The organism is Streptomyces sp. NPDC017529 (assembly GCF_044329785.1).
Taxonomy (GTDB): domain Bacteria; phylum Actinomycetota; class Actinomycetes; order Streptomycetales; family Streptomycetaceae; genus Streptomyces.
Window position 1 is genome coordinate 680,598 of record NZ_JBIRJY010000002.1, and the last position, 56,540, is coordinate 737,137.

52 protein-coding genes and 3 tRNA genes (1 of these 55 only partly in view) are annotated in these 56,540 nt (G+C 73.0%); 31 read left to right on the top strand and 24 right to left on the bottom strand.

The genetic code is table 11. The annotated features are described in order from the left end of the window. Positions 1 to 130 precede the first annotated feature (130 nt). The 3 genes from ACH4K4_RS06820 to ACH4K4_RS06830 form a co-directional block, all read right to left on the bottom strand. Entirely contained in the window at positions 131 to 535 is a 405-nt protein-coding gene (locus ACH4K4_RS06820) for a hypothetical protein (RefSeq protein ID WP_398165287.1), read from the bottom strand. After that, entirely contained in the window at positions 532 to 780 is a 249-nt protein-coding gene (locus tag ACH4K4_RS06825) for a hypothetical protein (RefSeq protein ID WP_398165289.1), read from the bottom strand. The genes ACH4K4_RS06820 and ACH4K4_RS06825 overlap by 4 nt, the downstream gene beginning before the upstream one ends. Before the next feature lie 167 nt (positions 781 to 947). Then, positions 948 to 1,352: a pyridoxamine 5'-phosphate oxidase family protein gene (locus tag ACH4K4_RS06830; protein ID WP_398165290.1), complete on the bottom strand. Its 405-nt coding sequence runs from the start codon at positions 1,350 to 1,352 to the stop codon at positions 948 to 950. Between the two features lie 417 nt (positions 1,353 to 1,769). Between ACH4K4_RS06830 and clpB the strand changes: the two genes are divergently transcribed. Together clpB and ACH4K4_RS06840 are read left to right on the top strand one after the other, a co-directional pair. Continuing rightward, complete coding sequence (gene clpB, locus ACH4K4_RS06835) at positions 1,770 to 4,409, top strand: ATP-dependent chaperone ClpB (RefSeq protein ID WP_398165291.1); 2,640 nt, start codon at positions 1,770 to 1,772, stop codon at positions 4,407 to 4,409. A 156-nt stretch (positions 4,410 to 4,565) separates the two neighbouring features. After that, positions 4,566 to 5,102: a YbjN domain-containing protein gene (locus ACH4K4_RS06840; protein ID WP_398165293.1), complete on the top strand. Its 537-nt coding sequence runs from the start codon at positions 4,566 to 4,568 to the stop codon at positions 5,100 to 5,102. Positions 5,103 to 5,177: 75 nt separating this feature from the next. Here ACH4K4_RS06840 and ACH4K4_RS06845 read toward each other — a convergent pair whose 3' ends face one another. Further along, a complete protein-coding gene (locus tag ACH4K4_RS06845; RefSeq protein ID WP_398165294.1) occupies positions 5,178 to 6,392 on the bottom strand; it encodes a hypothetical protein in 1,215 nt (404 codons plus the stop codon). A gap of 151 nt (positions 6,393 to 6,543) precedes the next feature. Then, positions 6,544 to 7,722, bottom strand: coding sequence for a pyridoxal phosphate-dependent aminotransferase (locus tag ACH4K4_RS06850; RefSeq protein WP_398165296.1), 1,179 nt, complete (start codon positions 7,720 to 7,722; stop codon positions 6,544 to 6,546). Positions 7,723 to 7,974: 252 nt separating this feature from the next. Here ACH4K4_RS06850 and ACH4K4_RS06855 point away from each other — a divergent pair, with 252 nt between their 5' ends. The 13 genes from ACH4K4_RS06855 (at position 7,975) to ACH4K4_RS06915 (ending at position 20,468) form a co-directional block, all read left to right on the top strand. Further along, positions 7,975 to 8,265 carry a hypothetical protein gene (locus ACH4K4_RS06855; RefSeq protein ID WP_398165297.1) on the top strand — a complete coding sequence of 97 codons (291 nt, stop codon included), beginning with the start codon at positions 7,975 to 7,977 and terminating at the stop codon, positions 8,263 to 8,265. 363 nt (positions 8,266 to 8,628) lie between these two features. Then, positions 8,629 to 9,147 carry a DUF2617 family protein gene (locus ACH4K4_RS06860; protein ID WP_398165298.1) on the top strand — a complete coding sequence of 173 codons (519 nt, stop codon included), beginning with the start codon at positions 8,629 to 8,631 and terminating at the stop codon, positions 9,145 to 9,147. Positions 9,148 to 9,381: 234 nt separating this feature from the next. Then, positions 9,382 to 11,073, top strand: a complete 1,692-nt coding sequence (locus ACH4K4_RS06865; RefSeq protein ID WP_398165299.1) for a polyamine aminopropyltransferase — start codon at positions 9,382 to 9,384, stop codon at positions 11,071 to 11,073. 104 nt (positions 11,074 to 11,177) lie between these two features. Next, positions 11,178 to 11,960, top strand: a complete 783-nt coding sequence (locus ACH4K4_RS06870; protein WP_398165300.1) for an SRPBCC domain-containing protein — start codon at positions 11,178 to 11,180, stop codon at positions 11,958 to 11,960. A gap of 77 nt (positions 11,961 to 12,037) precedes the next feature. Further along, positions 12,038 to 12,877: an aldose 1-epimerase gene (locus ACH4K4_RS06875; RefSeq protein WP_398165302.1), complete on the top strand. Its 840-nt coding sequence runs from the start codon at positions 12,038 to 12,040 to the stop codon at positions 12,875 to 12,877. A gap of 47 nt (positions 12,878 to 12,924) precedes the next feature. Then, positions 12,925 to 13,467 carry an orotate phosphoribosyltransferase gene (gene pyrE, locus ACH4K4_RS06880; protein ID WP_398165304.1) on the top strand — a complete coding sequence of 181 codons (543 nt, stop codon included), beginning with the start codon at positions 12,925 to 12,927 and terminating at the stop codon, positions 13,465 to 13,467. 196 nt (positions 13,468 to 13,663) lie between these two features. Further along, on the top strand, positions 13,664 to 14,686 hold the full coding sequence (gene fbaA / locus ACH4K4_RS06885) for a class II fructose-bisphosphate aldolase (protein WP_360138505.1): 1,023 nt from the start codon (positions 13,664 to 13,666) through the stop codon (positions 14,684 to 14,686). A gap of 281 nt (positions 14,687 to 14,967) precedes the next feature. After that, positions 14,968 to 15,381, top strand: coding sequence for a DUF3151 domain-containing protein (locus ACH4K4_RS06890; RefSeq protein WP_398165305.1), 414 nt, complete (start codon positions 14,968 to 14,970; stop codon positions 15,379 to 15,381). 227 nt (positions 15,382 to 15,608) lie between these two features. Then, positions 15,609 to 16,463 carry a tryptophan 2,3-dioxygenase family protein gene (locus tag ACH4K4_RS06895; RefSeq protein ID WP_398165307.1) on the top strand — a complete coding sequence of 285 codons (855 nt, stop codon included), beginning with the start codon at positions 15,609 to 15,611 and terminating at the stop codon, positions 16,461 to 16,463. Then, positions 16,456 to 17,634, top strand: coding sequence for a kynureninase (gene kynU, locus ACH4K4_RS06900; protein WP_398165309.1), 1,179 nt, complete (start codon positions 16,456 to 16,458; stop codon positions 17,632 to 17,634). Before ACH4K4_RS06895 ends, kynU begins: the two co-directional genes overlap by 8 nt. Beyond that, complete coding sequence (locus ACH4K4_RS06905; protein ID WP_398165310.1) at positions 17,631 to 18,389, top strand: alpha/beta hydrolase family protein; 759 nt, start codon at positions 17,631 to 17,633, stop codon at positions 18,387 to 18,389. The genes kynU and ACH4K4_RS06905 overlap by 4 nt, the downstream gene beginning before the upstream one ends. Positions 18,390 to 18,456: 67 nt before the next feature. Continuing rightward, entirely contained in the window at positions 18,457 to 19,815 is a 1,359-nt protein-coding gene (locus ACH4K4_RS06910; protein ID WP_398165311.1) for a sensor histidine kinase, read from the top strand. After that, a complete protein-coding gene (locus tag ACH4K4_RS06915; RefSeq protein ID WP_398165313.1) occupies positions 19,812 to 20,468 on the top strand; it encodes a response regulator in 657 nt (218 codons plus the stop codon). The genes ACH4K4_RS06910 and ACH4K4_RS06915 overlap by 4 nt, the downstream gene beginning before the upstream one ends. Before the next feature lie 24 nt (positions 20,469 to 20,492). On the opposite strand, the gene ACH4K4_RS06920 is transcribed toward ACH4K4_RS06915, so the two are convergent. The 4 genes from ACH4K4_RS06920 to ACH4K4_RS06935 form a co-directional block, all read right to left on the bottom strand. Next, positions 20,493 to 20,681, bottom strand: coding sequence for a hypothetical protein (locus ACH4K4_RS06920; protein WP_398165314.1), 189 nt, complete (start codon positions 20,679 to 20,681; stop codon positions 20,493 to 20,495). Between the two features lie 148 nt (positions 20,682 to 20,829). After that, positions 20,830 to 21,564: a DUF6082 family protein gene (locus ACH4K4_RS06925; protein WP_398165315.1), complete on the bottom strand. Its 735-nt coding sequence runs from the start codon at positions 21,562 to 21,564 to the stop codon at positions 20,830 to 20,832. A gap of 365 nt (positions 21,565 to 21,929) precedes the next feature. After that, positions 21,930 to 23,570 carry an ABC transporter permease gene (locus ACH4K4_RS06930; RefSeq protein WP_398165316.1) on the bottom strand — a complete coding sequence of 547 codons (1,641 nt, stop codon included), beginning with the start codon at positions 23,568 to 23,570 and terminating at the stop codon, positions 21,930 to 21,932. Further along, positions 23,567 to 24,508 (bottom strand): ATP-binding cassette domain-containing protein, encoded by a 942-nt coding sequence (locus ACH4K4_RS06935; RefSeq protein ID WP_398165317.1) that lies wholly within the window; start codon positions 24,506 to 24,508, stop codon positions 23,567 to 23,569. Before ACH4K4_RS06935 ends, ACH4K4_RS06930 begins: the two co-directional genes overlap by 4 nt. Positions 24,509 to 24,609: 101 nt before the next feature. On the opposite strand from ACH4K4_RS06935, the gene ACH4K4_RS06940 reads away from it, so the two are divergent. Then, positions 24,610 to 25,128, top strand: coding sequence for a GbsR/MarR family transcriptional regulator (locus tag ACH4K4_RS06940; protein WP_398165318.1), 519 nt, complete (start codon positions 24,610 to 24,612; stop codon positions 25,126 to 25,128). Between the two features lie 29 nt (positions 25,129 to 25,157). Here the strand turns inward: ACH4K4_RS06940 and ACH4K4_RS06945 are convergent, their stop codons facing one another. After that, positions 25,158 to 26,048, bottom strand: a complete 891-nt coding sequence (locus ACH4K4_RS06945; protein ID WP_398165319.1) for a hypothetical protein — start codon at positions 26,046 to 26,048, stop codon at positions 25,158 to 25,160. Between the two features lie 235 nt (positions 26,049 to 26,283). Here ACH4K4_RS06945 and ACH4K4_RS06950 point away from each other — a divergent pair, with 235 nt between their 5' ends. Next, positions 26,284 to 27,570 carry an adenylosuccinate synthase gene (locus tag ACH4K4_RS06950; RefSeq protein WP_360135931.1) on the top strand — a complete coding sequence of 429 codons (1,287 nt, stop codon included), beginning with the start codon at positions 26,284 to 26,286 and terminating at the stop codon, positions 27,568 to 27,570. 100 nt (positions 27,571 to 27,670) lie between these two features. On the opposite strand, the gene ACH4K4_RS06955 is transcribed toward ACH4K4_RS06950, so the two are convergent. Next, positions 27,671 to 29,344, bottom strand: a complete 1,674-nt coding sequence (locus tag ACH4K4_RS06955; RefSeq protein WP_398165320.1) for a serine/threonine-protein kinase — start codon at positions 29,342 to 29,344, stop codon at positions 27,671 to 27,673. A gap of 412 nt (positions 29,345 to 29,756) precedes the next feature. Here ACH4K4_RS06955 and ACH4K4_RS06960 point away from each other — a divergent pair, with 412 nt between their 5' ends. Beyond that, complete coding sequence (locus ACH4K4_RS06960; protein ID WP_398165321.1) at positions 29,757 to 30,428, top strand: DUF4956 domain-containing protein; 672 nt, start codon at positions 29,757 to 29,759, stop codon at positions 30,426 to 30,428. After that, positions 30,425 to 31,228: a polyphosphate polymerase domain-containing protein gene (locus tag ACH4K4_RS06965; protein WP_398165322.1), complete on the top strand. Its 804-nt coding sequence runs from the start codon at positions 30,425 to 30,427 to the stop codon at positions 31,226 to 31,228. The genes ACH4K4_RS06960 and ACH4K4_RS06965 overlap by 4 nt, the downstream gene beginning before the upstream one ends. A 19-nt stretch (positions 31,229 to 31,247) precedes the next feature. Here ACH4K4_RS06965 and ACH4K4_RS06970 read toward each other — a convergent pair whose 3' ends face one another. Together ACH4K4_RS06970 and ACH4K4_RS06975 are read right to left on the bottom strand one after the other, a co-directional pair. Then, a complete protein-coding gene (locus tag ACH4K4_RS06970) occupies positions 31,248 to 32,606 on the bottom strand; it encodes an ATP-binding protein (protein ID WP_398165323.1) in 1,359 nt (452 codons plus the stop codon). A gap of 3 nt (positions 32,607 to 32,609) precedes the next feature. Beyond that, positions 32,610 to 33,353: a response regulator transcription factor gene (locus ACH4K4_RS06975; protein ID WP_398165324.1), complete on the bottom strand. Its 744-nt coding sequence runs from the start codon at positions 33,351 to 33,353 to the stop codon at positions 32,610 to 32,612. A gap of 127 nt (positions 33,354 to 33,480) precedes the next feature. Between ACH4K4_RS06975 and ACH4K4_RS06980 the strand changes: the two genes are divergently transcribed. From ACH4K4_RS06980 to ACH4K4_RS06995, 4 genes are all read left to right on the top strand, one after another. Then, positions 33,481 to 34,017 (top strand): hypothetical protein, encoded by a 537-nt coding sequence (locus tag ACH4K4_RS06980; RefSeq protein ID WP_398165326.1) that lies wholly within the window; start codon positions 33,481 to 33,483, stop codon positions 34,015 to 34,017. A gap of 190 nt (positions 34,018 to 34,207) precedes the next feature. Continuing rightward, positions 34,208 to 35,566, top strand: a complete 1,359-nt coding sequence (locus ACH4K4_RS06985) for an aspartate aminotransferase family protein (RefSeq protein ID WP_398165327.1) — start codon at positions 34,208 to 34,210, stop codon at positions 35,564 to 35,566. A 197-nt stretch (positions 35,567 to 35,763) separates the two neighbouring features. Continuing rightward, positions 35,764 to 36,441, top strand: coding sequence for a GntR family transcriptional regulator (locus ACH4K4_RS06990; protein WP_398165329.1), 678 nt, complete (start codon positions 35,764 to 35,766; stop codon positions 36,439 to 36,441). A 53-nt stretch (positions 36,442 to 36,494) separates the two neighbouring features. After that, on the top strand, positions 36,495 to 37,145 hold the full coding sequence (locus ACH4K4_RS06995) for a hypothetical protein (RefSeq protein ID WP_398165330.1): 651 nt from the start codon (positions 36,495 to 36,497) through the stop codon (positions 37,143 to 37,145). 135 nt (positions 37,146 to 37,280) lie between these two features. Here the strand turns inward: ACH4K4_RS06995 and ACH4K4_RS07000 are convergent, their stop codons facing one another. Next, positions 37,281 to 38,024, bottom strand: coding sequence for an SLATT domain-containing protein (locus ACH4K4_RS07000; protein ID WP_398165331.1), 744 nt, complete (start codon positions 38,022 to 38,024; stop codon positions 37,281 to 37,283). Between the two features lie 604 nt (positions 38,025 to 38,628). Here ACH4K4_RS07000 and purD point away from each other — a divergent pair. From purD to ACH4K4_RS07015, 3 genes are all read left to right on the top strand, one after another. Next, entirely contained in the window at positions 38,629 to 39,888 is a 1,260-nt protein-coding gene (gene purD / locus ACH4K4_RS07005; RefSeq protein ID WP_398165333.1) for a phosphoribosylamine--glycine ligase, read from the top strand. A gap of 391 nt (positions 39,889 to 40,279) precedes the next feature. Further along, positions 40,280 to 42,154: a hypothetical protein gene (locus ACH4K4_RS07010; protein WP_398165334.1), complete on the top strand. Its 1,875-nt coding sequence runs from the start codon at positions 40,280 to 40,282 to the stop codon at positions 42,152 to 42,154. Between the two features lie 290 nt (positions 42,155 to 42,444). Further along, positions 42,445 to 43,923 (top strand): N,N-dimethylformamidase beta subunit family domain-containing protein, encoded by a 1,479-nt coding sequence (locus ACH4K4_RS07015; RefSeq protein ID WP_398165335.1) that lies wholly within the window; start codon positions 42,445 to 42,447, stop codon positions 43,921 to 43,923. A 46-nt stretch (positions 43,924 to 43,969) separates the two neighbouring features. Here ACH4K4_RS07015 and ACH4K4_RS07020 read toward each other — a convergent pair whose 3' ends face one another. Next, on the bottom strand, positions 43,970 to 44,890 hold the full coding sequence (locus tag ACH4K4_RS07020; protein ID WP_398165336.1) for a LysR family transcriptional regulator: 921 nt from the start codon (positions 44,888 to 44,890) through the stop codon (positions 43,970 to 43,972). Positions 44,891 to 44,991: 101 nt separating this feature from the next. Here ACH4K4_RS07020 and ACH4K4_RS07025 point away from each other — a divergent pair, with 101 nt between their 5' ends. Both ACH4K4_RS07025 and ACH4K4_RS07030 read left to right on the top strand, forming a co-directional pair. Next, the gene (locus tag ACH4K4_RS07025) at positions 44,992 to 46,278 is read left to right on the top strand and encodes an MFS transporter (RefSeq protein WP_398165337.1); all 1,287 of its coding nucleotides are present in this window, start codon (positions 44,992 to 44,994) and stop codon (positions 46,276 to 46,278) included. Positions 46,279 to 46,401: 123 nt separating this feature from the next. Beyond that, complete coding sequence (locus ACH4K4_RS07030) at positions 46,402 to 47,301, top strand: phosphoribosylaminoimidazolesuccinocarboxamide synthase (RefSeq protein ID WP_398165338.1); 900 nt, start codon at positions 46,402 to 46,404, stop codon at positions 47,299 to 47,301. Between the two features lie 43 nt (positions 47,302 to 47,344). On the opposite strand, the gene ACH4K4_RS07035 is transcribed toward ACH4K4_RS07030, so the two are convergent. The 8 genes from ACH4K4_RS07035 to ACH4K4_RS07070 all read right to left on the bottom strand — a co-directional run bounded on the left by ACH4K4_RS07035 (position 47,345) and on the right by ACH4K4_RS07070 (position 52,275). Next, a tRNA-Gly gene (locus ACH4K4_RS07035) sits at positions 47,345 to 47,417 on the bottom strand. A gap of 34 nt (positions 47,418 to 47,451) precedes the next feature. Next, positions 47,452 to 48,111: a response regulator transcription factor gene (locus ACH4K4_RS07040; RefSeq protein ID WP_398165339.1), complete on the bottom strand. Its 660-nt coding sequence runs from the start codon at positions 48,109 to 48,111 to the stop codon at positions 47,452 to 47,454. A 37-nt stretch (positions 48,112 to 48,148) separates the two neighbouring features. After that, positions 48,149 to 49,555: a sensor histidine kinase gene (locus tag ACH4K4_RS07045; RefSeq protein WP_398165340.1), complete on the bottom strand. Its 1,407-nt coding sequence runs from the start codon at positions 49,553 to 49,555 to the stop codon at positions 48,149 to 48,151. A gap of 2 nt (positions 49,556 to 49,557) precedes the next feature. Further along, complete coding sequence (locus tag ACH4K4_RS07050) at positions 49,558 to 50,364, bottom strand: ABC transporter permease (protein ID WP_398165341.1); 807 nt, start codon at positions 50,362 to 50,364, stop codon at positions 49,558 to 49,560. Continuing rightward, complete coding sequence (locus ACH4K4_RS07055; RefSeq protein ID WP_398165342.1) at positions 50,361 to 51,332, bottom strand: ABC transporter ATP-binding protein; 972 nt, start codon at positions 51,330 to 51,332, stop codon at positions 50,361 to 50,363. The genes ACH4K4_RS07050 and ACH4K4_RS07055 overlap by 4 nt, the downstream gene beginning before the upstream one ends. Before the next feature lie 195 nt (positions 51,333 to 51,527). Next, positions 51,528 to 51,600, bottom strand: a tRNA-Gly gene (locus ACH4K4_RS07060). Between the two features lie 75 nt (positions 51,601 to 51,675). Continuing rightward, positions 51,676 to 51,747 (bottom strand) — tRNA-Gly (locus ACH4K4_RS07065). A 207-nt stretch (positions 51,748 to 51,954) separates the two neighbouring features. Beyond that, on the bottom strand, positions 51,955 to 52,275 hold the full coding sequence (locus ACH4K4_RS07070; RefSeq protein WP_398165343.1) for an Lsr2 family protein: 321 nt from the start codon (positions 52,273 to 52,275) through the stop codon (positions 51,955 to 51,957). A 300-nt stretch (positions 52,276 to 52,575) separates the two neighbouring features. On the opposite strand from ACH4K4_RS07070, the gene purS reads away from it, so the two are divergent. Genes purS through purL form a run of 3 tightly spaced genes read left to right on the top strand, consistent with a single transcriptional unit; the run spans position 52,576 to position 55,780 of the window. Continuing rightward, positions 52,576 to 52,833, top strand: coding sequence for a phosphoribosylformylglycinamidine synthase subunit PurS (gene purS / locus ACH4K4_RS07075; protein WP_030023249.1), 258 nt, complete (start codon positions 52,576 to 52,578; stop codon positions 52,831 to 52,833). Continuing rightward, positions 52,830 to 53,534 (top strand): phosphoribosylformylglycinamidine synthase subunit PurQ, encoded by a 705-nt coding sequence (gene purQ, locus ACH4K4_RS07080; protein ID WP_398165345.1) that lies wholly within the window; start codon positions 52,830 to 52,832, stop codon positions 53,532 to 53,534. The genes purS and purQ overlap by 4 nt, the downstream gene beginning before the upstream one ends. Then, positions 53,531 to 55,780 (top strand): phosphoribosylformylglycinamidine synthase subunit PurL, encoded by a 2,250-nt coding sequence (purL, locus tag ACH4K4_RS07085; RefSeq protein WP_398165346.1) that lies wholly within the window; start codon positions 53,531 to 53,533, stop codon positions 55,778 to 55,780. Before purQ ends, purL begins: the two co-directional genes overlap by 4 nt. Before the next feature lie 90 nt (positions 55,781 to 55,870). On the opposite strand, the gene ACH4K4_RS07090 is transcribed toward purL, so the two are convergent. Continuing rightward, on the bottom strand, positions 55,871 to 56,540 hold the final stretch of the coding sequence (locus ACH4K4_RS07090) for an MFS transporter (RefSeq protein ID WP_398165427.1). Its footprint extends 785 nt past the window's final position; the window shows 670 of its 1,455 coding nt (coding positions 786-1,455); its start codon lies beyond the right edge, outside the window — the gene reads right to left on this strand; the stop codon is at positions 55,871 to 55,873.

Below are 56,540 nucleotides of genomic sequence, written 5' to 3' on the forward strand. Positions count from 1 at the left end.
ACCCGTGGGGGGGGGTGTGGTGGGGTGGGTTTAATAACCGCGCCGCGTCGGGTTCCGTGGGGGGGGGGGGGCGGGGGGGCGGGGGGGCCCCCCCCGCCCCCACGGCCTTTCGCGAGGGACGACGGCCGTTTCAGCAGCCGTTGTAGCCGGCCGTCGGCATGGACAGGCGGCGGTGCACGTGGGACTTCATCGCGGTGGTGTAGACCGGCTCCTCGTAGCCGGCGATCTCCAGCCGGACGCCGGCGGCGAGGCAGCGGTCGGTGAACTCGTCGGCCGACGCGATGGCGTTCTCCAGGGCGCGGCGGTTGGCGGCGACGAACACGTCGACCAGGCCCGCTTCCACGTCCTGCCAGAGCGCGGCGTGGCCGGCGGGCAGTTGGTGCAGGCTGAGGCGGCAGGTCAGGTCGTAGTCACGGGCCTGCGCCCACTGGGTGCACATGGCGTGCTGGCGGCGGTCGTCCACCAGGAACGGGTCGTCGTCCAGCCCCGACAGCGGCATGAGGCAGGCGATCGCCGTCACTCGGACCGAGTTCATCGTGCTCCCCGGGACGTGGCGAGTGTGGGGGTGACGATACCGCCGCGCGCGTACCGGGGTGGAGGGGCGGTGCCGGGCGGTGAGGCGTAGCCGCAGGCGTGGCAGATGGCCCAGCCGTCCTGGTTGACGGCGAGCTGGCCGCCGCAGCGGGGGCACAGCTCGGCGTGCGCGGGGCGCCGGAGGGTGGCGGTCGGGCGGCCACCGGTCCGAGAGACGACCGGGTCGGTGCGCGATGAGTACGCCATGCGGTCTCCAGCAGCCATTTTTGCTCCGCGAAGTTCTGTCTGGGTTCGCTTTGTGAGCAGTTTTCTCCGCACTCTGGATAGCAGGGCCAAGCGCCGCGGCGGAACCGTGCCGTCCGAATCCAGCCAGGTACGGACCTGTCGCGGCGCACGCCGCCCGCCGCCGGGAGCTACGCGCGCCCCAGCGCCCGGGTGACGGTGATCTCCACCATGACCCGGTCGGGGTTGGGCGACGGGACGCGGCCGTACCGCTCGGCGTAGCGCCGTACCGCGTCCGCCACCACGTCGGTGTCCGTACGGATCCGGGCGACGCCCTCCAGGGTGGCCCACCGGCGGCGGGCCACCTGGCACACCGCGACGCGCGCGCCGTCCGCCCCACCGGCCAGGATGTGGGCGACCTTGGCGCTGTCCTTGCGGGTGATGACGCGCGCGATGCGCTGGTTCGCGTCGAAGGTGACACCGACCGGGACGACGTGGGGCGTGCCGTCCGGGCGCAGGGTGGTCAGCGTGCACATCAGGTGCTCGCTCCAGAAGGCGAGGTACTCGGGGGCGAGGTCGTCCAGGTCGTGGGCCATGACCGGAAGAGTAATTGGGGAAACTGTGGGGGCTCGTGCGAAGGGGCTGCAAAGGGACGACGTGGGTGACGTGAAGAAGGCGTGGAGGCGTGGTGAGGGCAGCGTTGGCCTGGGGGTGCGGCGGGCCGGCGGTTCCGGCGCCGCGGCGCCGATGGCCCGCCGAAACCGGGGCAACGGAGGCAGGTCGGCGGCGGTGACCGGGCCGCGGCGGCCGGTCGCGCGGGAGCGGGCGGGCCTCGGTGGCATGGTCCGGAGCGTGGGGGTTCACTCGCAGAAAGGGCCGGAAGACATCCGTACCGCCCACCGGAATCGCCTTGAGTGGAATAGACTCAACTTATCGGACGTTGAGCTGAGCAGGTTCACCCGAACGGGCCGGTGGTGCCGGTCACGCACACGAGCACAAGGAGGAGCGCGCGAGTGGACGCCGAGCTGACCAACAAGAGCCGGGAGGCGCTGAGCGCCGCCAACGAGCGGGCGGTGACGGCGGGGCACGCGGACATGACCTCCGCGCATCTGCTGCTCGCGCTGCTCACCGGCACGGACAACGAGAACGTCATGGACCTGCTGGCGGCCGTCGAGGCGGACGCCGCCGCGCTGCGCTCCGGCGCCGAACGCCAGCTGGCCGGGCAGCCCAGCGTGCAGGGCTCCACCGTCGCCCCGCCGCAGCCCGACCGCGACACGCTGGCCGTCATCGCGGACGCCGCGCAGCGCGCGAAGGAGCTGGGCGACGACTTCGTCTCCACCGAACACCTCCTCATCGGCATCGCCGCCAAGGGCGGCCGCACCGGCGAGCTGCTGGCGCAGCAGGGCGCCACGGCCAAGAAGCTGCTGAGCGCCTTCGAGGACAGCCGGGGCGGCCGGCGGGTGACCAACCCGGACCCGGAGGGCACCTACAAGGCGCTGGAGAAGTTCGGTACGGACTTCACGGCCGCCGCGCGCGACGGCAAGCTGGACCCGGTCATCGGCCGGGACCAGGAGATCCGCCGCGTGGTGCAGGTGCTCTCGCGGCGCACGAAGAACAACCCGGTGCTCATCGGCGAGCCCGGCGTCGGCAAGACGGCCGTCGTCGAGGGCCTGGCGCAGCGGATAGTGAAGGGCGACGTTCCCGAGTCGCTACGCGACAAGCGGCTGGTGGCCCTGGACCTGGGCGCGATGGTCGCGGGCGCGAAGTACCGCGGCGAGTTCGAGGAGCGGCTCAAGACCGTACTGGCGGAGATCAAGTCCAGCGACGGCCAGATCATCACCTTCATCGACGAGCTGCACACGGTCGTCGGCACCGGCGCCGGCGGCGACTCCGCCATGGACGCGGGCAACATGCTCAAGCCCATGCTGGCCCGCGGCGAGCTGCGAATGGTCGGCGCGACGACCCTGGACGAGTACCGCGAGCGCATCGAGAAGGACCCGGCGCTGGAGCGGCGCTTCCAGCAGGTGCTGGTGGCCGAGCCGTCCGTGGAGGACACGGTCGCGATCCTGCGCGGGCTCAAGGGCCGCTACGAGGCGCACCACAAGGTGCAGATCGCGGACTCCGCGCTGGTCGCCGCCGCGACCCTCTCCGACCGCTACATCACCTCCCGCTTCCTGCCCGACAAGGCCATCGACCTCGTCGACGAGGCGGCCTCCCGCCTCCGTATGGAGATCGACTCCTCCCCGGTGGAGATCGACGAGCTCCAGCGCTCCGTCGACCGGCTGCGCATGGAGGAACTGGCGCTCAAGAACGAGACCGACGCCGGCTCCGTCCAGCGCCTGGAGAAGCTGCGCAAGGACCTCGCCGACAAGGAGGAGGAGCTGCGCGGCCTGACCGCCCGCTGGGAGAAGGAGAAGCAGGGCCTCAACCGCCTCGGCGAGCTGAAGGAGAAGCTGGACGAGCTGCGCGGCCAGGCCGAGCGCGCCCAGCGCGACGGCGACTTCGACACCGCTTCCAAGCTGCTGTACGGGGAGATCCCGGGCCTGGAGCGGGAGCTGGAGGAGGCCGCGGCGGCCGAGGCCGAGCAGGAGGCGTCCAAGGAAGGCAAGTCCTCCATGGTCAAGGAGGAGGTCGGCCCGGACGACATCGCGGACGTCGTCGGCTCCTGGACCGGCATCCCGGCCGGGCGCCTGCTGGAGGGCGAGACGCAGAAGCTGCTGCGCATGGAGGACGAGCTGGGCAAGCGCCTGATCGGCCAGGCCGAGGCCGTCCGCGCGGTGTCCGACGCGGTGCGCCGCACCCGCGCCGGCATCGCCGACCCGGACCGCCCCACCGGCTCCTTCCTCTTCCTCGGCCCGACCGGCGTCGGCAAGACCGAGCTGGCCAAGGCGCTCGCCGACTTCCTCTTCGACGACGAGCGGGCGATGGTCCGCATCGACATGAGCGAGTACGGCGAGAAGCACAGCGTGGCCCGCCTGGTCGGCGCCCCGCCCGGCTACGTCGGCTACGAGGAGGGCGGCCAGCTCACCGAGTCGGTCCGCCGCCGCCCGTACTCGGTCGTCCTCCTGGACGAGGTGGAGAAGGCGCACCACGAGGTCTTCGACGTGCTGCTCCAAGTGCTGGACGACGGCCGGCTGACCGACGGCCAGGGCCGTACGGTCGACTTCCGCAACACGATCCTGATCCTGACCTCCAACTTGGGCTCGAACTTCCTGATGGACCCGCTCCTGAAGGAGGACCAGAAGAAGGAGAAGGTCCTGGAGACGGTGCGGTCGTCGTTCCGTCCCGAGTTCCTCAACCGGCTGGACGACCTGGTGGTCTTCCACCCGCTCGGCACCGACCAGCTCCAGCGGATCGCGCGGATCCAGCTCGACCACCTGCAGCGCCGGCTCGCCGACCGGCGGCTGACGCTGGACGTCACGGACCGCGCCCTGACCTGGCTGGCCTGGCTCGGCCAGGAGCCGGTCCTCGACCGGCCGCAGGACGCGCCGGACCTGTCGTACGGCGCGCGCCCGCTGCGCCGCCTGGTCCAGACGGCCATCGGCGACCAGCTCGCCAAGGCGATCCTGGCGGGTGACGTGGTGGACGGCGACACCGTACGGGTGGACGTCGCGCAGGACGGTCAGTCGCTGGTGGTCGGCCCCGTACGGTGAGCGGCGCGGCCCGCGGCGGCGGGCCGCCGTCCGCCGTTCCGCCGCCCTCCGGTCCCGGCCGGTTTTTTAGCCCGCAGCGGAGAGGCGGCGCCGGGCTTGCCAGGACGGGGCCAGGATGGTGAAGGATGGCCAGGACCATACGAAGGGAATTCCACGGTGAGCATCGACCCGTCCTCGATCCCGAATTTCGGGGGCCAGCCCGAACCGCAGCCGGCGGGGCCAGATGGTCCCGTCCTGCCCGACCAGGACCTGGTCAAGCAGCTCCTCGACCAGATGGAGCTGAAGTACGTAGTCGACGACGAGGGTGACCTCGCCGCCCCGTGGGAGCAGTTCCGCACGTACTTCATGTTCCGTGGCGAGGAAGAGCAGCAGATCTTCTCCGTCCGTACGTTCTACGACCGCCCGCACGGCATCGACGACAAGCCGAAGCTGCTGGAGGCGCTCGACGACTGGAACCGCCGGACCCTGTGGCCCAAGGCCTACACCCACACCCACGACGACGGCACGGTCCGTCTGATCGGCGAGGCGTCGATGCTGATCGGCACCGGCGTCGCCCTGGAGCACTTCGTCTCCAGCACGGTCAGCTGGGTCCGCGCGTCGATCGAGTTCGACAAGTGGATCGTCGAGCAGCTCGGCCTGGAGGCCGAGATCGACGGTGACGCGGACGAGAAGCCGGGCGGCGAGGAGGCGTAAGCCCCCCACCGCCATCGGCGTCGCGGGCCCCGGAGCACCTCGCTCCGGGGCCCGTCGCCGTGCCGCCACCGCGGTTCACAGTGGCAGGGGCGCCATGGCCAGCAGATAGACGCCGTACCCGAGGGAGAGCACGGCCAGGGAGCCCACCGTCAGGACGACGGTACGGGGCCGGGCGCGGGCCAGCACGACCGCTGCCGGGACGAGCAGCGGGAAGGCCGGCAGCAGGAAGCGCGGCTTGGAGGGGAAGTAGCCGGTGCCGCCGAGTGCCAGCGCCACCAGCACCACGGTGTAGGCGAGCAGCGGCAGGGGCGGCCGGTCCAGCACCAGCAGGACGAGGAGCAGGATCGATACGGCGACGACCGCCGCGGCCATGGGGTGCACCAGCGGCCCGTCGTGCAGGAACAGCCGCTTCACGGACCGCAGCGTGTCCCGGCCGAAGTCGAAACGGGAGCCCCAGATCTCCTGCACCCGGAAGTAGCCGCGCGGCCCGGCGCCGGTGCGGGCCCCCACCCACAGGACGTACCCGAGCCAGCCGGCGGGGGCGAGCAGCGCCGCGGCCCAGTAGGGCCGGAGGGAGCGGTCCCGCCGAGGTACGGAGACGCTCCGACGGCGTCCCCGCCCCCAGGTCCGCACCGCTGCCGCGACCATCACGGCGGCGGCGACCGCGAGGCCGTTCGGCCGGGCCAGGCCGGCCGCCAGCGCCAGCGCGCCGGCCCACAGCGGGCGGCCGGTGAGCAGGGCGTACAGCGCCCACGCGGCCAGCGCGGTGAGCAGCGGTTCCGTATAGCTCAGCGACTGGATGACGGCGTGCGGCAGCAGGGCCCACAGCACCACCAGGAACGTCCCGGCGCGCCGCCCGTACAGATGCGCGCCGACCGCGAAGATCCCCCACGCGGCCACGGCGGCGGCCGTCCACGCCAGCAGCAGCCCGGCGTTGAGCGCGCCGATCGGCACGACGGCGGACAGGCCGCGGATCAGGCCCGGGTACAGGGGGAAGAAGGCCAGGTCGGCGAGGGCGTCCGGCGGCCACATGTGGCGGGGGGCCGGGGAGCCGTAGCCGTACCGGGCCACGCCCAGGTACCAGTTGGAGTCCCAGGTGGCGCCGAGCAGACTGCGCGGGTGGCGTCCGGTGTGCCACGCCCAGAGTGACGTGCACAGGACGCCCGCGAAGCGGACGGCCGCGAACAGCGCGAGGGCGGGGGCCGCACGGCGCAGGGCGGCCCGGACGTGTACGCGTACGGGGCCGCGCCGTACGTCCGCGGCGGCGGTGCCGACGGTCTCGGCGGTCACGGAACACCTCCGGTACGCGCGCGGCGGTCACACACCGGGCCTCCGCGCGCCCGGCGCACCCCGACACCACGACTCTCGGCGCGGCCCGCCCGTCACGCGACCCCGGTAGGCCGACCGGGTGGCCTCCGGGGGCGCGCGACGGGGCGTGCGGTCAGCGGCCGCGGAGCCGCTCTACCGCCTCCTGGAGGACCTTCTCCTGCTTGCAGAAGGCGAAGCGGACGTAGGGGGCGCCCTGGTCCTGATGGTCGTAGAAGACGGCGTTGGGGATCGCCACGACGCCGACGCGTTCCGGGAGGGCGCGGCAGAAGGCGAAGCCGTCCTGCTCGCCCAGGGGCCGGATGTCGGTGGTGACGAAGTAGGTGCCGGACGGGCGGAAGACGCGGAACCCGGCGGCGGCGAGGCCGTCGGACAGCAGGTCGCGCTTGGCCCGCAGGTCGTCGCGCAGGCCGGTGTAGTAGCTGTCGGGCAGGGCGAGGGCCTCGGCGACCGCGTACTGGAAGGGCCCGGCGGAGACGAAGGTGAGGAACTGCTTGGCGGAGCGGACGGCACTGACCAGCTCGGGGGACGCGGTGACCCAGCCGACCTTCCAGCCGGTGAAGGAGAAGGTCTTGCCGGCCGAGCCGATGGTGACGGTGCGCTCGCGCATGCCGGGGAAGGACGCCAGCGGGAGGTGCTCGCCCTCGAAGACAAGGTGTTCGTACACCTCGTCGGTGATCACGAGGAGGTCGCGCTCGCAGGCGAGGCGGGCGATCTCGGCCAGCTCGGCGCGGTCGAGGACGGTGCCGGTGGGATTGTGGGGGGTGTTGAGGAGGATGAGGCGGGTGCGGTCGGTGATGGCGTCGCGGAGTTCGTCGAGGTCCAGCGCGTACGTGCCGTCCTCGGCGGACGGCCGCAGCGTCACCGGGACGCGGGTGCCGCCCGCCATCGCGATGCAGGCGGCGTAGGAGTCGTAGTACGGCTCCAGCGCGACCACCTCGTCGCCGGGCTCCAGGAGGGCGAGCAGCGAGGCGGCGATGGCCTCGGTGGCGCCCGCGGTGACCAGGACCTCGGTGTCCGGGTCGTACGCGATGCCGAGATGGCCGTAGAAGCGGCTCTGGTGCTCGGCGACGGCGGTGCGCAGTTCGGGGACGCCGGGGCCCGGCGGGTACTGGTTGCCGCGGCCGTCGCGCAGCGCGCGGACCGCCGCCTCCCTCACCTCCGGTGGCCCGTCGGTGTCGGGAAAGCCCTGGCCCAGGTTGATCGATCCGGTGCGGACGGCGAGCGCGGACATCTCGGCGAAGATCGTCGTACCGAACTCCGCGAGGCGGCGGTTGAGCAACGGTCGTGACATGTCCGCCATCCTCCGCCGAACCTCTGGAATTGCTCAACTGTGCTTTGGGGGCGGCGGGGTCCGGGCATGAGCCACGCACCCGGGCGCGACGCGGTGCCGGGTGGTCCGGGCGACCGGAAAAAATCCGGAGTGGATCAGCGCGGATCGGAGAGGGATCGAAGGACACGGAACAGCGGACTCCGCGCCGCACCCGGGACACGGTGCGGGCCGGAGCAGGTGCCTCGCTTCGGGGGACGAAAGGAGAGTGGGGCGATGATGGGGTTTGTGGTCTTCTTCGTGATCTGCGTGGCGGTCGCCGCCCTGGTGGCCAAGGCGGCGCAGGGCCGGGACGGTGGCGGCCGCGGCAGTCTCGGCAAGAGCTCGCAGCACGGCGCCGGCTGGTGGGTGGCCGGCGACCCGGGGCTGGGCGGTCATCACCACGGGGGTCACCACGGCCAGTCCTGCGGCGGTCTCTCCTCGTGCGGCGGTGGCGGGCACTCCTCCTCGTCGTCGTGCGGCGGCGGCGGTGGTGGTGGTGGCTGTGGTGGCGGGGGCGGCTGCTGAGGCTGCCTCAGGCAGGGGTCCCGGGGTGGGCGTCCGGCAGCGTCCGGGGCGCAGTGCGCGGCCTGTTGCTGCCCCGTACACATGCATGCGGCCCATGCAGCTCCGCATATGCGCCGAGCAGGTCCAACACCCGCTGGGCAGTGGGCTGTTGAACAACTGAACTGAGTGGCCCTCTGAGGGATGGAAACCCGGCGAAGATGGGTAAAAACGCTGTGGGCCCCGCTCGTTTCATGATTCCCTCTCTCTAGAGAATCCCAGTTCTCGGACCCCACGTGGGCACGAGCCGGCAGACAGTCGTACACCCTGATCCCGTCTCCGGGGCAGGCCGGCCCACCATCCACTGCGTGCTTGCGGAGCCGACCCATGCTCACGATCCTGAAGACTGCCTACACCGATACCCGCGCATCCGACCTGGCCTGGGCGCTGGGCAGGGAGCCGCTGCCGGCCCTTGCCGTGCTCGACCTCCAACTGGCGGACGCACGCGTCCAGTTGAGACTGCTCGGCGCCTCCCACCAAGTGCTCCTGGAGGAGGAGCAGGGCACCTGCTCCGAGACGGTCGCCTGCATACCCGGCAGCAGTACCCCGCTCCCGCTGGGTGTGGCGAAACGGATCGGTGACTGGGAATACGAGTTCGCCGCCCACGTGGAGACGCTCTCCCACGGCTCGTTCGCCGGCCGCGCGCAGGAGTTGCTCGCGCTGGTCTCCGAACACCCCCACGGCCTTGCCGGAACGTTCCCGGGATCGCCGCACGCGTTCACCGCGATGCTGGCGCAGCGCGAGCACGGCCAGGTGCGCTGGCGCACCTGGCACGCCTACCCGCAGGAAGGGCGCCTGGTCGCGACGCGTACGCGGGTGGGGGTCCGGGTGGCGGCGGCGCTGTAGCCGTACCCCCTCGCGCAGCCCGTACGGCCGGGGCTCCGCGGTGGCGGGTGCCTCGGCGGCCGCGCGGACAAACGGTTCGCCGGGTCCCGGCGCGACGGCCCGCACCGCCTGGCGCTCTTACTGGCTCGCGGCACCGGACGAGTGCCCGTAGTGCTCCAAGTCGCTCGTGTGGGAAGCTCACTACGCTCGTGTGGGTGACATAGGGCGATCCGGGCGTCACGTAGCGTTCACGACATGATCGACCCGCCTGATCTAGTCCGCCGCGGATCCCCGGGCCCGCCGGAGACCAGAAGTCCGGCGCGACTGCCCGTACCCGCCGGGACCGGCCGGCTGCTCGTCCTGGCCACGGTCTTCGTCTGCGCCGCCTGCGGCCTCGTCTACGAACTCGAACTGGTCGCCCTCTCCTCCTACCTGAGCGGCGACTCGGTCACCCAGGCCTCCGTCGTGCTGTCCGTCATGGTCTTCGCGATGGGCGTCGGTTCGCTGCTCGCCAAGCGGCTGCGCTGCCGGGCGGCGGTCGGCTTCGGGGCGCTGGAGGCGGTCCTCGCGCTCGTCGGCGGCTTCTCCGCCATGGCCCTCTACGCCTGCTTCGCCTGGTTCGGCCAGTCCCGCCCGGTGCTGGTCGCCTTCTCCCTGGCCATCGGCGTGCTCATCGGCGCCGAGGTGCCGCTGCTGATGACGCTCATCCAGCGGGTGCGCCGCCAGGACCCCGGCGGCGCGGTGGCGGACCTGTTCGCGGCGGACTACGTAGGCGCCCTGGTAGGCGGCCTGGCCTTTCCCTTCCTGCTGCTGCCGACCCTGGGCCAGGTGTCCGGCGCGCTGCTCACCGGTTCGGTCAACGCGGTGGCCGGCGGCGGGCTGGTGCTGTGGCTGTTCCACCGCGACCTGTCCGTGCGGTCCCGCTGGACGCTCATCGCCGCCAACGTGGTGGTGCTGGCCCTGCTCGCGGCCGGGACGCTGCTGGTGCCCCCGTTCGAGCGGGCCGCCCGCGACGCGGTGTACGGGTCGGCGGCGCGGGTCGCGGTCCGTACCGGCGTCCAGGAAGTGGTGATCACAGGCGGTACGGGGCCGGCGGCCGCGGACGGGAAGGCCGGCGGACCGCTCGGGCTCTACCTGGACGGCCGGCTGCGGGCCGGCGCCGACGACGAGGCCCGTTACCACGAAGGGCTGGTCCACCCGGCCATGGCCGGCGGCCCGCACCGCCGGGTGCTGGTGCTGGGGGGCGGCGACGGCCTCGCCGCGCGCGAGGTGCTGCGCTACCCCGGCGTGGACTCCGTGACGGTCGTCGACCTCGACCCCGGTGTGGTGCGCCTGGCCCGTACCGACCCGGGACTGTCCGCCCTGAACCGGCACGCGCTGGACGACCCGCGGGTACGGGTGGCCACGGGCGACCTGTTCGAGTGGCTCCGGCGGTACGCGGCACAAGCCCGCGACGGCGGCCCCTACGACGTCGTCGTCGCCGACCTCCCCGGGCCCGGCGGCACGGCCGGGGCCAAGCTCTACTCCCAGGAGTTCTACGGCCTCGCCACCCGCGCGCTCGCCGAAGGAGGGCGGCTGGCGGTGCACGCGGGAGCGCACGAGGCCCGGCCCCGCTCGTACTGGACCGTGGACGCGACCGTACGGGCCGCCGGGCTGGCGACCGTCCCGTACCGCATCCCGGGCCGGCACACGGGCCCGACCAGCGGGGCGGAACGCTCCTGCGCCCCGGCCCCCGCCGCCGTCCGGGCCGACCGCCGGGACGCCGCCTGCCGCTGGGGCTTCGTCCTGGCCGCCCGCCGTACGCCGTACCTGGGCCTGGCGCCCGACGCCCCGGCGCTGCGTTCCCTGACCCGTGGCGGACTGCGGGCCGCCGCCCGCGCGACCGCCCGCGACCGCGTCACCGGCCTGCCGCCCTCGACCCTGATGCACCCGCGCCACCTGGACTGATTTCGCCGGGGCCGGCAGGCGCCGCCCGCCCTCCCGCCCCTACGGGAGAAAAATGGTGCCGCACCAGGCACGAGCACCGGGAGGGCTGGGTAGGCTCCCATGCCATGGAGCACGAGGTGTACGTTCCGTTTCCCGTCGAGACCGTACGGCAGGCACTGGCCGAGCCGGAGCGCGTGGCACGCTGCATCCCCGGATGCCAACTCGACGCCGACGCGGACCCCGGCACCCCCGGCGGGCGGCTGCGCCTGCGCATCGGCAGTTCCACCATCACCTACCGCGGCACCCTGACCGTCACGGCCCGCGGCGCCGACACGGTCACGGTCGAGGCCGGCGGCATCGAGTCCCGGGGCGACGGCTCCGCCGAGCTGTCCCTGACCGTACGGCTCGCCGCCCACCCGGACGACACCGGAGCCACGGCCCTGCACTGCGCCGGCACGGTCACCAGCACCGGCCGCCTCGCCGAGGCCGCCCCCCAGACGGCCGAGTCCGCCGCCCGCCGCCTCCTGGACCGCTTCGCGGCCAACCTCGCGGCGGACCTCGCCGACGAACCACCGCAGGACCGGCCCGCCGAGCCGCAGCCCGCACCCCCCGCCCACGCGACACCGGGCGTCTTCGACTCCGAGGTCCCGCCCCCTTCGCTCGACCCGCTCGCCGATGCCGACGACCAGGACGGTGCCGCGCCCGCCGAGGCCGCGCACGCGCGCCGCACGATGATCGGGCGCAGCGCCGAAGAGGTCGACCACGCCCCGCCGCGCGGCCGGTACGCGCCCGTTCCCGCGCCGCAGTCGACGACCACCTCCGCCACCCTCCGCTGGGCGGCCCCCGCCGCGGCCCTCGCGCTGGCGTCGGCGGTGGTGGTGGGCCGGGTCCTGCGACGCCGCCGCTGACAGACCGGCACGGGCCGCGGACGACACCGGCCCCGCCGCGCCGTGGCGGCGCGCCGACGCCCCGTTAGGGTCGGACCGTGAGTGACAACGACACGCGAAACGCCCCGCGAGGGCAGGTGCGGCTGGCCGCAGGCGACACGGAGCTGACCGTCGACCCGGCCAACGGCTGCCGGCTCGCAAGCCTGCGCACCGGCGGCACGGAACTGCTCCGGCAGGGCGCCAAGTACGGCAGCTTCCCCATGGTGCCGTGGTGCGGACGCATCGAGAACGGGCGCTTTCGCAACGGCGGCGAGGTGCACCAGATGCCGGTCAACTCCCCGCCGCACGCGATCCACGGCACCGGCCGCAACGTCGCCTGGAAAACCGCGCGCGCGGACGCCACCAGCGCCGTGTTCACCTACGACCTCCTCGACCCGGCCGCCCTACCCTGGCCCTACCCGGGACGCGTCACCCAACTGGTCGAGCTGGCCGCCGACGGCACCTCGCTCACCCTGACGATGGGCGTCGAGGCGAGCGCCGACTCCTTCCCGGCCCAGGCCGGCTGGCACCCCTGGTTCCTGCGCAGGCTGGACGGGGACGGCGAACCCGTACGGATCGACTTCACGGCCGCGTGGCAGGAGGAGCGGGGCGAGAACCACCTGCCCACCGGGCAGCGGACCGACCCGCGTCCCGGCCCTTGGGACGACTGCTTCGGCATGCCGGACGGCGTGGACGTCACCCTCACCTGGCCGGGCCGGCTGGAGCTGAACGTCGCGAGCCGCGCCGAATGGGTGGTCGTCTACGACGAGCAGGAGGAGGCGGTCTGCGTCGAGCCGCAGTCCGGCCCGCCGAACGGCCTCAACACGCTGCCGCGCCTGGTCACGCCCATCGAACCGCTGGAGATCTCCACCACGTGGTCCTGGCGCCCCCTGTCCTGACCACCGGCGTCCGGCCGGGCCCCGGTACACGTTCTAAGCTCGTCGGCATGACTGACGACGTACGCGGCGATCTGCTGCAGCAGATCAAGGACAAGGCCGTGGTCCACGGCAAGGTGACGCTCTCCTCCGGCAAGGAGGCCGATTACTACATCGACCTGCGCCGGATCACCCTCGACGGTGAGGCGGCGCCCCTCGTCGGGCAGCTGATGCTGGACATCACCGCCGACCTGGACTACGACGCGGTGGGCGGGCTCACGCTCGGCGCCGACCCGGTCGCGACCTCGATGCTGCACGCCTCCGCGGCGCGCGGCCGGCGGCTGGACGCGTTCGTCGTACGCAAGGCGCAGAAGACGCACGGCATGCAGCGCCGCATCGAGGGCCCGGACATCAAGGGCCGCCGGGTCCTGGTGGTCGAGGACACCTCCACCACCGGCGGCTCGCCGCTGACCGCCGTCGAGGCGGCACGCGAGGCGGGCGCCGAGGTGGTGGCGGTCGCCACGATCGTGGACCGCGGGGCGGAGTCGGCCATCGCCGGTGCGGGTCTGCCGTACATCACCGGCTACCAGCTCGGCGACCTCGGCCTCGCCTGAGCCGCCTGCGGCGCTGACCTGCGGTTACCTTCGAGGGGCGGCCGGTTTCACGTGAAACCGGCCGCCTCTGCGCGGGCGCGTGGCGTGTACGGGATGTGGAGCAACCGGCCAAGTCTGGGAAGATGAGCTACGGCGATGTCGTCGCCCCCTGGTCAGGGCCAAGAACGCACACCCGCACATCACAAGGAGCGGACAGATGCCCATCGCAACTCCCGAGGTCTACAACGAGATGCTCGACCGGGCGAAGGCAGGCAAGTTCGCCTACCCGGCCATCAACGTGACCTCGACGCAGACTCTGCACGCAGCGCTGCGTGGTTTCGCCGAGGCCGAGAGCGACGGCATCATCCAGATCTCCACCGGCGGTGCGGAGTTCCTGGGCGGCCAGTACAACAAGGACATGGTGACCGGCGCGGTCGCGCTGGCGGAGTTCGCGCACATCGTGGCCGAGAAGTACGACGTGACCGTCGCGCTCCACACCGACCACTGCCCCAAGGACAAGCTGGACGGCTACGTCCGCCCGCTGCTGGCCGTCTCCGAGCAGCGTGTGGCCAGGGGCCAGAACCCGCTGTTCCAGTCCCACATGTGGGACGGCTCCGCCGAGACCCTGGCCGACAACCTGTCCATCGGCCAGGAGCTGCTGGCCAAGGCCGCCGCCGCGAAGATCATCCTTGAGGTCGAGATCACCCCGACCGGTGGCGAGGAGGACGGCGTCACCCACGAGATCAACGACGAGCTCTACACCACCGTCGACGACGCGCTGCGGACCGCCGAGGCGCTGGGCCTGGGCGAGAAGGGCCGCTACCTGCTCGCCGCCTCGTTCGGCAACGTGCACGGCGTCTACAAGCCGGGCAACGTCGTGCTCCGCCCCGAGCTGCTGAAGGACCTCCAGGAGGGCGTCGGCGCCAAGTACGGCAAGTCCTCGCCGTTCGACTTCGTCTTCCACGGCGGCTCCGGCTCCACGGAGCAGGAGATCGCCACGGCGCTGGAGAACGGCGTCGTGAAGATGAACCTGGACACGGACACGCAGTACGCCTTCACGCGGCCGATCGCGGACCACATGTTCCGCAACTACGACGGCGTGCTGAAGGTTGACGGCGAGGTCGGCAACAAGAAGACCTACGACCCGCGCAGCTGGGGCAAGCTGGCCGAGGCGGGCATGGCCCAGCGCGTCACCGCAGCCTGCGCGAACCTGCGCTCCACCGGCACCAAGATCAAGTAGTCACTGGCCGGCTTTAAGGCCCCACGTCCCACTGGGCGTGGGGCCTTTCGCGCTTCGCGCGGTTTGCGCGTTTGGTCCGGTGGGTGGCGGGGCCGGGGCCCCGCAGGGGTCTCCCTCCCCCCGGCCGGAGGCTGGGGGAGAGTCACCCCCCTACGCGGCCCCGACCGCACCACAAACCAGCGCACCCCCGCGCGACAACACAAACCGCGCGCGCAGCGCGACACCGCACCACCGCAGGGGCTGAGGTGCATACGTGCCCACCCCCCTGGGAGGCTATGGCTATGGCCATTCACGAAAATCTCCTCGGGGGCCCGCCCCCGACCGAACTGCCCGACGACCCCGAGCCCCGTGAGCTCCTCGCTTCGGGGGCGGCGCCGACCGATGTGGCGGCGAAGTACCCGACCTCCTCGCTGGCCTGGGCGCAGCTTGCCGATGACGCGTTCCAGGCGGGGCGTACGGTCGAGTCGTACGCGTATGCCCGTACGGGATACCACCGCGGTCTGGACGCTTTGCGCCGGGCCGGATGGAAGGGGCACGGGCCGGTGCCGTTCGAGCACGAGCCGAACCGTGGCTTCCTGCGTGCCCTGCACGCCTTGGCGCGTGCGGCGCACGCGATCGGTGAGCAGGCGGAGTACGAGCGCTGCACGACGTTCCTGCGGGAGTCGTCGCCGACCGCGGCGGACACCCTTTCGTAGGGCGCTGAGCTGCGTTTCCGGCTGACGGCCGGAGTGGACCGCGGGCCGGTCGCGCGTGTCGCGACCGGCCCTTCGCGCGGGCGTGGCCGGCCTCTTGCGCGCCTTCGGTGGAGCACGGATGATGCCAGTGGGCCGGAAGATTCCGTGTCCGAGGGGACCGGGGCTCCGTTGCCGACGGGAAGGAGCGGACCGCTACCCGGAAGCCGAGCAGCACTGAGGAGTTCCTCATGTCGCAGCAGTCCGCCCCGCAGCTACAGTCCGGAGGGCCTCGGCGGCCCGATCTGAGCATAGGCAGTACGGGGACGACGCCGTACGAGGACTATGTCCACGCGGATGTGCTGACCCATCTTCAGGATCCGTTGTCCGATGATCCGGGCGAGATGGCGTTCTTGGTGACGACCCAGGTGATGGAGCTGTGGTTCACGGTCGTCGTGCACGAGTGGCACACCGCCGCGCAGGCGTTGCGCGGGGACGACGTGCCGGTGGCGATGGAGGCTCTGGTGCGTTCGACGCATGAGCTGGAGGCGCTGAACGCGGCGTGGAAGCCGCTGGCGCGGTTGACGCCCGCGCAGTTCAACGCGTTCCGGGGGGCGCTGGGGGAGGGGTCGGGTTTCCAGTCCGCGATGTACCGGCGGCTGGAGTTCCTGTTGGGGGAGAAGTCCGCTTCGATGCTCGTGCCGCACCGGGGCGCGCCGCGTGAGTACGCGGAGTTGGAGAAGGCGTTGCAGGAGCCGAGCCTGTGGGACGAGGTGCTGCGGCTGCTGGCGCGCCGGGGGTATGCGATTCCGCACGAGGTGCTGGAGCGTGACGTGACGGCGCGGTACGAGCCGGACGCGCGGGTCGAGGCCGTGTGGGCCGAGGTGTACGCGGGGCCGCGGGGCGGCGAACTGGTGCGGCTCGGTGAGGCGTTGACGGATGTGGCCGAGCTGGTGTGGCGCTGGCGGAACGATCATTTGGTGGCGACGCGGCGGGCGATGGGGGCCAAGATGGGCACCGGTGGTTCGGCGGGTGTGGCCTGGTTGGAGAAACGGGCCAGCAAGAACGTTTTTCCGGAGCTGTGGACGGCCCGCAGCCATGTTTGAGGAGCGGGCCGCCGCGCTGGACGAACAGGACGGGCTCGCCCACATGAGGCGGCAGTTCGTGCTGGACGACGCCGTGTACCTGGACGGGAATTCGCTGGGCGCGCTGACCCGCCAGGTCCCCGGCCGGGTCGCCGAGGTCATCGGCCGCGAGTGGGGCGAGCTGCGTATCCGGTCCTGGACGGAGTCGGGCTGGTGGACCGCGCCGGAGCGCGTCGGCGACCGGATCGCCCCGCTCCTGGGCGCGGCGCCGGGGCAGGTGGTGGTCGGCGACTCGACCAGCGTCAATGTGTTCAAGGCGGTGGTCGGCGCCGTACGGATGGCGGGCGAGGGCCGGGACGAGATCCTGGTCGACGAGGCGACGTTCCCGGCCGACGGGTACATCGCGGAGTCCGCTGCCCGGATGACGGGGTGCACCCTGCGCGCCCTGCCGCCCGCCCGTATCCCCGGCGAGGCCGGGCCCCGTACCGCGCTCGCGCTGGTCAACCACGTCGACTACCGGACCGGCCGGCTCAACGACCTGCCCGGCATCACCGCGGCGCTGCACGCGGCCGGGGCGCTGGCGGTCTGGGACCTGTGCCACAGCGCGGGCGCGCTGCCGGTCCGCCTGGACGCACACGGCGTGGACCTCGCGGTCGGCTGTACGTACAAGTACCTCAACGGCGGGCCGGGCGCGCCCGCGTACCTGTATGTGCGCGAGGAACTCCAGGCGCGTTTCGACTCGCCGCTGCCCGGCTGGAATTCGCACGCCGTGCCGTTCGGCATGGACGCCGCGTACGCACCGGCCGACGGCATCACCCGCGGCCGTGTCGGCACCCCGGACATCCTGTCGATGCTCGCGCTGGAGGCGGCCCTGGAGGTGTGGGACGGCGTCCGTATCGAGGCCGTACGGGCCAAGAGCCTGGCGCTCGGCGACTTCTTCCTGGAGTGCGTGAGCGCCTGCGTACCGGAGGGGAGGGTCCGCTGTGTCACCCCGGCCGAGCACCGGCTGCGCGGCAGCCAGGTCGCGCTGGCGTGCGCGGACGCGGGGAAGGTGATGACGGAGCTGATCCAGCGCGGCGTGATCGGCGACTTCCGCCACCCCGACGTGCTGCGCTTCGGCTTCACACCGCTCTACACCTCCTTCACGGACGTGGCGCGCGCCGCGCGGGTGCTGGGCGAGGTCGTGGGGTGAGCCCTCCGGGTGCCGCGGACGAGGAGGAGGCACTGCTCGGTCTCGCTCCCGTGGCTCCCGACGCGACGTCGGCGTACGGGCCGCATCCGGACCAGGTGATCGACCTGTACGGGCCGCGGGGCGGCGGGCCGGTGGTCCTGGTGCTGCACGGCGGGTTCTGGCGCGCGGCGTACGACCGTACGCACCTGTCGCCGTTCGCCGCCGAGCTGGCCCGGCACGGGTTGCCGGTCGCCCTCGCCGAGTACCGCAGGGTGGGCGCGGGCGGGGGCTGGCCGCAGACGTACGAGGACGTGGTGGACGCGGTGGCCGCCGTGGGGCGCCCCGCGGTGGTCGTGGGGCACTCGGCGGGCGGGCACCTCGCGCTGCTCCTGGCGGATCGCCGCGGCCCGGACGCGCCGCGGCGGATCGTCGCCGTGGCGCCCGTCGCCGACCTGGCGCGCGGCCACGAGCTGGGGCTGAGCGGCGGCGCTGTGGCACAGTTCGTCGGCGCCGGGCCCGGGTGGGCGGACCGGCTGGCCGCGGCGGACCCGGTGCGGCGGCTGCCGGGTACGGTGCCCGTGACGCTGGTGCACGGCACCGAGGACGCCGACGTGCCCGTCGGACTCTCCCGGCGCTACGTACGGCAGGCGCGGGCGGCGGGCGGCACGGGGCCGGCACCGGAGCTGCGGGAGCTGGCCGGCGTGGGGCACTACGCGCCGTTCGTCCCCGGCACCGACGCCTTCCGCGTCCTCCTGGACACCCTGGGTAGTACTTGAGGAGGACGCCCGCAGATCCGCTCAGGAGGGGACGACCGCGGGCCGTTCCCTGCTTACCGTGGTGTGCGTGAACCAGAAGACCCACTCGCAGCGCGACGACCTGCGCTCGGAAGCCCGACTCGTCCGTGGCGTGCTGCACCGGCTGCGCCAGGACCTGATCGTGGACGCCTTCGCCTTCCGCCCGATGCTGCCCTTGGACGACGCGGGCGTGTCCGGGTGGTCGTGGGTCCCCCAGCGACTGCGCCGCCATGTGCGCTGGGCACCGCACGTCGTGCTCGCGGCCGTCGCGACCATCGTGTTCCTCGGGACCACCAGTGTGATGGCCCGCGACAGCGCGATGGCCTTCCTCTTCTCGTCGGTCTTCAGCTTCCTGCTCGCCGCGCCGATCGCGCTGACGCTGTTCCGCCCGGTCGGCGCGTTCTGGCTGTCGGGCGGGGCGGTCGGCTTCGCGATGCTGGCGTACGCCGTCACCGGGACCGGGTCGGCCGGGTACGAGATCGGCTTCATCACCCACACCGTGGTGATGGTCCTGGTCGTGCTCCGCACCCGGCCCCGGCTGGCCGCCGAGATGTGGCTGACCACCATGGCCGCGGCCGCCGTGCTGGTGCTGCTGGTGCCCCGGGCGCTCTCGCACGTGGCGCCGTTCGCGGTGCTGGCGGTGTTCGTGCTGGTTCCCGCCGCCGCCATCCGCGCCTGGCGCGAGGAGCGGAAGAACGTCGTCGAGACGCGGACCGCCACCGCCGAGGAGCGCTCCCGGCGCACGCTGCTGGAGGAGCGCGCCCTGATCGCCCGCGAGCTGCACGACGTGGTCGCGCACCACATGTCCGTCATCGCCATCCAGGCGGAGGCCGCCCCGTACCGGGTCAAGGACACGCCGCCCGAGCTGGCCACCTCCTTCGCGACCATCCGGGAGAACGCGGTGGCGGCACTGACCGAGCTGCGCCGCATCCTCGGCGTCGTACGGTCCGAGGACCCGGACGCCTTCGCCGACTCCGACCCCGAGGCGCCGCAGCCGACGCTGGCCAGCCTCGACGCGCTGCTGGAGAGCGTGCGCGGCGCGGGACTGGTCGTCGAGGCCGTGGTCACCGGCTCGCCGCGGCCGCTGCCGCAGGGTGTCGAGCTGTCCGCGTACCGCATCGTCCAGGAGGCGCTGAGCAACACGCTGCGGCACGCGCCGGGCGCCGAGGCGCGGGTGGAGATCTCGTACGTGCTCGGCGGGCTCGGGTTGCGTATCGTCAACGGCAAGGCGAGCCGCCTGGCCAGACCGTCACCGGGGGCCGGACACGGCGTACTGGGCATGCGGGAGCGGGTGCAGATGCTGGGCGGGGAGATGACGGCGGACCACACCGAGGAGGGCGGGTTCGAGGTCGCGGCGTTCATCCCGGTCTCGGCGGCGCAGGGCACGGCGGGGGAGAAGACGGCATGATCCGGGTACTGATCGTGGACGACCAGGTCATGGTCCGCGAGGGCTTCTCCGTGCTGATGGGCGCGATGCCCGACATCGAGGTCGTCGGCGAGGCCGTGGACGGCCGGCAGGCGGTGGCCAAGGTCGCCGAGCTGCGCCCCGACGTGGTGCTGATGGACATCCGGATGCCCGAGATGAACGGGCTGGAGGCGACCCGCGAGATCGTCGCCGCCGACGCGGACGCCAAGGTGCTGGTGCTGACCACCTTCGACCTGGACGAGTACGTCTACCAGGCGCTGCGGGCCGGCGCGAGCGGCTTCCTGCTCAAGGACGCCTCGGCGGGCCAGCTCGCGGAGGGGGTACGGATCGTGGCGGGCGGCGAGGCTCTGCTCGCACCGACCGTCACCAAGCGGCTGATCTCGGAGTTCTCCAAGCTGGACGCGCCGCGGGCGCCCACGCAGGAACGCGTCGGCGACCTCACCGAACGGGAGACGGAGGTGCTGGTCCTGGTGGCCCAGGGGCTGTCCAACGGTGAGATCGCCGAGCATCTGGTCGTGGCCGAGTCGACGGTGAAGACGCACGTCAGCCGGATTCTGGTGAAGCTGGGACTGCGCGACCGCACACAGGCGGCGGTCTTCGCCTACGAGGCCCGGCTGGTGACGCCGGGCGGGTGAGCGGCCCCGGCCGGGGCCGCCGGATCACAGCCGGGCGATGTCCGGCTTGGCCCGCAGCAGGGTGTCGCGGGTGATCACCACGATCTTCTCGTAGTCGGCGCGGCTCGCGTCGTCGGGCAGCTTTCCGTCCAGGTCGGCTGTCATGTCCGTCCCGATGACGGCGAAGCGCCCGTCGCTGAGTTCGAAGAGGTCGGGACAACTCCCGTTTCCCATACTGCCGCGCTCTTGAGGAGTGGCGCCCAACCGTCGAGTGATATCAAGTGCTGTCACCGGGGCAGGAATACCCTGAAAGGGCGCGGCAGCGGGGGACGACTTGCGGAAGCGTTTCGTTTCGATGGTTACCGGTCACCTGGCGAGCGTTTTACGGCTCGTTGTGTCGGCCTTCGATCAGACGTAGGTTCGGCATGTGGGTGCTTGTCTGATTCATCGCTTTGTCGACGAGGGCGGCGAAGCGCCGTTCGTGCGAAGCCGCGTCGATCTCGTCGCGCATGGAACGCGCGGCTTCCCAATAGCCGCGGAAAGCCGGTGACCTGACGATGTACCGCAGATGGCCCAGGCTTTCGCGGTCGTCCAGCATATCCAGCTTGTGCGCGAGCATGGAATGGCAGTAGATCAGGTTGGCGTACAGGTACTGGCGGTTCTCCTTCGGCGGGAGTCCCGGGGTGAATTCGGGCCAGACCTCGGCCAGATCGGGGTCCGCGATACTCATCTTGAGCAGTTCCATGTGCAGGCGCCGCAGGTCGGCCTCGGCGCTGCGGTGCAGCTCGGCCGCCGAGCGGCGCAGTTCGTCCCGCTGCAGCTCCAGTTCGGTCCGTTGCAGCCGCATCTCGGCGCGCTGCAGTTCCAGTTCCTGACGTTGCAGCGAGGTCTCGTCACGCTGCAGACGCAGCGTCCTCGCCATGTAGAAGAGCACCAGTACGGCCGTGGAAGAAGCCGCGGCGCCATAGGCCTGGCCCGCGTTCCCACTCCCCGGGGTACGCAGTCCGGGCACCATCGTCATGACCAGGCTGAGCAGAATGCAAGCTGCCCCGGCCGCCAGTACGACACCCAGATTCTGCAGAACCCATATCGCCCTGCGGTGTTCCCTTTGGTTCACGGATACCTCCGCCCGCCCTTAGGCGTGAAACGGCGGCGTGCCGGCCTTTCTGCGCCGTCATCGCCGCTCGCGGAGGTTCTGCCCGGTTCGGAACGCGCAAAACCGTGTCGTATGCCAGGGGAATGGCCGAGCGGGGGCGGAATCCCTCACTCACGCTCCGTTGGTATTCCGGGGACGCTTGTGGAGCAGGGGTGGCGGCGAGAGGTCTCTACCAGTTGGAGTGGGTAAGGAGCGCGCGGGGCGGTACGGCGTACGCCCCCGGACGCGCGGCGCTCCCGGCGAACGTCGTTCCCGGCAGGACGAAAAGCGCGGCACCGGAGTCCGCTACGGCTCCGGTGCCGCACGTACGAGGGGCCGGCCGGCGGTCAGCCGATGTCGCGGCGGCGCAGCGCGACCAGGCCCGCCGCCACGAGCACCGCCGTCAGGCCGAGCAGCCACAGGAACGGCGCCGCCGTGGCCTCGCCGCCCGGCAGCTTCGGGAGGTGGCTGAACGGCGACAGGTTCATCGCCCACTGGGGGAGCCGGACCGCCGGGCCCAGCCAGCCGATGCCGAGGCAGCCGCCGACCACGGCCCAGGTGCCGGCCACCGCCTTGGGCAGTGCGCCGACGAGGAGGACCGCGAGGCCGGTGAGCGCCCAGACCGCCGGGACCTGGGCCAGCGCGGCGCCCACCGCGGGGCCGAGCCGGCCGCCGACGTCGCCGACGGTCAGGCCGTACGTGAAGCCGAGGCCCAGCCCGCCCAGGAGGAGGATGAGGGCGGTGCCGAGGAAGGCGACGGCCAGGTGGCCAGCGGCCCAGCGCAGCCGGCCGACGGCGCCCGCCAGCACGGGGTCGGCGCGGTCGCCGGTCTCCTCGCCGCGCAGCCGGAGCACCGCGCCCGCCGCGTAGACGGCCGCGACCATGCCGAGCATGCCGGTCAGGGCGGATGTGAACGCGTCGGTCAGGCCCTGCTGCCCGCCCATCCGCCGGAAGATCTCGCGGGTCTGCTCGTTGCCGCTGACCAGGTCGGACGCGCCGTCGGTGATGCCGCCGAAGACGGCGCCGGCGGCGAGGAAGCCGATCGACCAGCCGAGCAGGGTGGTCCGCTGGAGACGCCAGGCCAGGCCGGTGGGGCCGTTCAGGGAGGCGGGCGCGCGGGCCGGTCCAGGGCGGGCGGGCAGGAAGCTCATGCCGAGGTCGCGGCGGGCGGTGAGGGAGTACGCGGCGCCGACCGTGACGGCCGTACCGGCGAGGAAGAGCAGGGTCACCCACCAGCGCTCGCCGGCGAACGCGCGCAGGTTCTCGGCCCAGCCGACGGGGGAGATCCAGGTCAGCGGGGAGGAGGCGTCCTCGGTCGCGGCGTCGCCCGCGGCCCGCAGGACGAAGGCCGCGCCCAGTACGGCGCCGGCCAGGCCCTTGGCGGCCCGTGCGCTCTCGGTGAGCTGGGCGGTGACCGCCGCCAGGCCCGCGAAGACCAGGCCGGTGCCGCCGACGGCGAGGCCGAGGGCGAGCGAACCGCCGGGCGGTTGGCCGGCCTTGGCGAGTCCCGCGGTGATCAGCAGGGCCAGCGCGGCGTTGGCGACGAGGGCGGCGAGCAGGGCGGCGGTGAGCGGTGCCCGACGGCCGACCATGGCCGCGGAAAGCAGCTCCTGACGCCCCGACTCCTCCTCTTCGCGGGTGTGGCGTACGACGATGAGCAGGCTCATCACGCCGGCCAGCAGCGCCGCGAAGCCGCCGATGCGCCAGGCGGTCAGGCCGCCCAGGGTGTCGCTGAACACCGGCCCGTAGATGGCGCGCAGTGAGCCGTTGGCGGTCATCGAATTCGCGACGTCCGCGCGCTTGGCGGGGGTGTCGTAAAGCTTTTCCAGGGTGGTGCTCATGCTGACGACGGTCAGGCCGAGCAGTACCACCCAGGCCGGGATCATCAACCGGTCCCGGCGCAGGGCGAGGCGCAGCAGGGTGCCGGTGCCGGCCAGGTCGCGGGTGCCGCCGCTGCAGGTGGCGGCGGGGAGGGTGGCGGCGGTCATCGCAGGGGCGCCTTTTCAGGAGCGGTCGTGGAGGCCGGGGTCTGGGTGCTGTGCACGCCTTCCTGGTAGTGGCGCAGGAACAGCTCTTCCAGTGTGGGCGGCGTACTCGTCAGGCTGCGTATGCCGGACTGGCTGAGCGAGCGCAGCACCGCGTCCAGCTTGTCGGTGTCCACCTGGAGCCGGACCCGGTGTCCCTGGATGTCGAGGTCGTGCACGCCGGGGAGGTGCGAGAGCCCGTTGGGCGCCCCGGCCAGTTCGGCGGTCACGCTGGTCCGGGTGAGGTGCCGCAGGTCGGCGAGCGACCCGGATTCGACGGTGCGGCCCTTGCGGATGATGCTGACGCGGTCGCACAGCGCCTCGACCTCGGACAGTACGTGGCTGGAGAGCAGCACCGTGCGGCCGCGGTCGCGCTCTTGCGCGACGCAGTCCTGGAAGACCTCCTCCATCAGGGGGTCGAGCCCCGAGGTCGGCTCGTCGAGGATGAGCAGGTCCACGTCGGAGGCGAACGCGGCGACCAGCGCGACCTTCTGCCGGTTGCCCTTGGAGTACGTACGGCCCTTCTTGGTGGGGTCCAGCTCGAAGCGCTCCAGGAGGTCCGCCCTGCGGGCCTGGTCGAGGCCGCCGCGCAGCCGCCCGTAGAGGTCGATGACCTCGCCGCCGGAGAGGTTGCGCCAGAGCGTGACGTCGCCGGGGACGTACGCGATACGGCGGTGCAGGGCGACGGCGTCGCGCCACGGGTCCCTGCCCATCAGCTGCGCGGCACCCCCATCGCCGCGCAGCAGGCCGAGCAGGACGCGGATGGTCGTGGACTTGCCCGCCCCGTTGGGTCCCAGGAACCCGTGCACCTCGCCGGCCTCGACGTCGAGGTCGAGACCGTCCAACGCCTGGGTCCGGCCGAAGGCCTTGCGGAGGCCGGACACCGAGATTGCCTTCTTCATATTTTTGAACGTACGCTTCTTTCACAAAATTGTGAAGTTAAGGAAGCGTATAAAGTTGGGGCCGGACGCCGGGCCGGGGGAGCAGGGGAGAGGATGAGACGGTGAACGAGCAGGCAGAGCGGCACCAGGGCGAGGACACCGGACGCGACGAGGAAGCCGTCTCCCGGTTCGTGGAGCGCTTCGCGGCGGAGCTGACCGAGGCGGGCATGCAGCGGATGGCCGCCCGGGTCTTCGCGGCGCTGCTCGCCTCCGACTCCGGCGCCCTCACCTCTGCCGAACTGTCCGAACGGCTCCGGATCAGCCCCGCCGCGGTCTCCGGCGCGATCCGCTACCTGGTGCAGGTCAACATGGTCCGCAGGGAGCGCGAGCCGGGCACCCGCCGCGACCGCTACCGGCTCTTCAACGAGCTCTGGTACGAGACCCTGGGCCGCCGCGACCACATGCTGACGCGCTGGGAAGACGTGCTGCGAGAGGGCGCGAAGTCGCTGGGCCCGGACACCCCGGCCGGTGCCAGGGTCGCCGAGACCGTCGCCTTCTTCGAGTTCATGCAGGACGAGCTGGCCCGGATGCTGGACCGCTGGCGCGAGCACCGGGACAAGCAGCTGCGCGGCGAGGGCTGAGGGCCCCTCCGCCGGGTGCCGCCGCCGCGTCAGTCGTGCGGCAGCGTCAGCCGCCACGCGTCCGGGTGCACCGTCCACGTACGGGTCCTGACCGGCCCGCCGACCACCACGTCCGCCCGGTAGCGGAAGTCCGTGCCCGACACGGTCACCGCCCGCGCGCGGGCCCGTACCGGCGGCTCGGCCTCCTGCCAGTGGACCACCACCTCGGCCAGCCCGGTGCCGTCGTCACCGTCGCCGGGCGTCACCGAGACCCACCGCACCGGCCGGTCCAGGTCGGCCAGCACCACGCCGTCCGCCTCGACCCGCAGCCGGTGGCCCGCCGTACGGGAGCACCGTCCGCCGTGCGCGCCGGCCGCGGCCGCCAGCCGTGACAGTGCCGTACGGGCCTTGCGGACGAGCGGCGCCCACCAGGCGGCCCGGTGGCCCGCCCGGATGTCGGCCCCGGGGCCGGCCCCCGGCACCGCCTCGTACGCGGCCTCGTCCCCGCCCTCGCGCTGCCGCGGCAGGCGCCGCCCGCACGGGATGTCCAGGCCGCCCAGCACGATGCCGTCGCTGTCGTCCGTGAGCAGGTCAAGGCTGTGCTCCGTGCCGTCCAGGACCGCGCGCGCGGCGGCGACGGCGTCCGTCGGCACGCCCAGCGCGCGGGACAGGGCGACCGCGCCCGGCGCGCCCACCGGCACCACCGCGAGAGCCACCTGCGCCAGATCGCGCTCCTTGTGCAGCAGCGCCACGGCACGCAGCAGCGCCCGGTCGTCGCCGATCACCACGGGGCGGCGATGGCCGCGGCGGGCGAGCGCCCGCGCGTACTCCTCAGGGCCGTCCGGAAGGCAGATTTTCGCGGCCGCGCCCGCACACAGGACGTCCTTGGCGATGCGGACGGACTCCCCGTCCGTACTGCGGGCGACCGGGTCGATGACCACGAGCAGGGGGTGTCCCCGGACCCCGTCCGGAGGGCAGTGCCCAGAAGGCTGCGCCGACACCTCGGTCCTTCCTCAGGTAGCATCTCGGTGCAAGAGCCCCTTGCGCTATTGCGCCAGGGGCTTCGTCTATTCCGGGGCACCGGTTCGACGGCTCTAGCGAGGACGTACGCATGCATCCGCATGAATACGGCCTCACGCACGTTGGACATGCCCCGCCCGGAAGGGGTGTACGCCTGTGCCCGCACTTGTGCTGCTCGGTGCTCAGTGGGGTGATGAGGGCAAGGGAAAGGCCACCGATCTGCTCGGTGGGTCCGTCGACTATGTAGTGCGCTACCAGGGCGGCAACAACGCCGGTCACACGGTTGTCGTAGGCGACCAGAAGTACGCGCTGCATCTTCTCCCTTCCGGAATCCTCTCGCCGGGGTGTACCCCGGTCATCGGCAACGGTGTCGTCGTCGACCCGGCGGTCCTGCTCTCCGAGCTGAGCGGACTCAACGAGCGCGGCGTCGACACGTCCAAGCTGCTGATCAGCGGTAACGCGCACCTGATCACGCCGTACAACATCACGGTCGACAAGGTCACGGAACGTTTCCTCGGCAAGCGGAAGATCGGTACGACCGGCCGCGGCATCGGCCCGACCTACGCCGACAAGATCAACCGCACCGGCATCCGCGTCCAGGACCTCTTCGACGAGTCGATCCTGCACCAGAAGGTCGAGGCGGCCCTCGACTTCAAGAACCAGGTGCTGGCCAAGCTCTACAACCACCGCGCGGTGGTCGCCGAGCAGGTCGTCGAGGAGATGCTCAGCTACGCGGACCAGATCAAGGGGTACGTGGCCGATACCACCCTCCTGCTGAACAACGCGATCGACGACGGCAAGGTCGTCCTCTTCGAGGGCGGCCAGGGCACGCTGCTCGACGTGGACCACGGCACGTACCCGTTCGTCACCTCCTCCAACCCGACCGCGGGCGGCGCCTGCACCGGCGCGGGGGTCGGCCCCACGAAGATCAACCGGGTCATCGGCATCCTCAAGGCCTACACGACCCGCGTCGGCGCCGGGCCGTTCCCGACCGAGCTGTTCGACGCGGACGGCGAGGCGCTGCGCACCATCGGCGGCGAGCGCGGTGTGACCACCGGCCGCGACCGGCGCTGCGGCTGGTTCGACGCGGTCATCGCCCGCTACGCGACGCGCGTCAACGGCCTGACCGACTTCTTCCTCACCAAGCTGGACGTGCTCACCGGCTGGGAGCAGATCCCGGTCTGCGTCGCGTACGAGATCGACGGCAAGCGCGTCGAGGAACTGCCCTACAGCCAGACCGACTTCCACCACGCGAAGCCGATCTACGAGACCCTGCCGGGCTGGTCCGAGGACATCACCAAGGCCAAGACCTTCGCCGAGCTGCCGAAGAACGCGCAGGCGTACGTCAAGGCCCTGGAGGAGATGTCCGGCGCCCCGATCTCCGCGATCGGCGTGGGCCCGGGCCGCGACGAGACGATCGAGATCAACTCGTTCCTGGACTGACACCGTCCGCCGCGGCAGCGGTGACAGGGATACGGAAGCCGCGCACCTCTCCGGTTCGGAGCGGTGCGCGGCTTCCGCGTTCTCGCAGGCCGGCGGGGACTCAGCCCTTCTTCGCGTACGTCAGCGCCGGCTTGCCGTCGTCGCGGACCCGGCGCAGCTTGCCGTCCGGCTGGACGCGCAGCGTGCTGGGGCCGCCCGCGCTGCAACTGGTCGCCGGGCCCGCCACCACGGTGGTCGGGCCGAGGCGCAGCGGCGGGCCGGGGTTCATGAGCATGGCCTTGAACTCGCAGCGGTAGGCGGTGTCCCGCATCTCCATCGACAGGACCGTGTCGCCGACCGCGCCCTGGGTGAGGGTGAGGCGGCTGGTCCCCGTCTTGCCGAGCTTCGTCTCCCAGACCCCGAGGAATTTCTTCGGGATGACGCCGGGCTCCTTGCCGGCCTGGCCGATCTGCCCGTCCGTCGAGGCGGCGGCGACACCGCCGTCGGCCTGTGCGGGCGTCCTGCCCTCGTCGCCCTGCCCGGCGACGAGGTACGCGGTGGCCGCGCCCGCGGTGGCGAGGACGAGACCGAGGGCGGCGGCCAGGGTGGTGGTGCGGGTGCGGCCCTTGCGGCGGCGCCCGTGCGTGGTGGTGTGGGTGGCGGAGGACTGCGGTGGCGGGGTGGGGGCGCCGCCGGCCGGCGGGGGCGTCGAGGCGTGGGCCGCCGCGTACGGGGGCGGAGGCGCCGGTCCCGGGGCGGGCGCCGGGGCCGGCGTGGGCGTCTGTTCCCACGCGGCGCCCGAGCCCGTCCAGGAACGGCCCGAGTTCTCCCAGGAGGCGGCGCCCGGCTCCTCCCACGCGCCGTTGGGGTTCTCCGCGTCCAGCAGCCCGACCGCGTGCCGCCCCAGCTCGGCTATCAGGGCGCCGGGCAGCCAGGGCTCGGCCCCGTCGTCGTCGGACGCCGTGTACGCGATCAGCTGCTCCGGCGTCGGGCGCTGCGCCGGATCCTTGGCCAGGCAGGCGGCGACCAGGCTGTGCAGCCCGTACGGCAGCCCCGCCAGGTCGGGGTCCTCCTGGGCGATGCGGTACATCAGCGCGTGCACACCGCTGTCGGACGTGCCGAACGGCAGCCGCCCGGTGGCCGCGTACATCAGCACCGAACCGAGGCAGAACACGTCGCTCGCCGGGGTGACCGGCCGGCCGCGCACCTGCTCGGGCGACATGAAGCCGGGCGAGCCGACCGCCTGGTTGGTGCGGGTGAGCCCGCCGCCGACGGTGACCGCCTCCATCGCCCGCGCGATGCCGAAGTCGATGACCTTGGGGCCGTCGATGGTGAGCAGGATGTTGGAGGGCTTGAGGTCGCGGTGGACGATGCCGGCGGCGTGGATGCTGCGCAGCGCGCCCGCCAGCCCGGCGGCGAGGATGCGCACGGAGCGTTCGGGCAGCGGCGTACGGCCCTCGGAGATCACCTGCCGGAGCGAGGGCCCCGCGATGTAGCCGGTGGCGACCCAGGGCGTCTCGGCCTCGGTGTCGGCGTCCAGGACGGGCGCGGTCCACTCGCCGCCGACCCGCAGCGCGGCCCGCACCTCCTGCCGGAAGCGGGCCCGGAAGTCGTTCTGGTCCGACAGCTCGGTCTTGACCAGTTTGACGGCGACCGTGCGGCCGCGGTCGGAGCGGGCGAGGTAGACCCGGCCCATGCCGCCCTCGCCCAGCCGTCCGAGCAGCCGGTAGGCACCGATCCGCTGCGGGTCCTGGGGGCCGAGCTGCCCGAGGCCGCGCTCTGCGCGCTCATTCACGTTCCGCTTGCCCTTTCACCTGGTTCGCCCTGCTCCCGGACGTGCCCTGCGGGGACGGTGCCGCAGGCGCGAACGTATCGGACGACGCCGCCGGGGCCGTTCCGGTTCCCCGGTGCCCTACCGGCCGTGGTCGAGCGGTGTGTCGGTGCGGCCGGGCGGGCCTGGGCGGGCAGTCGACGGTCGGCAGGACGCGGGCGTGCAGCACGCGGGGTGGATTCCGTAGCCGAGGTTATCGAGCGCCCGCGGCAGCGTCTCCACCGCCTCCGGGACGGCCTGGAAGTTCCCGTTTCCGCCCGGTTGTCCGGGCGGGGCGGTGGTCTCCGCGCGCGTTAACCCGCGAGGAGGGGTGGGGTTAACCCGCCCGTTCCTAGCGTCTGACGCGTACCGACCAGCGACCGACAGGAGACGCGCCATGCAGACGCCGGGGCAGCTCGCCGTCCATCTGATGCTCGACCTCGCCGCGGTGAGCGTGCTGACCTTCGCCATCTACCACCCCCGCCACCGGCGCCGCGACCTGGTGCCCGCCTACCTCGCCCTGAACGTCGCGCTCTTCGCGGTCGTCTCGGCGCTCGCCCAGGTCGGCGAGGGCGGAACGGCCCTCGGATTCGGCCTGTTCGGGGTGCTGTCGATCATCCGGCTGCGCTCCGACTCGATCCAGCACGAGGAGGTCGCGTACTACTTCACGACCCTCGTCCTCGGGCTGCTGTGCGCCCTGCCGCACCTGGACTTCGGCATCGCCGCGGCGCTCGCCGCACTGCTGCTCCTGGTCATGTACGGCGCCGACCACCCGCGTCTGATGGCCCGCACCCGCCGCGCCGTCGTCACCCTCGACGCCGTGCACGCCGACCCGCGAGCGCTCCGCGAGGACCTGGCGCGCCGTCTCGGCGAGCCCTTCGACTGGACGGTCAAAGAGGTGGACTACGTCCGCGACCTGATGGTGGTGGACGTCCGCTTCCGGCTTCCGGAACCTTCCGTACGGCCCACTCGTACGACATCACAAGGCGCACACCGCAGCCGGACCCGCACGATCGCCCGATCCGACGACCGCCCGCAGTCCCGTCCCCTTTCCGAGGAGAGCGTGTGATCCCCGCCGTACGGGCCATCGCCCGGGCCGCCATGGCCGCGCGCCCCGTCACCCTGTCCGAGCTCCAGGCCCGCGCGGAGCTGATGGCCCGCATCGACCACAGTTACCTCGTGCCGGTCGGCGTCTTCGCCGACTTCGCGGCCGGACTGACCGATCCGCGCAGGCCGGGCGGCCCGTTCCGGGCGCTGTGCATCAACGGCCGCCGCTGGTTCGCCTACCACTCCGTCTACTACGACACCCCCGGGCTGCGGACCTTCCACGACCACCGGCAGGGCCGCCGGTACCGCTTCAAGATCCGCGAGCGGGTGTACGAGGACTCCGGTGAGCGGCAGTTCGAGATCAAGCTCAAGGGGCGGCGCGGCGAGACGGTCAAGCGGCGGCAGCCGCTGCTGCCCGGCGAGGCGACGCTCGGACGCGGCCCGCGCGGCTTCCTGGCGTCCGTCCTGCACGGCACGTACGGCATCGCGGCCCCCGAGGACCTGGTGCCGTCGCTGGTGACCGACTACCGGCGGGCCACGTTCGTCGCGGACGGCCAGCGCATCACCTGCGACGCCGGACTGGTCTGCCGGGACGCGGGGACCGGCCACAGCGTGCGGGCCGACGGCGGCCTGGTCCTGGTCGAGACGAAGACCGCGGTGACCGGCCACCTGACGGAGGCGGACCGGCTGCTGCACGCCCACGGGCTGCGCGCCGCCGAGTTCACCAAGTACTGCGGCGCGATGGCGGCGCTGCGCCCCGGCCTGACCGCCAATCAGTGGCGGCGGTCGGTCCGTACGGCGTTCCCGCGTTCGGCGGCGTAGAACCGACCGGGCCCTCTTCTTACGGGCGGGCCGGGCCGAAGCGCGCCGTGACGCGGGCGCCCCCGGCGGCGGCCGCCCCCCACTCCAGCGAACCGCCCGACTCCTCCGCCGCCCGGCGGACGATGTCCAGGCCCAGGCCCGTCGAGCCGCCGCCGCTGTTGCCGCGCGCCGGGACGTGCCCCTCGGGGAAACCGGGGCCGTCGTCCTCGACGGTGAGCCGGCCACCGCCGCCGTCCTCGGCGGCGACCGTCAGACGCATGCCGGCGCCGTCCGGAGTGTGGTCGAAGACGTTGCCGATGAGGGCGTCGACGGCAGCGGCCAGGGCGGCCGGGTCGGCCCGTACGGCCACCGGCCCCCCTGGCGCCTCACAGGCCAGCTCCCGGCCCTGGTCCTCCGCCAGCGGGCGCCAGAACGCCGCGCGTTCGCGGGCGGCGGCGACCAGGTCGGCGCACGGCGGACGGGCACCGGCGGCACGTCGCGCACCCTCGTCCGCCACGGTGCGCCCGGCCTCCCGCAGCGGCTTGCGCGCCGTACGGATGACCTCGTCGACGCTGCGCTCCAGCGCCGCCACGTCCGCCGCGATCCGCTCCGCCTCCGCCGGGTCGCGCAGCCCCTCCGCGTCCAGGCGCAGCGCGGCGACGGGGGTGCGCAGCCGGTGCGCGAGGTCGGCCGCGTTCTCCCGCTCGGCGGCCAGGAACCCGTCGATGCGGTCCGCGAGGTGGTTCAGCTCGCGGGCCACCAGCCGCAGTTCGGGCGGACCCGACGGCTCGGCGCGGGCGGTCAGGTCACCGGCGGCCAGCCGGTCGGCGGCCCGCGACAGGCGGCGCGCGGAGCCGACGAGGCGGGCGCCGAGCCGGTCGGCGACCAGCAGCCCGAGCAGGACCAGCGCCGCGCCGATCCCGGCGATCTCCAGCGACGAGGCCAGCGTGCCCGCGTACAACTGGCCCTCCGACAGGGCGACGAGGACGACGGCGGTGCCGCCCGCCACGCCCTGGACCGGCACCAGGACGGTGCGGCCCCCCGCCGGCGGCTCGTACGTGAACGCCCGGCCGTAGCGCGCCAGCCGGACCGCGTCGGTGACGGGCGTGGCGGGCCCGAGGACGGCGCCGTCGGCGAGCACGACGGAAGTACGGGGAAGGCCGGGGCCGTTGGCGGAGCCGACGATGCCCGCGGCGGCCCGGCGCGCGTCCGGGCCGCCGTCCCGCGAGCCGGCCAGCGCCTGGCCGACGCCGGTGGCCAGCGAGTGGGCGCGCGAGGTGGCGTCGGCGGTGGCCCGGTCGGCGGCGTGGCTGCGGGTGAGCAGGGCGAGCGGGACCAGCAGGGCGGCGAGCACCAGCGCGGTGGTCGCGGCGGTGAGCAGGAGCAGGCTGCGGCGCACGGGTCAGGGCGTGCCGGGCGGTACGGGGGCGGCGGGGCCCCCGTGGTCACCGGCAGCCGCGTCCGGCCCTTCGGGCGCCGCCAGCTTCACGCCCACCGTACGGACCGTGTGCAGGTACCGCGGCCGCTGTGCCGTCTCGCCCAGCTTCCGCCGCAGCCACGACAGGTGGACGTCCACCGTCTTGTCCGCGCCGCCCAGCGGCTGCTGCCACACCTCCGCCAGCAGCTCCCGGCGCGAGATCACCTGCCCCGCCCGCCGGGCGAGGTACGCCAGCAGGTCGAACTCGCGCGGGGTCAGGTCCAGCGGCGCGCCGTCCAGGGACACGTCCCGCGCCGCCGCGTCCACCAGCAGGCCGCCGACCCGCAGCGCGGGCTCCGGCTCGGCCGTACCGAGGCGGCGCAGCACCGCCTTGACGCGCGCGTCCAGCTGGGCCGCCCCGAACGGCTTGACGAGGTAGTCGTCGGCGCCGTCCCCGAGGACCGCGACCATGTCCGGCTCCTCGTCCCGCGCGGTGGCCACGATGACCGGGACGTCGCTGACCGCGCGCAGCATCCGCAGCACCTGCGCGCCGTCCACGTCCGGCAGCCCGAGGTCCAGCACGACGAGGTCGGGCCGGTCCGTCACGGCGGCGTCCAGGCCGGACATGCCGGTCGCGGCGGTGGCCACGGCGTGGCCGCGGTCCCGCAGCGCGCGTACGAGCGCGCCGCGCAGCTGGGGGTCGTCCTCGACGACGAGGAGGTGGGACATGCCGTCACCGTAACCAGGCGCGGCGGTGGCACGGGAGACGGCCGGGAGGGTTTGTCCGCGCCTTAACCGGACGTTAGGAAAGGGTGCGGAAGGGTGGGCCGCGACGGCGGCGGAAAGGGGCGGCGCGATGGCGTGGCGCAGTGTGGCGGCGACGGCGGCCTGGGTGTGTGCGGTGGCGGCGGCGGGCGGGCTCGGCGCCTGGTCGCTGGCGAGCGCCGACACCGGGGGCCGCAACGCGCGGGCGGTCCCGCTGGACGACGGGGCCGTACGGCAGAAGCTGGCCGCGGCCCGGTCCGCCTCCCCGGCTCCCGTCCCACCGGCCCCCGCCGCACCGTCGCCGAAACCTTCCGGCACGGCCGCGACGAGCCCGCCACCCGGTTCCCCGCCCGGCGCCCCGGCACGTCCCGTGGGCGGCGGAACGGTCCGCCTGGCCGGAGGCAGCGCCACCGCCGACTGCCGCGCCGACGGCCGGATCTACCTGACGGTCTGGAGCCCGGCCACGGGCTACCGCGCGGACGACGTACGGCGGGGACCGGCCGCCACCGTGGCGATCGAGTTCGAGCCCCTCGACGACGCCGCCGGCGACGACCACGCGTACACGCTCCGCTGCACCGCCGACGGCCGCCCCACGGCCGCCGCCGCACCGGACGACGATGACGACTAGGCGGGAAACGATGCAGGGACCCGGGCCCCGGCCTGCCTGGAGATTCCTACAGCCCCACCGACAGTCTGTAAGCGGCCGAAGTGCGTGCCATACACAGTGTCGGTACCAACCGGTGTGTCCCGGTCCCTAGGCTGACGGCGTCCGCCGTTCCGTGTCCCCGGGCGGGCCCGAGCGATCCGAGGTAGTGACCGTGACCACGACGCATCCCGACCCGGCAGCCGGCGCGGCGGTCAAGGCCGCCGACCGCGCGCACGTCTTCCACTCCTGGTCCGCGCAGGGCCTGATCGACCCGCTGGCGGTCGCCGGCGCCGAGGGCTCGTACTTCTGGGACTACGACGGCAACCGCTACCTCGACTTCTCCTCCCAGCTGGTCAACACCAACATCGGCCACCAGCACCCGAAGGTCGTCGCCGCGATCCAGGAGCAGGCCGGCAAGCTGTGCACCATCGCGCCCGGTTTCGCCGTGGACGTCCGCTCCGAGGCCGCCCGCCTGATCGCCGAGCGCACCCCCGGCGACCTCGACAAGATCTTCTTCACCAACGGCGGCGCGGAGGCCGTGGAGAACGCGGTCCGGATGGCCCGGCTGCACACCGGCCGGGCCAAGGTGCTGTCCACGTACCGCTCGTACCACGGCGCCACCGCCGCCGCGATCAACCTGACCGGCGACCCGCGCCGCTGGCCCTCCGACACCGCCTCGGCCGGTGTCGTGCACTTCTGGGGCCCGTTCGCCTACCGCTCGCCCTTCCACGCGGAGAACGAGGCCCAGGAGTGCGAGCGCGCCCTCGCGCACCTGGAGGACACGATCGCCTTCGAGGGGCCGCAGTCGGTCGCCGCGGTCATCCTGGAGACCGTCCCCGGCACCGCCGGGATCATGGTCCCGCCCCCGGGCTACCTGGCCGGCGTCCGCGAGATCTGCGACCGGCACGGCATCGTCTTCATCCTCGACGAGGTCATGGCGGGCTTCGGCCGTACGGGCCGCTGGTTCGCCGCCGACCACTTCGGCGTCACACCGGACCTGCTGACCTTCGCCAAGGGCGTCAACTCCGGCTACGTGCCGCTGGGCGGCGTCGCCCTCTCCGCCGAGATCGCCGCCACCTTCGACCAGCGCCCCTACCCGGGCGGCCTGACGTACTCGGGGCACCCACTGGCCTGCGCCTCCGCCGTCGCCACGATCAACGCGATGGCCGAGGAGAAGATCGTTGAGAACGCCGCGACGATCGGCGAGCAGGTCATCGGCCCGGAGCTGCGCGCCATCGCGGAGCGGCACCCGTCGGTCGGCGAGGTACGCGGCCTGGGCGTCTTCTGGGCGCTGGAGCTGGTCAAGGACAAGGCGACGCGCGAGCCGCTCGTCCCGTACAACGCGTCGGGCGCGGCCAACGCCCCCATGGCCGAGTTCGCGGCGGCCTGCAAGCGCGGCGGCCTGTGGCCCTTCGTGAACATGAACCGCACCCACGTCGTACCGGCCTGCACGATCACCGAGGCGGAGGCCAAGGAGGGCATGGCCGCCCTGGACGAGGCGCTGACGACGGCGGACGCCCACACCGTCTGAACCCGCCCGCGCCACCTGTACGCGGAGGCCCCCGGCGCCCGCCGGGGGCCTCCGCGGGCCCGGCGGTCCCGCGCCGTCCCAAGCACCACCGTCGCCCCGCCCGCAGCCCTCGCCTATCGTGAGGGCCAGGGCCGCTCTCCTCGTACGCGGTCACACGGACCAGCCGGCCCACGCGGCCGCCGAAGGAGACGGACACGATGCCCGCCGGCCCAGGCAGCGGAGTCATACGGCGCAACACGCTGCGCCAGCAGATCGCCGATGCCCTGCGCGACGAGGTGCTGGCCGGGCGGCTGCCCTGCGGACACCAGTTCACGGTCAAGGAGATCGCCGAGCAGTACGGGGTCTCCGCGACACCCGTGCGCGAGGCGCTGCTCGACCTGTGCGCCCAGGGCCTCCTGGACGTCGAACAGCACCGCGGTTTCCGTGTGCACGCGTTCACCGCCACCGACTACCGGGCCATGGTCGAGGCCCGCACGCTGATCATCGAAGGCATCTTCCGCACCCACACCGAGCGCGCGCTGAGCACCGCGCCCGCCGCGGTGCTGGTCTCGGTCAGACGCCGCGCAGAGGAGGCCGAACGGGCCGCTCGGGCGGGCGACTTGGACGTACTGATCGGGTACGACCTGCGTTTCTGGCGTGAACTGGGCAGCCTGGTGGGGAACCCGTACATCAGTGACTTCCTGGACCGGGTACGCGTACAGAGCTGGGTCTTCGCCGTGCCGCTGCTGCGGCGCGAGACCAGCCTGCGCGGCCGGCTGTGGCACGGCCACCGGGATTTGGTCGCCGCCGTCGTCCGGCACGACCTGCCGGAGGCGCAGCGGCTGGTGCGCGAGTACAACGAGCATTCCCTCGCCCTCGTCGGGGGACCCTCCTAGCACTACGCTGTCCCGACCCGACCCCCCACCCGACTGGAAGCGAGCCTTATCTCGTGGCATGTGACCTGTGGCTGGTCCCCCTTGTCGATGTGCTGTGCCACAGCCCCGACAACCCCTTTTCCGAAGAGATCGCGGCCTACGACAAGGCCCTCACGGAAGCGGGCCTGCCGCCCGTCCCCGTCTTCAGCTACATGCCGGGCCTCTCCGGGGACGTCGCCCCGGTCGCGGGCTTCGACTACGACGCGCTGCACTTCCTGCGCCGCGCGTACCTGCTGCGGATCTGCGGGCTGGAGGTGACGCCGGTGGACGAACTGGGCGGGGACTACGAGCAGTTGCTGGAGATGTTCGAGACCACGGCCCAGGAGTCGCACCTGGTGTGGCACTACGACCACGCCGGGGCGTACGTTCCGGTCGATTTCCCGCACCCGCTGGCCAACGACGAACTGCTGGAGGGCGGCGGACCGCTGGGGTCCGCGCACGGCCTGCTGCGTGATCTCGAACTGGTCGGGCCGTCCATCGGTATCGATCCGGCCAATCCGCCGGCCGCGCCGGAACCGCCGTCCCGGCCCACGACGCTGGAGGAACGGGTCGAGGGGCTGCCCCTCGACGACAGCCCGTACGCGCGGGAACGGCACGTATGGCTGGGGCTGCACGCCGCGGCGACGCGCAGCCTGGGCCAGGGCTCGATGATCGTCTTCAGCTGACAGCCGTACCGCCGCCGCCGGTTCCTCCGGACTCCCCTCTCGCTGTGCGGTGCCCGGTGTCCGGTATCCGGTACGTAGCCGGGCGCGTCAGGCGCGCGGTACGCCCGTCCGGCAGCACGCGCGCGGGCGTGCGCCTTACCGCGGCGGCTCCGGCGGTCGCTGCCGCGGCATGTTCGGGCGGGTGCCCGGCGGCAGGCTGATCCGGCCGGGCTGCGGCGCGGACTCCGGCCGCTGCCCCCACTGCGCCGACGCCCGGGCGGCCGGCGGCAGGGGACCGGACCGGAACTGAGCCATCCAGTCCGCCGTCTCGGCCCGTACGAGCTCCGCGATGTCCTCGTTGAACCGGCGCAGCACCCCGAGGCAGCGCTCCGCCGCCTCGCTGGCCGTGCCGTCCGTCGGGCCGAGGACCTCGCGCACGTTCTCCGAGGCCCACTCGAACTGGAGTGCGTCCAACCGGCGTTGCACCGCCTGCGCGGTCGCCACGTCCCGCATCCAGCCGGCCGTCACGCCGAAGAACCGGTCGCTGCCCACGCACACCGCCGCCACCAGCAGCGCCAGATACCCCCACTTCGCGCCCCCCGGAGCCGCCCCGGTCAGGTCGAGCAGCGGCACCAGGCCGCCCACCGCCACCCCGGCCGCGGCGCCCAGCCGCAGCCCGCGGGCCGCGCGCCGCTTGGCCACCCGGTCGCGCAGGTACCAGGAAGCGGCCTGCAGGGCCCCCTCCTCGACCCAGTGGTACAGCTCGTCGAGGCGCTCAGCCGGCTCCCCCCAGTCCCCGAGCGGGAAGGGGCGGCCCCCCAGGTCGCCGCGACCGCGGTCGCCCCCAGGCCCGCGCTCCTCCCGAGGGGGTCCCTCGGGCTGCATCTCCGGCTGACTCACCCGTGCACTCCCTCAAGCAGATACGTGCGATGCGCGCGGTACGTAACGAGACAACCGATGCGCACCCACCTTCCTACCGCCGAACGGTGGGCCTCGCCCCCAAGATCGCTTTATTTCCGCCCGGAAGTGGGGCGGACTCCGGTATAGGACCGTGCCGCTTCTCACTCGAAAGAGTTGCCCGGGTCCGGCCCGTACCGTTTTCGGCGCCTTTCGCCCGCCTCGCCCCTGCCGCGGCTCGGCCTCGTCCCCGCGCCCGGCCGGCCCATGGCCCGCCCGGGTCCCGCGTCTTGGGGTTCTGGCCGGCCGCCCTTGGGTAAGCCCCCACCGGGGGGACGAGGGTGTTCGACGGCCCTGGAGGCGGCCACCGCCCGGCCCGGCGCCGCGCCCCGGTCTGGCCCCGCGCCCGGCCCCGGCGCACGCTTCGGCCCGCGCCCCCCGCCCGATCCCTCCGGCCCCGCCCCACCTCAGCCTCAACCCCGCCCGCCCCGTCCCGCCCCCTCCCAGTCCCCAATTCCGCCCAGCAGGAACCCCGTACGGTCCGGACCATGCGGTCCCCGCGGGGGCGCCGCCGCCCGGGCGTGCCGCAGGCGACTAGGCTGCTCACGTGAAGGTCCTCGTCATCGGCGGCGGCGCCCGCGAACACGCCCTGTGCCGCTCACTGTCCCTCGACCCCGACGTCACCGCGCTGCACTGCGCCCCCGGCAACGCCGGCATCGCGGAAGTGGCCGAGCTGCACTCCGTCGATTCCGTCGACGGCGCGGCCGTGGCGGAGCTGGCGCGGCGCCTGGAAGCGGACCTGGTGGTCGTCGGCCCCGAGGCGCCGTTGGTCGCCGGGGTCGCCGACGCCGTCCGCGGGCACGGCATCCCGGTCTTCGGCCCGTCCGCGCGGGCGGCCGAGCTGGAGGGCTCCAAGGCGTTCGCCAAGGACGTGATGGCCGCCGCCGGTGTGCCGACGGCGCGCAGCTACCTGTGCACCACCCCGGAGGAGATCGACGCGGCGCTGGACGCGTTCGGCGCCCCGTACGTGGTCAAGGACGACGGACTGGCGGCCGGCAAGGGCGTCGTGGTCACCGAGGACGTCGCGGCTGCCCGTGCGCACGCGCTGGCCTGCGACCGCGTGGTCATCGAGGAGTTCCTCGACGGCCCGGAGGTCTCCCTGTTCGCGGTCACCGACGGCGAGACCGTCGTACCGCTCACCCCCGCCCAGGACTTCAAGCGCGCCCACGACGCCGACGAGGGCCCGAACACCGGCGGTATGGGCGCCTACAGCCCGCTGCCCTGGGCCGACCCCAAGCTGATCGACGAGGTGCAGCAGACCGTGCTGCAGCCCACCGTCGACGAGATGCGCCGCCGCGGCACGCCGTTCTCCGGGTTGCTGTACGCGGGCCTGGCGATCACCTCGCGCGGCGTGCGCGTCATCGAGTTCAACGCGCGCTTCGGCGACCCGGAGACGCAGGTCGTCCTCGCCCGGCTCCGCACCCCGCTCTCCGCGCTGCTGCACGCGGCGGCGACCGGCACGCTCGCCGCGCTGCCGCCGCTGCGCTGGAGCGACGACGCGGCGGTCACCGTCGTCGTCGCCGCGCACAACTACCCGGGCACGCCGCGCACCGGCGACCCGATCGGCGGGCTCACCGAGGTCGCCGAGCTGGACGCTCCCGGCGCGTACGTCCTGCACGCGGGGACGAAGAGGGACGCCGCCACCGGCGAGGTCGTCAGCGCGGGCGGCCGGGTGCTGTCCGTGACGGCCACCGGTGCCGACCTGGCCGCGGCCCGGGAGCGGGCCTACCGGGCGGCCGGCCGGATCACGCTGGACGGGTCGCACCACCGCACGGACATCGCGGCGCGGGCGGCCGGCCAGGGCTGAGCCGGCCGCCGTCCCGCGCCGGCCGGCGGGTACGAGCCGCGGTATCCGGCGGGCGAGCCGCGGTATTCGGCCGGTACGAGACTTCCTCCGGCTTTACCCAAAGCCATTCCATCGAGTGACCGCACCGCTATCCGGCTGACGGGGAGGCAACCCCCAACTAGGGTTCCCCGCAAGCGTCCTGTGGCGCCCGTGCCGCCCGGCGGCACGGCTGCCGCTGTGGCGTCCGGCAAGTGGCTCACCGGCATTGCGGTGTCAGTGGCCGGTGCCACAGTGGTGGAGAGTGAGCAATGCGGCCGGAGGCCCTCCACGCCCCCGGCGCCGTTGCCCCGCTCTCGTCGTCCCGTGTTCTCTCCGTCCCGTTCGATCAGGGCAGCAGGGGGTGTACAGGCTGGTGGCAGGTCCGGAAGCAGGAGCTGAGGCGGCGCGCGCCCGCGCGCTCGCGGTGCTGCGGATCCGCGGCGCGGCGCTGGGCGTGGCCCTGGTGCCCGCGGCGGTGGCCGTGGTGCTGCTCGTCGGCGGGCTGACCGGCCGCATCGGCCGCGCCGATCCGGTCACGAGTTCCGGCGGCTGGGACACGGCGCGCTGGGTCGTGACGGGTCTCGCCCTGGTCGTGCTGCTGCTGGCGGCGCTGGTCACGGCCGTCGTCGTACGGGCCAGGCCGGCGCTCAGCCCTTCCGTGCCGATAGCGGAGGCGTCGGCGCCCGACCTGTACCGCCTCGTCCGGGATCTGGCCGACCGCCTGGAGGTGCCCGCCCCGTCCGCGATAGCCCTGACGCCGGACTGCGACAGCTGGCTGGAGGACCGTACGCACCGCGCGCACGGGACGCCGCACGGCAAGGCGGCGGGCGGCGGCGCCGCGAACGCCGGAGCGCGGGTGGGCGCGCGCGCCGCCCAGGCGCCGGTCCTGGTGATCGGCTCGCCCTTCATGTGGTGGATGCGGGTCGCCGAGCTGCGGGCGCTGCTGGCGCCCGTCGTGGCCGGCACCGGGCCGTCCGCCAACCCGGACATAGCCGCGGCCCGGCGCTTCGTGCGGGGGCTGGACGCCGCGGTGGCGGTCTCGGCGCGCGGCAAGGGGCCGCTGCGCGCGCCGGCGCCGGCGTTCGTCGGCTGGGTCGCGCGTCTGCTGCTGCGGGCCTGCCGGGAACACGCCACGGAGATGGAACGGTGCGTCGCGGCCGCCGCCTCCGAGCGGGCCCAGAGCGTCGACTACGGGCTGCGGATCGTCGCCCAGGAGCAGGTCGGCCTGGCGTACGCGGGCTGGGACCGGCTGCTGACCAGGGTCGCGCTGCCCGCCTGGCGGATGGGCCGCTGGCCCTCCCGGCTGGACGCCGGAGTGGTGTCCGCGCTCACCGAGCTGTCCCGCCGCGACCGGTTGGCCGAAGGTTTCACCTCGCGGCTGGGCGAGCGCCCCGCGTGCGACCTCCTGGAGGAGCCCGGCGCGGTCGACCGGGCCGCCTCCCTGCTCGCCGCCCGCCTCTTTCACGGCGGCCCGGCCGAGCCGGGCCCGGACTGGTCGCCGGTCGGCTGGCAGCAGTATCCGGAGGAGGTCGTCGACCGCAAATGGCGCCTGGAGGCGGCCCGGCTGCACCGCGCGCTGGACGGCCTCCCGCCGGTCGCGGCCGGTGATTCCCAGCCCCGGCCCCGGCCCGGCCGCCGCATACCGGGCCTGCTGCCGGAGCCGTCGGCACCTCGGGAGCGGCCCGTACCCGCCGAGGCGCCCCCGGAGACGGAGACGGAGGCTGAGACGGCGCCGGTCATGGATCCGCCGGCCGTCCCGCCCGCCGACCCGGGCCCGGAGAGTTCCGCGCCGACGCTCATACGGGTCATCGAGCGGCTGGTGGCCGACGAGCGGGCGGGAGATCTGGTGGCCGCCCGGCTCGGTGCCGAGCTGGCGCGCGAGGAGCGTGCCGAGGCGGCCCGCCAAGCGGCCCGTGAGCCCGCGGGCGACGGGCCGGACGCGGGCGTGGCCTGGGGCGACGGCCTCGCCGACGGGTTGCCGCTCTTCCCGATGCAGCCCCCGCGCACCGGCCGCGAGCTGCTCGCCGACCACGTCACGGCGATGGTCTGCTGCGCCGCCGTGGACACCGCCGGAGCCGCCCCCGGCCTGGACTGGCTGGACGGACCGATACTGCTCGTCGACGGCGCCCGCCGCTCGGACCTGGCCCACCCGGTGCTCCGGCTCGTCGACGACGGTGACGCCGGGCCGCTCGGCGACTGGCTGGGCGAGGTCGGCGTGCGGCCCGAGAAGCCGGTCAGGCTCGTGTGAGGGGCGCCAAGGGCGCGCGGGGAGCGTACGGGGGCGTATTCGGGGGCATTCAGAAGCTGAGTGCGCCCGTTACTGGCGGCAACTCCGCATCACCCGCACGACCGGGCTGAATGTTTCCCTCCAGTTCGCCGTTCATGGCCGGAACCCTCGCTAATTCACGACGAAGGGTGACGGGATGAGTGCGTAATGTGATGTGCTGGGGTCGGCCCCAGTCGTTCAATCGAGCACGACATCTGAGTGCCGCGGCGGCCCGCTCAGTCGGCGGGGGGACGCAGGGAGGGGAGTACGAGGTGGGGACGGAGCAGATCCGGCGCTGGGAGTCGGGAGCGCTTGCGCACGCGGTCACGGACCCGTTCGGCCAAGGGCCGCTGCCCTGGCTGCGCGGCAGCGAGAACTACTTCGACTCCGGTCAGGTGGTTCCCTGGTACGTCGACCCGGCCGTCGCTCCCGGAGAGAAGCGCGTGCCCTCACCCCGCTCCAGCGCGGGTCCCCGCACGGCGGACGACGTGCGGCGGCAGATCAAGGGCTTCGCGAGCACCGGAGCGGTCGCCCCGGGCGAGGCCATCGACTTCCGTGTCACGGTCGACCCGCCCCAGCCCTTCAGCATCGACATCTACCGGATCGGCCACTACGCGGGCACCGGCGCCGCGAAGATCACCACCAGCCCCCGGCTGGCCGGCATCGTACAGCCCCCGCCGCTCACCGCCGACCGCACGGTCTCCTGCCACCACTGGTGGCTCTCCTGGCGCCTCCAGGTTCCCGCGTACTGGAAGCTGGGCGCCTATGTCGCCGTCCTGACCACCGCCGACGGCCACCGCAGCCACGTGCCCTTCACGGTCCGCGACGCGCACCCCGCCGACCTCCTGCTGCTCCTGCCCGACATCACCTGGCAGGCGTACAACCTCTACCCGGAGGACGGGCGCACGGGCGCCAGCCTCTACCACGCCTGGGACGCGGACGGCTCGCTGCTCGGCGAGGCGGACGCCGCCACCACCGTCTCCTTCGACCGCCCGTACGCCGGCGCCGGCCTGCCGCTCCACGTGGGCCACGCCTACGACTTCATCCGCTGGGCCGAGCGGTACGGCTACGACCTCGCGTACGCCGACGCCCGCGACCTGCACGCCGGCCTGGTCGACCCGTCCCGCTACCGCGGCCTGGTCTTCCCCGGCCACGACGAGTACTGGTCCCAGCCCATGCGCCGGACCGCCGAACTGGCCCGTGACAGCGGCACCTCGCTGGTCTTCCTGTCCGCCAACACCATGTACTGGCAGGTCGAACTGGCCCCGTCGCCGGCCGGCCCGGACTCGCTGCTGCGCTGCCGCAAACGCCAGGGGCCCGGCCGCCCCGCCCTGTGGCGCGAGGTGGGCGAGCCGGAACAGCAGCTGATGGGCATCCAGTACGCCGGCCGGGTGCCGGAGCCCGCGCCCCTGGTCGTCCGCAACGCGGACCACTGGATGTGGGAGGCGACCGGCGCCCACGAAGGCGACGAGCTGCCGGGCCTGGTCGCCGGCGAGGCCGACCGCTACTTCCCGCGGACGCCGCTGCCCGAGCACAGCCGCCGCATCCTGCTGGCCCACTCCCCGTACGAGGACGGCGAGGGCGTCCGCCGCCACCAGGAGACCTCGCTGTACCGGGCCCTCAGCGGCGCCCTGGTCTTCGCCTCCGGCACCTTCGCCTGGTCTCCGGCCCTGGACCGCCCCGGCCATGTCGACGAGCGCGTCCAGCGCGCCACGGCCAACCTGCTCGACCGGATCTGCAAGCGGGACTGAGAGCCCGCCCACGGCGTGGATGCGGCGGTCACCGCGCCTGCGGCGGTCACCGCGCCGCGAGCGGTCCCAGTTCCCGGGCCAGCGCCACCGTCAGCGCCCGGAAGATCCGTACCTCCGGATTGGGATCGCCGGCCCGTGTCACCAGCACGCTGTGCGCGCACGGAGCGTCCAGCACCGGCACGTACACCGTCCCGGGCCACGGGTAGTAGCGGGCGAACGACTTCAGCCCGGAGCCGGCGCCGCGGCCCGCCGCGACGCTGGTCAGCACGTCGTGCGGGGTCAGCGCGCAGTCCGGCGCGCGGCGCTCGCCCTCGTCGAAGTACAGGTAGTCGGTGAACGGCCGCGGCGTGTGCCGGGGCAGCCGCAGGTACGGCAGGTCGATGATGTCCGCGACCCGTACGCCCGTCCCGGCCGCGTCCGCGAGCTGCGAGGCCGCCGGGACCGCCACGATCCGCTGCTCGGTCGTCAGGATGTCCACCTCGATGCCCTCGCTCTCGATCGCGGGCCGGACGAACGCCACGTCCACCCGGTCCTCGCGCAGCGCGCTGCAGTGCTCCGTGAAGGTCAGCTGCACCAGCTTCAGCGGCACCTCGGGCCGCGCCCGGCGGAAGGCGTTGACGGCCGCCGGGGTCACCTCGGCAGAGCCGTGCCCCATCACGCCGACCCGCAGCCCGCGCGCCGCCAGGGCCGACGCCGCCGAGGTGCGGTGCGCGGCCTCGGTCACGTCCTCCACGGCGGCGTTCGCGGCGGCCAGCAGCGTACGGGCGTGGGAGGCCAGCCGCTGCCCGGCGGCGGTCGGCCGTACGGGGCCGTTGCCGCGGTCCAGCAGCCGGGCGCCGAGTTCCCGTTCCAGCTGCTGCACGTGCTGGGTGACCGCCGCAGGCGACAGGAAGAGCCGTGAGGCGGCCCGCCCGAAGTGGCCTTCCTCGACCACCGCCAGGAAGGAAGACAGCCGTCGCAGATCCATACGTGCCACGATAAGTCGCGCGCGGGCCGGGGCCGGGGGTTCCTTCACGAATCGTGAACGGGGGCGGCGCCGGGCCCCTGCCGCCTCGTACAACGGCTCCTATGAGCACGTCCTCCGCCGCCTCCCGCACCGCTGTCCCCGCCGACGCCCGCGTGGGTCCCTCGGCCCGCATGCCCGACGAACCGTTCCGTTCCCGCCACTGGCTGCGCGCGGGCTGGCTGATGACGGCCTCCGGTTGGAGCGCCAACCAGTTCTCCGCCCTCCTGGGCGCCTACCGCGGCGACCTCGGCCTGACCACGGCCACCACCACCGCCCTCTTCGCGGTGTACGTCCTCGGCCTGATCCCCGGGCTGCTGCTGGGCGGCCCGCTGGCCGACCGGCTCGGCCGCCGCCCCGTCGTCTTCACCGCGCTCGGCACGGCCGCCCTGGCGACCTGCCTCCTGATGGCGGGCCCGGCCGCGGCCTGGCTGCTGTGGCCCGGCCGCTTCCTGACCGGCCTCGGCGCCGGCGCCCTGCTGACCGCGGGCAGCGTCTGGATCAAGGAACTCTCCTCCGCCCCGTACGACACGACCGCCGCGCCCGGCACGGCCGCCCGCCGCTCCGGGCTCTTCCTCTCCGCGGGCTTCGCCTCCGGCGGCCTGGCCGCCGCCCTGATCGCCCAGTGGGCACCGGCCCCGATGGTCACGGCGTACGTCCCGCACCTCGTCCTGTCGGCGGCCGCGGCGGTGGCGGCGGCCAGGGCGCCGGAGACGGTGCGCACGGCGGCACCCGGCCGCGCGCCGGAAGCGGCCGCGGAAACGGGCCGGGAACCGGGCGGGGCCGGTGCCCGTGCCGCCTTCCGGCGACTGGTCGCCCCGCTCGCACCCTGGGTGTTCGCCGCGCCCACCATCGCCTTCGTGACGCTCCCCGGGCTCGTCGGCGACCGCCTGGACGGCTGGCAGACGGTGTACGCGGGCGTCGCGACCGCCATCACCCCCGGCGCCGGTCTCCTCGTCGCGCCCCTCGCCCGGCACCTCGCCGCCCGCCACCGCCTCGCCACCGCCGTCACCGGGCTGGCCGCCGTCGCGGCCGGTCTCCTCGCCGCCGCGCTCGCCGTCGCGTACACGCAGCCGGCCGTGGCGCTGTTCGCCGCCGTGGTGCTCGGCGGCGGCTACGGCCTGTGCGTCGCCTACGGCCTGACCGAGGTCGCGGCCCTGGCGCCCCCGCACCGGCTGGCCCGCCTCACCGCCCGCTTCTGGACCCTCGCCTACCTGGGATTCTTCGCCCCCTACGGCATCACGTTGCTCAGCGCCCGGTTCTCCCCGCAGACCGTGCTCGCCGCCGCGGCGGCCCTCGCCGTGCTCACCCTGGGGGCGGTCGTCCGCGGGGCGCGCCGCGACCGCCGCTGAGAGCCCGTATCCGGACCCCGGCCGGGCACCCGCAAACCAGCCACCACCGACCCTGCGGCGCCGTAGAGCCCCCGCATACGGGAGAATCGAACCGACGCCTGGATCAATCTACGCGGAGGCAGCGTGTCCGGTTTTGTAGAAAAGCCCGAGGCCGTGGAGGTCCCGGGGCTCACCCACCTCCACACCGGCAAGGTGCGCGACCTCTATCAGAACGCCGCCGGTGACCTGATCATGGTCGCCAGCGACCGTATGTCCGCCTACGACTGGGTACTGCCCACCGAGATCCCCGACAAGGGCCGCGTACTGACCCAGCTCTCGCTGTGGTGGTTCGACCAGCTCGCCGACCTCGTCCCCCACCACGTGCTGTCCACGGAGCTGCCGCCCGGCGCGCCGGCCGACTGGGAGGGCCGGACGACGGTCTGCAAGTCGCTGGCGATGATCCCGGTCGAGTGCGTGGCCCGCGGTTACCTCACGGGCTCCGGTCTGGCCGAGTACGAGCAGACCCGTACCGTCTGCGGCCTGGCGCTCCCGGAGGGCCTGACCGACGGTTCCGAGCTGCCCGGACCGATCTTCACCCCCGCCACCAAGGCCGCCGTCGGCGAGCACGACGAGAACGTGCCCTACGAGGAGGTCGCCCGCCAGATCGGCGCCGAGGTCGCCGCCCAGCTCCGGCAGTCCACCCTCGCCGTCTACGGGCGCGCCCGCGACATCGCCCGCGAGCGCGGCATCATCCTGGCGGACACCAAGTTCGAGTTCGGCTTCGACGGCTCCCGGCTGACGCTGGCGGACGAGGTCCTCACCCCGGACTCCTCCCGCTTCTGGCCCGCGGACGGGTGGCAGCCGGGCCGCCCCCAGCCCTCCTTCGACAAGCAGTTCGTCCGCGACTGGCTCACCTCGCCGGCCTCCGGCTGGGACCGCAAGAGCGAGCAGCCCCCGCCGCCCCTTCCGCAGGAGACGGTCGAGCGCACCCGCGCCAAGTACGTCGAGGCGTACGAGCGGCTCACCGGCCTCGCCTGGTCGTGACGCGCGAAAGGCCCCGGTCGCGATGACCGGGGCCTTTCCTCTGAGCGGACGACGAGGCTCGAACTCGCGACCTCAACCTTGGCAAGGTTGCGCTCTACCAACTGAGCTACGTCCGCCTGCTCCGCGCTCGGTGGCGCGGTGCGGGGTCCACTATAGCCAACCTCGCGCGCGGGCGATGCGCGCCGCCGCGTGACGGTTCTCGGCGGACAGCTTCGCGGTGGCCGAGGAGAGGTAGTTGCGCACCGTCCCCGGCGACAGCGCGGCCCGCTCCGCGATCTCCGTCACGGGGGCGCCGTTCTCCGCGTACTCCAGCACCTCCGCCTCCCGCGCGGTCAGCGGCGAGTCCCCCGCGCTGATCGCGTCGGCGGCCAACTCCGGGTCGACATAACGGTTTCCCGCGTGCACCGCGCGGATGATCTCGGCCAGCCGCTGCGCCGAAACGGTCTTCGGCACGAACCCCCGCACCCCCGCTTCCAGGGCCCGCTTGAGGTGCCCGGGGCGCCCGTGGCTGGTCACGATCATGGTCCGGCAGCCGGGCAGCCGGCCGCGCAGGGATGTGGCCACCGCCACACCGTCCGCCCCCGGCATCTGAAGATCGAGTACGGCGACGTCGGGCTGGTGGGCCAGCGCCATCGCCAGCGCCTCGGGACCCGAAGCGGCCTCCGCCACGACCTGGAGATCGTCCTCCAGCGACAGCAGCGCGGCCAGTGCCCCGCGGATCAGGTGCTCGTCATCGGCCAACAACACCCGCACGGTCTCCGGGGGCCCCGCCGCCCGCTGCGACTCCGCCATGGTCTCCGCTTCCCTCATGTCGTTCCGTCCCTCCGGCCGGGCACCAGGCAGTGACTCACGGCCGTACCCCCGTAACGCCCGTGTGTCCTTCCGCCGCCCCTGCCGCGTCCCCGTCCTCTTCCGGCGCCCAGTCCTCGGCCAGCGGCACATGGGCCCGCAGCCAGAAGCGACCGTCGGGGCGGGGGCCGACGACCAGGGTGCCGCCGAGCGCGGAGAGGCGCTCCCGGAGCCCGGCGATGCCGCTGCCGGGACTGCGGTTCACGACCTCCTCCAGCGCACCGTCGTTCTCCATCGTGAACACCACCGCCGCTGCGGGCGGGGCCTGCGCGGCCACCCCGGCGTCCGCCCTCCCGTCGCCCGTGGCACGGGCCCTGCCGTCGTCCGTGATCACCCGCAGCGTCAGCCAGCACGTGCCCGCGTTCGCGTGCCGCAGCACGTTCGTGGTGCCCTCCCGCACCACCCAGGCCAGCACCGACTGCACCCGCTGCGGCACGCCGGCACAGTCCTCCTGGTCGATCAGGCACTCCACTCCGGCTGCCCGGAGCACCGCACGCGCCCCCGCCAGCTCCACCTCCAGATCGGCCTCCCGGTAGGCGCGGACCACGTCCCGTACCTCCCGCTGGGAGTCCTGGGCCACCTGCTGCACCTCCGCCATCTGGTCGGCGGCCTCCGGCCGTCCCTTGCGCGCCAGCCGCTCCGCCAGCTCGCTCTTGAGCGCGATCACGGCCAGGTTCCGGCCGACCACGTCGTGCATGTCCCGCGCGAACCGCAGCCGTTCCTCGGCCACGGCCAGCCGGGCCTGGGCGCCCTTCGCCTCGTCCAGCTCGCGCATCGCGGCGAGGATCCAGCCCCAGCTGCGGCACGTCAGCGGGGCGAAGAACGCGGCGAGGCCGAGGGCGAACGGCAGTCCCGCCACGAAGACGAGCGAGACGCCCATGAGGGCCATCACCGCCATGGTCGCCGCAGTGCCCACCACGTACACCAACGCCTGCCAGCGCTTCTTGAGCACCAGGGAGAGCAGCCAGCCGACGGGCAGGGTGGGGAACAGCATGACCGTGTACCAGAGCTGCGGGTCCCCGAGCGGCTCGTCGTGCGCGACCACCAGCGACACCATGACCACCGATGCCGCCGACAGCACGCCCGACACGGCGATCAGCCGCCATGGCGCGGGGGTGCCGTACACGTAGTGCGAGAGCCCGCGCCGTACGCCGGGTACGTAGACGGCGCACTGCACCATCCCCAGCACCACGATCGCCAGGACCGGGCCCAAGGACCGGTGCGCGGAAGTCGTCGCGGCGAGCAGCGGTGCGGCGAGCCAGCCGAGGAGCAGCAGCCACGGCGCTATGTACAGCGTCCACCGCGCCCAGATGTAGACCTGCGCGACCCTGCCACGCCCCCGCAACTTGCGCAGCTGCCCGTGGAACACCGCCTCCGCACCCCCGTCGTCCCCAATGCCGTACATCGTCAGTGCCGTGGCTCCCAGCGGAACCACCGACGTACAGCAAACACCGCGAGCCCGCCCCAGGCCAACGCGATGACCAGCCGCTTCAGCAGGTCGGCGGGGTCGGTCGCGCCGATCCAGCCGTCCCGCACCAGGCCCATCACCGGCGACAGGGGCAGCAGCTCCAGGATCGAGGCGACCCGGTCGGGCAGGATGTCGAGCGGTACGACCATCCCGGAGCCGCCCAGGGATACGAAGACGAACGGCATCGTGGTCAGCTGCGCCGCCTCGGCGCTCTTGGTGATGACCGTGGAGGCCGCCGCCATCGCCACCACGATCACCATGCCGAGGAGCACCCCCAGCAGGACCAGGTGCGGGGCCTTGGGCAGGCCCGCCTTCAGGACCAGCCCGCCGCAGACCGTCAGCAGGAGGCACTGCGCCAGCCCGATGAGCACGGTCGGCAGCGCCGTCCCGGCCAGGATCTCCCGGTCCGTCAGTTCGTCGCAGCGCAGCCGCTTGAGCACCAGTTCCTCGCGCCGCGTCACCAGCGCGCCCGTGACGGTCGAGTACACCGCGAAGACCAGCACGAAGCCGAGGGTCCCGGGTAGCAGGACCGTGCCGACCGACAGGCCGTTTTCCTGGAGCGGCATTTCGGAGACCGCACGCTGCATGGCGAAGGCCATGATCAGGGGCATCAGCAGCGCCATGAACAACGTGGTCTTGTTGCGGAACAGCAGCGTCAGCTCCGCACGGGCCAGCGCGGCCAGCCGGTCGCGCGCCTCCTTGCGGGCAGGCGCCGCGGTCCTCGTATCGGTGACGGCGATGCTCACTTGTCCTCCAAACCCTTGGCGATCCGCAGGAACGCCTCCTCCAGCGACGCCGAGCGGGCGTCGAGGCCGCGCAGTTCGATGTCCTTGTCCCGCGCCCACAGCAGCACACCGGTCGCGGCCCGCTGCAGGTCGGAGGTCTGGAGCCGTACCGTGCGACCCGTCGTCTCGTGTCCGTCGACGCCCAGTTCCGGCAGCGGCGGCAGGTCGCCGGCCAGGAAGCCGTCGGGCAGTTCGAAGGAGATCTGCGCGGGGTGGCTGGCCACCACCTCCGCGACCGTGCCGGTCGTCGCTATCCGGCCCCGGTGCATGATCGCGAGGCGGTCGGCCAGCCCCTCGGCCTCTTCCAGGTAGTGCGTGGTCAGCACGACGGTCGTGCCGTCCGACCGCAGCTCGCGGATCAACTCCCAGGTCGCGTGGCGGGCTTCGGTGTCCAGGCCGGTGGTCGGCTCGTCGAGGAACAGCACCTCGGGCCGCCCCAGCGTCGCCATGGCCAGGTCCAGCCGCCGCCGCTCACCGCCGGAGAGCATCTTGACCCGTACGTCCCGGCGCCGGGACAGGCCGACCGCCTCCAGCGCCTCGTCGACCGGCCGGGCGCCGCTGGTCGTGCCGGCCCACATCCGTACGGTCTCGGCAGCCGTCAGGTCCGAGGGGAAGCCGCCCTCCTGGAGCATCACGCCGACCCGCGGCCGGACCCGGGCCCGCTCCGTGTACGGATCGTGGCCCAGTACGCGCACCTTGCCGCCGGTCGGCGCGGCCAGCCCCTCAAGCAGCTCGACGGTGGAGGTCTTGCCCGCCCCGTTCGTGCCGAGCAGGGCGAACAGCTCCCCGCGGGCGACGGAGAAATCTATGCCCCGTACCGCCTCGAAGCCCGCTTCGCCCTTCTTCTTCCGGCCGCCCCCGGACGGTCCGTACCGCCTGCGCAGCCCCGTGACGTCGATCACGTTCGTGCCGTAGTCCCCGATGTTCATGCTTCAAGGCTCCCGCCGGAAGCCGGCCGGGGGCAGTGCGGCATGTCATCAGCCCAGATGACAAATGTCAGATGGGCGGCGGGACGAGGCTCCGGGAAGGCGGGGCGGCGGGGGAGCGATGCGCGGCAGCAACGGCGCGGTTCGCGCCGGCACATGCGAAAGGCCCCGGTCGCGATGACCGGGGCCTTTCTTCTGAGCGGACGACGAGGCTCGAACTCGCGACCTCAACCTTGGCAAGGTTGCGCTCTACCAACTGAGCTACGTCCGCACGCATCCGACCGGCTTTCACCGGGCGGCGCGACAGCTACTCTACCTGATCCTTTGGACCGGTCGGTACTGTCGGAGCGGGTGACAGGGATTGCACACTGCGCCTCCCCCTTGGAAAGAGGGCGCTCTACTACTGAGCTACACCCGCGTGACTCCTCGGGATCCGGCCTTTCGGCCTCGCCCCTCGGCGTGCTCCAGACTCTAGCTGATCAACAGGGGTGGTGTGCAACTCGGCTGCGGGGCAGCGGAACCCGGCCCGGTGGCCGGGTTCCGCCGGGTGCCGCCCGGACGCCGCCCGCCCGCCGCCGACCGTGGAGCGGCCGGTCGGCGGGCGGGCGCCCGAGGTGGCCGGCGGTCAGTGGTTCGCCGCGTCGAACGCCTCGTAGACCTTCTTCGGGATCCGGCCCCGTGGGGGCACGTCCATGCGGTTGGACCGCGCCCAGGCGCGCACGGCGGCCGGGTCCGGCGTCACGGAGGTGTGGTGGTAGGCCTTGCCGGACTTCGACCGCTTGCGGCCGGCCTCCACGAACGGGGCGAGGGTGCCGCGCAGTTTCTTCGCATTGGCGGGATTGAGGTCGATCTCGTACGACTTCCCGTCCAAACCGAAGGTGACCGTCTCTGCGGCTTCTCCGCCTTCGATGTCATCGGAGAGCGTGACTACTACGCGCTGCGCCACGGATATCGGTCCTTTCGAGCAGCGACCCCGTGTTGACATGGAGGGATGCTGCAGATCCGGCTGATTGGGATCAATGCATTTTCATTTGTACAGCGGTGGGCATTGCATTGTGAAGCCCAGTTAATTTCCTCAGCGTGTCCTTCCGCAATGTGGACCCTAGGTCTTTTCTGAGATTTTCCCCACCGCTTACCGAGCCTGTTGCCGCACCGTGACCGCCTTGTCACGATATCTATGCGCGTAGATTTTCGAACACGGTACTGTGATGACACCGCCTTACGCACCACACCATCGGGAGTGCCAGTGGCACGCGTCGTAGTCGACGTCATGCTCAAGCCGGAGATCCTCGACCCGCAGGGCCAGGCGGTGCAGCGCGCACTGCCCCGCCTGGGATTCGAGGGGATCGGCGACGTCCGTCAGGGCAAGCGTTTCGAACTTGAGGTGGAGGGCCCGGTCGACGACGCCGCCCTCGCCCGTATCCACGAGATGGCCGAGACCTTCCTCGCCAACACCGTCATCGAGGACTTCACCGTCCACGTCGAAGACCAGGCCGGGTCATGACGGCGCGCATCGGAGTCATCACCTTTCCGGGCACGCTCGACGACCGTGACACCCAGCGCGCCGTCCGGCTCGCCGGGGCCGAGGCGGTGCCGCTGTGGCACCGTGACAAGGACCTCAAGCAGGTCGACGCCGTGGTCCTGCCCGGCGGCTTCTCCTACGGCGACTACCTGCGGGCCGGCGCCATCTCCCGCTTCTCGCCGGTGATGGACACCGTCATCGAGCAGGCCAAGGGCGGCCTGCCGGTGCTCGGCATCTGCAACGGCTTCCAGGTGCTGACCGAGACCCACCTGCTGCCCGGCGCCATGCTGCGCAACGAGAGCCTGCACTTCGTCTGCCGAGACCAGCGGCTGCGGGTGGAGAACGCGGACACCGCCTGGACCGCCGACTACACCGCCGGCCAGCAGATCTCCGTACCGCTGAAGAACATCGACGGCCGGTACGTCGCCGACGAGCGCACGCTCGACATGCTGGAGGCCGAGGGGCGCGTCGCCTTCCGCTACCTGACCGGGGGCGACGCCGCCGACGGGTACGGCAACCCCAACGGCTCGCTGCGCGACATCGCCGGTATCACCAACGAGGCGGGCAACATCGTCGGCCTCATGCCGCATCCCGAGCACGCCGTCGAGCCGCTGATCGGCACCGGCCGCACGGACGGCCTCGGATTCTTCACCTCGATCCTGAAGAAATTGGTCAACGCATGACGCTCGACACGGTCAAGCACGCAGCCGAGACGCCGGACACCGACCAGCCGTGGGCCGAACTCGGCCTGAAGCAGGACGAGTACGAGCGCGTCCGCGAGATCCTCGGCCGCCGTCCCACCGGCGCCGAACTCGCGATGTACTCCGTCATGTGGTCCGAGCACTGCTCGTACAAGAGCAGCAAGGTCCACCTGAGGCAGTTCGGCCAGAAGGTCCCCGAGAACGACGCGATGCTCGTCGGCATCGGCGAGAACGCGGGCGTCGTCGACGTCGGCCAGGGCTACGCGGTCACCTTCAAGGTCGAGTCGCACAACCACCCGTCCTACGTCGAGCCGTACCAGGGCGCGGCCACCGGCGTCGGCGGCATCGTCCGCGACATCATCGCCATGGGCGCCCGCCCGGTCGCCGTCGTGGACCCGCTGCGCTTCGGCGCCGCCGACCACCCCGACACCAAGCGCGTCCTGCCGGGCGTCGTCGCGGGCATCGGCGGCTACGGCAACTGCCTGGGCCTGCCCAACATCGGCGGCGAGGTCGTCTTCGACTCCTGCTATCAGGGCAACCCGCTGGTCAACGCCGGTGCGATCGGCGTGATGCGGCACGCGGACATCCACCTCGCCAAGGCGTCCGGCGCCGGCAACAAGGTCATCCTCTACGGCGCCCGAACCGGCGGCGACGGTATCGGCGGCGCCTCGATCCTGGCCTCGGAGACCTTCGACGACGCCAAGCCGAGCAAGCGGCCCGCCGTCCAGGTCGGCGACCCCTTCCAGGAGAAGCTGCTCATCGAGTGCACCCTGGAGGCGTTCGCCGAGAAGCTGGTCGTCGGCATCCAGGACCTCGGCGCGGCCGGCCTGTCCTGCGCCACCAGCGAACTGGCCTCCAACGGTTCCGGCGGCATGCGCGTGGAGCTGGACGACGTACCGCTGCGCGACTCGACGCTCTCGCCCGAGGAAATCCTCATGAGCGAGTCGCAGGAACGCATGTGCGCCGTCGTCGAACCGGCGAAGGTCGAGCGCTTCCTGGCGATCTGCGAGAAGTGGGACGTCACCGCGACCGTCATCGGCGAGGTCACCGACGGCGACCGGCTGGAGATCTTCTGGCACGGCGAGAAGATCGTCGACGTCGACCCGAAGACCGTCGCCCACGAGGGCCCGGTCTACGAGCGTCCCCACGCGCGCCCCGCCTGGCAGGACGCCCTCCAGGCCGACGACGCGGGCAAGCTGCCGCGCCCGGAGACCGGCGAGGCGCTGCGCGAGCAGGTGCTCAAGCTGGTCGCCTCGCCCAACCAGGCGTCCAAGTCCTGGATCACCAGCCAGTACGACCACTTCGTGCAGGGCAACACCGTGCTGGCGCAGCCGGAGGACTCCGGCATGATCCGCATCGACGAGGAGTCCGGGCTGGGCGTGGCCATCGCCACCGACGGCAACGGCCGCTACGCCAAGCTGGACCCGTACCACGGCGCGCAGCTGGCGCTGGCGGAGTCCTACCGCAACGTCGCGGCGACCGGCGCCAAGCCGCTGGCGGTCTCCGACTGCCTGAACTTCGGCTCGCCCGAGGACCCGGCCGTCATGTGGCAGTTCGCCGAGGCCGTCCGCGGCCTCGCCGACGGCTGCCTGGAGCTCGGTACGCCGGTCACCGGCGGCAACGTCTCCCTCTACAACCAGACCGGCGAGGCCGCCATCCACCCGACCCCCGTGGTCGCGGTGCTCGGCGTGATCGACGACGTCGCGCGCCGTACCCCGGTCGCGTTCGCGGACGAGGGCCATCTCGTCTACCTCCTCGGTGACACCAGGGACGAACTGGGCGGCTCGGCCTGGTCCCAGGTCGTCCACGACCACCTGGGCGGCCTGCCGCCGCAGGTGGACCTCGGCCGGGAGAAGCTGCTGGCCGAGATCCTGATCTCGGCTTCCCGCGACGGCATGATCGACGCGGCGCACGACCTGTCCGACGGCGGCCTGATCCAGGCCCTCGTCGAGTCGTGCCTGCGCGGCGGCAAGGGCGCCCGGATCGTCGTCCCCGACGGCCTGGACCCCTTCGTCCTCCTGTTCTCCGAGTCGGCGGGCCGCGCCATCGTCGCGGTCCCGCGCAGCGAGGAGCTGCGCTTCAGCGACATGTGCGGCGCGCGCGGCCTCCCGGCCACCCGCATCGGTGTCGTGGACGGAGAAGAGATCGACGTGCAGGGGCAGTTCACCGTCTCGCTGAGCGACCTCAGGGAAGCTCACGAGGGGACGATCCCGGCCCTGTTCGGCTGAGCACTCCCGCAGCACTCCCACACGGTGGCCCGTCCTCTCCCGGGGGCGGGCCACCGGCGCACCGGAACGCGCCGCCCCCGCTTCCGCCGGTCATGTCTCCTCGGCCGCCGGCGCGGCCGGCCGTATGCGCAGGGCCAGGAGCAGCGCCAGGGCCAGGACGCCTGCGGAGCAGAGGAAGACCACGCCCGTGGAGGAGCTGAAGGCGTCCACCGCTCGGGTGTGGGCCTCGCCTTTGAGGGTGGGTATCGCGCTGGTCGAGCCGCCGGGGCCGCGGGCGGCGTAGACCCGGGCCAGCACCGTCCCGAACAGGGCGGCGCCCAGCGAACCGCCCAGGGTCTGGAAGAAGCGTATGCCGGTCGTCGCGACCCCGAGCTGGTGGAGCGGCGCGGCCTGCTGGACGAGCACGATCAGCTGGCCCAGCGTCTGGCCGAACCCGGCGCCGAGCAGGAGCAGTTCGGCCCGTACGGCCCACAGCCCGGTGTCGGCGCCGTTCGTCGAGAGCAGGAGCGCGGCCACGGCGGCACAGGCCGTACCGCTGATGACGAAGGTCTTCTCCGTCCATCCGCGGGCAGCGAGTCTGGCGGTCAGCAGGCCCGAGCAGGCCATGCCGAGCGCTATGGGGATCATGAACAGGCTCGCCGCGGCGGGCGCGATGCCGCGGGCCAGCTGGAGGTAGATGATCACGTAGACCATCGAGCCCATCAGGGCGACGCCGACCAGCCCTTGGACCGCGAAGCCGGTGCGCAGCGTGCGGTTGCGG

Bases quoted from the DNA above. Each gene is read 5' to 3' on its own strand.
- ACH4K4_RS06920 (WP_398165314.1), bottom strand. From the start codon at position 20,681: ATGGGAAACGGGAGTTGTCCCGACCTCTTCGAACTCAGCGACGGGCGC.
- ACH4K4_RS06935 (WP_398165317.1), bottom strand. From the start codon at position 24,508: ATGAAGAAGGCAATCTCGGTGTCCGGCCTCCGCAAGGCCTTCGGCCGG.
- fbaA (WP_360138505.1), top strand. From the start codon at position 13,664: ATGCCCATCGCAACTCCCGAGGTCTACAACGAGATGCTCGACCGGGCG.
- ACH4K4_RS07040 (WP_398165339.1), bottom strand. From the start codon at position 48,111: ATGAGGGAAGCGGAGACCATGGCGGAGTCGCAGCGGGCGGCGGGGCCC.
- ACH4K4_RS07055 (WP_398165342.1), bottom strand. From the start codon at position 51,332: ATGAACATCGGGGACTACGGCACGAACGTGATCGACGTCACGGGGCTG.
- ACH4K4_RS06865 (WP_398165299.1), top strand. From the start codon at position 9,382: ATGATCGACCCGCCTGATCTAGTCCGCCGCGGATCCCCGGGCCCGCCG.
- ACH4K4_RS06895 (WP_398165307.1), top strand. From the start codon at position 15,609: ATGTCGCAGCAGTCCGCCCCGCAGCTACAGTCCGGAGGGCCTCGGCGG.
- ACH4K4_RS06915 (WP_398165313.1), top strand. From the start codon at position 19,812: ATGATCCGGGTACTGATCGTGGACGACCAGGTCATGGTCCGCGAGGGC.
- ACH4K4_RS06870 (WP_398165300.1), top strand. From the start codon at position 11,178: ATGGAGCACGAGGTGTACGTTCCGTTTCCCGTCGAGACCGTACGGCAG.
- ACH4K4_RS06860 (WP_398165298.1), top strand. From the start codon at position 8,629: ATGCTCACGATCCTGAAGACTGCCTACACCGATACCCGCGCATCCGAC.
- ACH4K4_RS06930 (WP_398165316.1), bottom strand. From the start codon at position 23,570: ATGACCGCCGCCACCCTCCCCGCCGCCACCTGCAGCGGCGGCACCCGC.
- ACH4K4_RS07020 (WP_398165336.1), bottom strand. From the start codon at position 44,890: ATGGATCTGCGACGGCTGTCTTCCTTCCTGGCGGTGGTCGAGGAAGGC.
- purQ (WP_398165345.1), top strand. From the start codon at position 52,830: ATGACGGCGCGCATCGGAGTCATCACCTTTCCGGGCACGCTCGACGAC.
- ACH4K4_RS06980 (WP_398165326.1), top strand. From the start codon at position 33,481: ATGGCGTGGCGCAGTGTGGCGGCGACGGCGGCCTGGGTGTGTGCGGTG.
- ACH4K4_RS07045 (WP_398165340.1), bottom strand. From the start codon at position 49,555: ATGTACGGCATTGGGGACGACGGGGGTGCGGAGGCGGTGTTCCACGGG.
- ACH4K4_RS06830 (WP_398165290.1), bottom strand. From the start codon at position 1,352: ATGGCCCACGACCTGGACGACCTCGCCCCCGAGTACCTCGCCTTCTGG.
- ACH4K4_RS07025 (WP_398165337.1), top strand. From the start codon at position 44,992: ATGAGCACGTCCTCCGCCGCCTCCCGCACCGCTGTCCCCGCCGACGCC.
- ACH4K4_RS06820 (WP_398165287.1), bottom strand. From the start codon at position 535: ATGAACTCGGTCCGAGTGACGGCGATCGCCTGCCTCATGCCGCTGTCG.
- purL (WP_398165346.1), top strand. From the start codon at position 53,531: ATGACGCTCGACACGGTCAAGCACGCAGCCGAGACGCCGGACACCGAC.
- ACH4K4_RS06855 (WP_398165297.1), top strand. From the start codon at position 7,975: ATGATGGGGTTTGTGGTCTTCTTCGTGATCTGCGTGGCGGTCGCCGCC.
- ACH4K4_RS06975 (WP_398165324.1), bottom strand. From the start codon at position 33,353: ATGTCCCACCTCCTCGTCGTCGAGGACGACCCCCAGCTGCGCGGCGCG.
- ACH4K4_RS06825 (WP_398165289.1), bottom strand. From the start codon at position 780: ATGGCGTACTCATCGCGCACCGACCCGGTCGTCTCTCGGACCGGTGGC.
- ACH4K4_RS06990 (WP_398165329.1), top strand. From the start codon at position 35,764: ATGCCCGCCGGCCCAGGCAGCGGAGTCATACGGCGCAACACGCTGCGC.
- kynU (WP_398165309.1), top strand. From the start codon at position 16,456: ATGTTTGAGGAGCGGGCCGCCGCGCTGGACGAACAGGACGGGCTCGCC.
- ACH4K4_RS06960 (WP_398165321.1), top strand. From the start codon at position 29,757: ATGCAGACGCCGGGGCAGCTCGCCGTCCATCTGATGCTCGACCTCGCC.
- pyrE (WP_398165304.1), top strand. From the start codon at position 12,925: ATGACTGACGACGTACGCGGCGATCTGCTGCAGCAGATCAAGGACAAG.
- ACH4K4_RS06890 (WP_398165305.1), top strand. From the start codon at position 14,968: ATGGCCATTCACGAAAATCTCCTCGGGGGCCCGCCCCCGACCGAACTG.
- ACH4K4_RS06850 (WP_398165296.1), bottom strand. From the start codon at position 7,722: ATGTCACGACCGTTGCTCAACCGCCGCCTCGCGGAGTTCGGTACGACG.